This is a genomic window from Vibrio sp. 2132-1 (genome assembly GCF_033344315.1).
This window is the reverse complement of sequence record NZ_JAWPON010000002.1, coordinates 140,411-198,081: the sequence shown is the minus strand read 5'-3', so window position 1 is coordinate 198,081 and position 57,671 is coordinate 140,411. Positions and strand designations below refer to the sequence as shown.

Sequence of the window (57,671 nt, the reverse complement as noted above, 5' to 3'; positions counted from 1 at the left end):
AAAATGACTTATTACTCAATGCTTTATTCAATAAAGCTTGTAACTGTTCAGCTTCTTGCTGATTTAATTGTTGCATCATTTGGTCAGAGATATCTTTGTACACTACCTGCTCCAAAGACATTTTTTCTGCGACTTCTTCCGTAAGCAACACACGCTTAGCACGAGCATCCTCATTACATGCGATGCGTTTCACCAAACCCTTTTTTTCCAAACGCACAACCATTGTCGATGCGGAAGGCTTAGTCACTTGCAGCTCTTCTGCAAGATCGGTTATTCGCACACCCTCAGGGTAAACCTGAATCACACGTAAATAATCGAACTCATTAAAGCTTAGATGTGATAATGGATCTTCTTTGGCATAGACACGCCAAGCTTTGGCGCAAAAACGCTCTAAATCAATCAAGCTTTCTTCTAATGCCATAAAAGCCACCACCACTTAGTTAGCAAGACTAACTATTTTAAATGAGTCACTCATCAAGTTCAATCATAAAAAAAGCCGCTCTCATCGAGCGGCTCTAAATCATTCAATTTCCAGCTTCTTGGCAGCCTTTAACTTGGCCAATCTATCTTGCTGTAATTGATCGTAAATTTGCGCCAACTCCAAGAAAGAATAGCGATGCTCAACATAATCGTAAACGTTGAACGAAATCGCGAGCTTATAAAGTGAGATGGCACTTGCGATATCACCTTCAAGCTGATTACGCTTTCCAAGGTAGAAATACGTTTCCGTCAATCGTTCAGCTAGGCGATAGTTCTCTCTCGTTCCATCCATAATTGCTTTAAGCGCGTCTTCGTCCGAGACGTCTCGCAGGATGATAGCAACAAGAACCCACCCCCACTCTTCACTACGATCTCGTAAATAACGCTGTTGAAGATTGGCTTTTGCTTGCTCTGGATTTTGCTCAGCTTCGATGATGTACAGCCATAATGAACGAAAAGGATCCGTTGGCATTTCTTGATAATGCTTGGTCATATCTTCTAAAGCGAGATCGATTCGGCCACCATAATACAGTGCAATCGCACGGTTGCGCTCAGCATAGGTATTATCAGGAGCCAACTCTATGGTCGAGTCAAACGCTTCATATGCCGCATCAAACTCTCCTACTTGGGTAAAGTATACTCCCAAAAGATTGAAGATGTCCGGCTGAGCAGGATTCAACTGCAAAGACTGGTTAAAGTCCAAACGGGCAAGATCACGTAAACCAACGCTGTCGTAGTAGCTACCGCGCTCATAATGCATTTTAGCGCGCACTTCATCACTAAGGTCGGGACGTTGTAGCAACTGCGAGAGACGCGCGATTTGTACTTCTTGTTGAACACTAGGCTGAAGTGGCACCGCCATCGGTGGATATAACCACTTTTGTGCTGATTGTTGAGAAGTATTTGCACAACCGGTCAGCGCGATAGCAACACATAAAATTGCGGTTTGAAACCATTTCACTAATTGATACTCCTGTTTGGACCGCTCAAGATTTATTTCTCTTAATGCAATATAGGCGATAACCTCGTTTGAGGTTAATACATCGAAACAAACCAAAAAAGGGGAGCGAAAATGCTCCCCTTTTATAACATGCTTTCAGGCCCTTAATCTAATAAAAGGCTGAAAGTCTCATTTTGTCTTACTCGTCTTTAGCAGCTGGTGCTTCAGCAGCAGCTTCTTCAGCTGGCTTTTCTACCGCTTCTTTCATGCTTAGACGTACACGGCCTTGGCGGTCGATTTCAAGAACTTTAACTTGAACTTCTTGACCTTCAGCTAGGTAGTCAGACACTTTCTCTACGCGTTTTTCTGCGATTTGAGAAATGTGTACAAGACCATCTTTGCCTGGAAGAACCGTTACGAATGCACCGAAGTCTGCTAGACGTGCAACTTTACCTGTGTAGATACGGCCCACTTCAACTTCAGCAGTGATCTCTTCGATACGGCGGATAGCTTCTTTCGCAGCAGTGCCTTCAGTTGCCGCAATCTTGATAGTACCGTCGTCTTCGATTTCGATAGTTGTACCAGTCTCTTCAGTTAGAGCACGGATAACTGCACCACCTTTACCGATAACGTCTTTGATCTTCTCAGCGCTGATCTTCATCGTGTGAATACGCGGAGCAAATTCAGAGATGTCTTCACGAGCACCAGAGATTGCTTCATCCATTACAGATAGGATGTGCTTACGTGCGCCTTGAGCTTGGTTAAGCGCAATTTGCATGATTTCTTTAGTGATGCCTTCGATCTTGATGTCCATTTGAAGTGCAGTGATACCAGTGTTAGTACCTGCTACTTTAAAGTCCATGTCACCTAGGTGGTCTTCATCGCCAAGGATGTCAGAAAGTACAACGAAATCGTCACCTTCTTTAACAAGACCCATTGCAATACCAGCAACAGATGCTTTGATTGGTACACCTGCGTCCATAAGCGCAAGAGAAGTACCACATACTGAAGCCATTGAAGATGAACCGTTAGATTCAGTGATTTCCGATACAACACGTACTGTGTATGGGAACTCATCAACAGAAGGCATTACTGCAGCAATACCACGCTTCGCCAGTTTACCGTGGCCGATTTCACGACGCTTAGGAGAACCTACAAAACCAGTTTCACCTACACAGTATGGAGGGAAGTTGTAGTGCAGTAGGAAGTGATCTTTACGCTCACCAGTTAGCTCATCGATGATTTGAGCATCACGCTGAGTACCTAGCGTTGCCGTAACGATCGCCTGAGTTTCACCACGAGTGAATAGCGCGCTACCGTGAGTACGAGGAAGAACACCAGTACGTACATCTAGTGCACGAACCATGTCTTTTTCACGGCCATCGATACGAGGGTTACCTGCAATAATACGGCTACGTACTACTGTCTTCTCTAGATCATGGAAGATAGTGTGGATTTCTTTTGTGTCTGCTTCAGGATCTTCAGCAAGAAGAACTTCATTTACTTCCGCAGCGATCTCATGGATGCGGTCGTAACGAGCCATTTTCTCAGTAATTTGGTAAGCTTCAACAAGTTTAGCTTCTGCTAGATCAGCAATCTTATTTTTAAGCGCTGTGTTCTCTTCAGGAGCAACCCAATCCCAAGCAGGAGTTGCAACTTCTGCTTTGAATTCGTTGATAGCTTGAATAGCAACTTGTTGTTGGTCATGACCATAAACAACCGCCGCTAGCATTTCTTCTTCAGTTAGGTTGTCCGCTTCTGACTCAACCATCAGTACTGCTGACTCTGTACCTGCAACAACAAGGTCAAGCTTAGAAGTTTCTAGTTCAGTTTGGCTAGGGTTAAGTACAAGCTGACCATCGATATGACCAACACGCGCCGCACCGATAGGGCCGTTGAATGGAATGCCAGAGATAGCAAGAGCAGCAGAAGTACCGATCATTGTAACGATATCTGGCTGAACATCTGGGTTTACAGACATTACTGTCGCGATAACCTGAACTTCGTTTTTAAACGCGTCTGGGAATAGCGGACGGATTGGACGGTCGATTAGACGAGCTGTTAGCGTTTCGCCTTCAGAAGGACGACCTTCACGTTTGAAGAAGCCGCCTGGAATTTTACCCGCAGCGTAAGTACGCTCTTGGTAGTTAACCGTTAGTGGGAAGAAGTCTTGACCTGCAACGGCTTCTTTTTTACCTACAACAGATACGAATACAGACGTATCATCCATTGTGACCATAACTGCTGCTGTAGCTTGACGTGCAATAACGCCAGTTTCTAAAGTAACTGTGTGGTTACCGTACTGGAACGTTTTAACAACTGGTTTTTCGAACATTGTTATTCCTTGTTTCTAATCTTCCTTTAGTGCTTAAAGAAATCTTAGATGTGTTAATTGACACTCAAGGCATTACGAATCGCGACTAGTAAAAAGAAACTCGGAAATTCCTTTTGAATAGTCGCGACCTTTTGGTCGACGTGGTTGACTGTAATGCTATGAGCTTTTGAGAAAACCTCTTACAAGGTTTAGCCGCCAGTATTATAACGGCATAAGTCTAATTTGGCTAAATTTAGGCAACAAAAAAGGGGCATAAAGCCCCTTTTTAGACAAACTGCTATGCAGTCGCTGATTAGCGACGTAGGCCTAGACGTTTGATTAGGTCTTGGTAGCGAGCTAGGTTTTTACCTTTTAGGTAATCTAGAAGCTTACGACGACGAGAAACCATGCGTAGAAGACCACGACGGCTGTGGTGATCGCCTTTGTGCGCTTTGAAGTGACCTTGTAGGTGGTTGATAGAAGCTGTAAGTAGAGCTACTTGAACTTCTGGTGAACCAGTGTCGCCTTCGCCTTGTGCGTATTCTGCAACGATTGCTGCTTTAGTTTCTGCATTCAGAGACATAATTCTCTCCTAATAAGAGTAGGTTTAAAGTTGTAGCAGCCAATCTCTGATTCAGCCGCTACGCGAAGCGCGGATTATAGGGAAATTTCCTATCTCGTGCAATATAAAAATACCGACACTCAGGTCGGTATTTTCAATCATTTACTTGGATGCAACGTCATCTCGGAACACGACCAATCGCTTAGGAGCGATTTTGCCATCTTCGTTCATTTCGCCAACGCCAATAAACAAGCGTTCTTCACCCATAGTAAGGCGAAGTGAGCCCTCAGTCGGAGCACCAAATACTTGAACGGGCTGCCCATGTTGGACCATATTCGCCAGTTCAGGCACCAAGTTGACTTCTGGTAAGTCTTCTACCGCTGTATCCATTGGCAAAAGCAGTGGGTCCAGTAGTTCTCGAGGCGCTCGTTCCTCGCGGTGAGCTTGCTCTAGCAACTCATTTAGTTGCTCAAGTGTTACCATATTCTCGTAAGGGTATTTAGCAACACCAGTACGACGAAGCATAGTTACGTGCGCACCACAACCTAACATTTCGCCCAGATCATCAACGATAGTACGAATATAGGTACCTTTAGAGCAGTGCACTTCCATCTCTACTTCATCGCCTTCAAAACGGTGAAGAACAATCTCATATACCGTGATCTTACGAGATTCGCGCGGAACTTCGATGCCTTTACGAGCGTATTCATACAAGGGTTTACCTTGATACTTCAACGCAGAGAACATGGAAGGCACTTGATCAGATTCACCACGGAACTGATCGATGCACGCTTCTAGCTTGTCTAACGTAACATCGACTGGACGTGTCTCTACAACTTCACCATCCGAGTCAGACGTATTGGTACGTTCACCCAGCTTTGCGATCACGCGGTAGCGTTTATCAGAATCAAGAAGAAACTGAGAAAATTTTGTCGCTTCACCCAAGCAAATTGGCAGCATGCCTGTCGCTAATGGGTCCAAGGCTCCAGTGTGGCCTGCTTTCTCAGCAAAGTAGACTCGCTTTACTTTTTGCAGTGCATCATTGGAAGAGATGCCTGTTGGTTTGTCCAACAGTATAACGCCATTAATTGGACGACCTTTACGACGACGAGCCATTATTCTTCGTCCTCACGACCAGAATCTTTTTGCTTTTGTTTGTCTGAACTAACGACTTCAGACACTAGGTTAGACATACGCATACCTTCAACAAGCGTATTGTCATAGTGGAAGCGGATTTCTGGCGTTAAACGTAGACGAATACGCTTACCTAACATCATGCGAATGTGCACTTCGTGCTCACGTAGCGCTGCTAGACATGATTCTGGTGTTTGCTCACCCACACACAGGAAGGTCACAAATACTTTTGCGTAAGCTAGGTCACGAGAGACTTCTACGTCTGAGATCGTCACCATGCCAAGGCGAGAGTCACGAACTTCACGTTGAAGGATCATCGCTAGTTCTTTTTGCAACTGCTGTGCAACGCGCTGCGTGCGGCTAAATTCTTTTGACATATCTTTACTCTTATATAGAAAGAATGGGGGGTTGGTCAAAGCCAGCCCCCCATGGTGTATTCAACAACCAATTACTACTTATCTTTCAAAGACAATATTAGTAATTTTAGTCAATTAGTCTAGAGTACGTTTAATTTCAACGATTTCGAAGACTTCGATTTGGTCACCAACGCGAACATCATTGTAGTTCTTAACGCCGATACCACATTCGTAGCCATTCTTAACTTCTTGAACGTCATCTTTGAAACGACGTAGTGACTCTAGTTCACCTTCGTAAATAACAACGTTATCACGTAGTACACGGATTGGGTTGTTACGCTTGATCACACCTTCTGTAACCATACAACCAGCGATAGCACCCAGTTTCGGTGACTTAAACACGTCACGAACTTCAGCAAGACCAATGATCTCTTGCTTGAATTCTGGAGCAAGCATACCGCCCATTGCTTGTTTCACTTCGTCAATCAATTGGTAAATGATTGAGTAGTAACGTAAGTCAACAGCTGCGGCTTCTACAGCACGGCGAGCAGAAGCATCTGCACGAACGTTAAAGCCAAGGATGATTGCGTTTGAAGCTTCCGCTAGTACTACGTCAGTTTCCGTAATACCACCAACACCAGAACCAACGATGTTCACTTTAACTTCGTCAGTAGATAGCTTAACTAGTGAGTCTGCGATTGCTTCTACAGAACCTTGAACGTCTGCTTTAAGTACAACGTTAAGTTCAGCAACTTCACCAGCAGTCATGTTAGAGAACATGTTCTCTAGTTTAGATTTCTGCTGACGAGCAAGTTTCACTTCACGGAACTTACCAGCACGGTAGTTAGCTACTTCACGCGCTTTACGCTCGTCACGAACTACTGTTGCTTCATCACCTGAAGATGGTACACCTGAAAGACCTAGGATCTCTACAGGGATAGATGGGCCAGCCGAAGTAATTTCTTTACCTAGCTCATCACGCATTGCACGAACACGGCCGTATTCTTGACCACAAAGAACGATGTCGCCTTTGTTTAGTGTACCTGATTGAACAAGTACTGTTGCAACTGGACCACGACCTTTATCTAGGCGAGATTCAACAACAACACCAGATGCCATGCCTTCAGCTACAGCTGTAAGTTCAAGAACTTCAGACTGAAGAAGGATTGCTTCTAGAAGACCATCGATGTTTGTACCCTGTTTAGCAGAGATGTGAACGAACATGTTCTCACCGCCCCACTCTTCAGGAATAACGTCGTATTGAGCAAGCTCGTTCTTAACGTTATCTGGGTTCGCGTCTTCTTTATCGATCTTGTTCACAGCAACAATTAGAGGAACGCCTGCCGCTTTCGCGTGCTGAATCGCTTCTACTGTTTGTGGCATTACGCCATCGTCTGCTGCAACTACAAGAACAACGATATCTGTTGCTTGAGCACCACGAGCACGCATTGCAGTAAACGCTGCGTGTCCAGGAGTATCAAGGAACGTGATCATGCCGTTGTCTGTTTCAACGTGGTACGCACCAATGTGCTGAGTAATACCACCCGCTTCGCCAGAAGCAACGTGTGTGCGACGGATGTAGTCAAGTGTTGACGTTTTACCGTGGTCAACGTGACCCATGATAGTAACAACTGGAGCACGTGGAACTGCTTCCGCGTTAGTGTCACGGTCAGATAGTACCGCTTCTTCCAGTTCGTTCTCTTTACGAAGAACTACTTTATGGCCCATTTCTTCAGCAACAAGTTGTGCTGTTTCTTGGTCGATCACTTGGTTGATAGTCGCCATAGCGCCCATCTTCATCATTACTTTGATAACTTCTGTCGCTTTAACCGACATCTTGTTAGCAAGTTCTGATAGAACGATCGTTTCGCCAATTACAACGTCTTGCTTAGCAACCGTTGCTGACTTATCAAACCCGTGCTGCATTGAAGTCGGCTTAGCAAGTTTGCCCTTACGACCTCTACCGCCACGTTGGTTGTTACGGCCACCGCGAGCTTGGTCGTCTTTACCCGAAGCTGCTTTTTTCTTCTTACGACGACCGCCTTCTACTTTGCGATCTGCTTCATCTTCGGCTTCACGTGCGTATTGTGAAGTCGTTACATGGTAATCTGTATCTTCCATATCACCCTTTTTCTCTTCTGCAGCAGACCAACGCTCTTTATTCTTTTCAGCCAATTCGCGAGCTTCTTCAAGCTTGCGCTGACTTTCCTCTTCAGCCTTACGCTTAGCTTCTTCTTCCTGACGACGTTTAAGCTCGTCGGCCTCTTTTCGCGCTGCTTCTTGCTTAATTTTCTCTTCAGCATCACGCTTTGCTTTTTCTTCAGCATTACGTTGTGCATTCGTATCTACGTCTCGCTTCGCTTTTTCTTCAGCTTCACGTTTCGCTTTTTCTTCCGCTTCACGTTTTGCAGCTTCTTCAGCTTCACGTTTCGCAGCTTCTTCAGCTTCACGTTTTGCAGCTTCTTCTGCTGCACGTTTTGCTGCTTCTTCTGCTTCACGTTGTGCTGCTTCTTCAGCTTCACGTTTCGCTTCATCTTCAATTGTGCTGCGCTTCACGTATGTACGTTTTTTGCGCACCTCAACCTGAACATTCTTACTCTTACCACCACCCGCGTTCACACTAAGTGTACTACGAGTTTTACGCTGAAGCGTAAGGCGAGTCGGCTCTGAATCACCTGATTTATCACCGTGTTCTTTCTTTAAATGAGAGAGAAGCTTCTGCTTCTCTTCATCAGTAACATTGTCAGAGCTCGCCTTTTTAATGCCAGCGTCAGCAAGTTGTTCAATCAAGCGGTCGACTGGCGTACCAATCTCATCACTCAGTGCTTTAACTGTTAATTGTGTCATGCCGCTTCCTCCTTGCCGAAAATTATGCTTCTTCGCCGAACCAACAGATGTTACGTGCGGCCATAATTAGCTCACCTGCACGTTCTTCGGTCAGGCCTTCGATACCTTCTAAATCGTCAATACCTTGGTCAGCAAGATCTTCCAGTGTCGCTACACCTTTCGCTGCCAATTTAAATGCCATCTCACGCTCAAGACCTTCAAGTGCAAGTAGGTCCTCAGCTGGTTCTAGACCTTCAAAAGACTCTTCTTGTGCTAGTGCGATCGTCGTTAGTGCATCTTTTGCACGTCCACGAAGCTCTTCGATTAGTTCTTCATTCAAACCATCGATTTCTAGTAGCTCGTTAACTGGCACGTATGCGATTTCTTCTAGCGTTGAGAAACCTTCTTCAACAAGAAGTTGAGCGAAGTCTTCTTCAATATCTAGGTACTTCATGAAGTTTTCAATAGATGCTTGTGATTCTTCAGCGTGTTTCTTCTGAAGATCAGCAACTGTCATAACATTCAGTTCCCAACCTGTTAGTTGAGATGCTAGACGCACGTTTTGACCGTTACGACCGATAGCTTGCGCTAGGTTGTCAGCTTCAACTGCGATGTCCATTGAGTGTGCATCCTCATCAACGATGATAGAAGCAACATCAGCTGGCGCCATTGCGTTGATAACGAATTGAGCTGGGTTATCATCCCAAAGCACAATATCGATACGCTCCCCACCAAGTTCGCCAGAAACAGCTTGTACACGTGCACCACGCATACCAACACACGCACCTACAGGGTCGATACGTTTGTCATTTGTTTTGACAGCGATCTTAGCGCGAGAACCAGGATCACGTGCCGCGCCTTTCAACTCGATAATATCTTCTGCGATTTCAGGCACTTCAACACGGAACAGTTCTGCCAACATTTCTGGCTTAGAACGAGTGATGAACAATTGGAAACCACGTGCTTCAGGCGCGACTTTGTAAAGAAGGCCACGTACACGGTCGCCTGGACGGAAGTTTTCACGAGGAAGTTGGTCATCACGCAGGATTACCGCTTCAGCGTTATTACCAAGATCAAGCACGATTGTGTCACGGTTTACTTTTTTCACGACACCAGTGATTAGATCACCTTCATTGTCGATGAACTGTTCAACGATTTGTGCGCGCTCAGCTTCACGAACTTTTTGTACGATAACTTGCTTAGCAGTTTGAGTCGTAATACGGTCAAACGTTACTGATTCGATTTCGTCTTCTACGTAGTCGCCAAGCTCGATTGAGTCATCTTCGTATTGCGCTGCTTCTAGTGAGATCTCTTTTGTAGGGTTCTCAACGTCATCAACAACTAACCAACGGCGGTAAGTTACAAACTCACCGGTTTTACGGTCAATGGCAACACGTACGTCGATTTCGATTTCGTATTTTTTCTTTGTAGAAGTTGCTAGAGCAATCTCAAGAGCCTCAAAGATACGCTCACGAGGTACCGCTTTTTCGTTCGATACCGCTTCTGCTACCGCTAAAATTTCTTTACTCATTGTATTTAGCCTCTAAGCTTAAACTTTTTTAGGGAACTAAAATTTAGGGATCAGGTTAGCTTTGGAAATGTTACTTAGAGCAAACTCTTCTTGCTGACCGTCTACAGTAATTGTCACTGTTTCGCCATCAACACCGTGGATAATACCTTTCCACTTACGACGGTTTGCTACAGCCATTTTCAATACGATGCTGACCTCGTGACCAATAAATTGCTCGTAATGTGCTGCTTTAAAAAGTGGTCTTTCTAAACCTGGAGAAGACACTTCTAGGCTGTAAGCAACAGAAATTGGATCTTCAACGTCTAAAACTGCACTAACTTGGTGGCTAACTTCTGCACAGTCGTCTACGTTAATACCATTTTCATGGTCAATGTAGATACGTAACGTTGAGTGCGCGCCTGCACGAATGAATTCTAATCCAACTAACTCATAACCTGATGCCGCTACTGGCGCGTCAAGCATTTCAGTAAGTTGTCTTTCTAAACCAGTCATTTAACCACTCCAGAAACAAAAAAAGGGCTCAGAGCCCAATCAAAAAACCAAGCAGTATCTGAGCTATTTCAAAAAGCTCAGATAACAAAAAACCCCGATAGTCGGGGTTTTATGCTGCTGGACCCTGATACGTTAAGAATAGCCAACAATTGCTTTTCTTAACTCGTAGTGTGGTTAGCACTACGCAAACTTGCCAATCTACGATTTCCTTTTAAAGAAAGAGATTGGTTGCGGGGGCCGGATTTGAACCGACGACCTTCGGGTTATGAGCCCGACGAGCTACCAAGCTGCTCCACCCCGCGTCCGACTTGCTGAGCATTATACTCGCAAACAAGTGATTTACAAGTTTGTAAATACATGGTGCCGAGAGAGGGACTCGAACCCTCACACCTAAGGCACTAGCACCTCATGCTAGCGTGTCTACCAATTTCACCATCTCGGCATCAAAACCTTACAGCTTATTGAGGAATTTCATCACCCGCTGGGGCAGGAACTTCACTCGCTGCATCCTTAACTTGTTCAACAACTGGTTGACCTAACGTTGGGTCTACCCATTGTGATTCAGTCTGGTGCGTAGACATACGACCAAGTAACAAGCTAACGATAAAGAATACGGTTGCTAAAATAGCAGTTGTTCGGGTTAAGAAATTACCTGAGCCGCCAGCACCAAACACTGTGTTTGAAGCACCAGCACCGAACGAGGCTCCCATATCTGCGCCTTTACCTTGTTGAATCAACACAAGGCCAATCACACCAAGCGCTGCCAACAGGTAAATCACAAGTAGAACTGAAAACATTTTTTCCACCTATGTTCCAAATTGTTGAGCCAGCGCCGTTCAAAAGAATAAATCATTATGAACAAGGCTAGCGACCTCCTAACGGGAGGCGGAGCAATACTAGCGAAAGCCAGTAACGCTGACAAGGGAAAATTAGTAAAAAATCAATGCCAATGCGTTAAGCGCTCAAAAAAAGGGCAAAAGATGCCCTTTTCATTCAAGACATGCTTTAACGCAATGATTAACAACTTGCTTTAACAGCCTCAGCGATTTTCAATGCTGAGTGTTGAACTAGTTCACCATCTTCGCCTTCCACCATAACGCGGATCAAAGGCTCAGTGCCAGACTTACGCAGCAGTACACGCCCTTTATCACCAAGTGTCGCCTCTACTTCAGCGACAGCGTTTAATACAGCTGTAGCTTCAAGAGGGTTACTTTCTCCTGAGAAACGGACATTTTCTAAAACCTGAGGATATAGTGTCATTCCTTGCGATAGTTCATATAAAGACATATCGCTGCCAATTACAGAAGCAAGTACTTGAAGTGCAGCAACAATCGCATCGCCGGTTGTGACTTTATCTAATAAGATCACATGGCCTGAGTTTTCAGCACCAATTTTCCAACCTTTTTCTAGCAGTTGCTCCATGACATAACGGTCACCAACAGCAGCACGTACAAACGGAATGCCTAGCTGCTTTAAACCATTTTCCATACCCAAGTTAGTCATTAGTGTACCAACAACACCACCCTTTAGCTCACCACGACGAAGTGCATCACGAGCGATGATATAAGCAATTTGGTCACCATCAACTTTGTTACCTAGGTGGTCGACCATAATGATGCGGTCACCATCACCATCAAATGCGAGACCAAGATGCGCTTGCTCTTCAACAACACGCTGTTGAAGAGCTCGTACGTCTGTTGCGCCCACTTTTTCATTAATGTTGATGCCGTTAGGCTCTACGCCCATAGCGATAACTTCTGCCCCAAGTTCTTTGAAAACATTTGGAGCGATGTGGTACGTTGCACCGTGCGCACAGTCTACTACGATCTTAAAGTTCGCAAGGCTCAACTCAGATGGGAAAGTACTCTTACAGAATTCGATGTAACGACCAGCTGCATCATTTAGGCGGGTTGCTTTACCAAGCTCAGCAGACTCCACACATTCAATTTCTTTATCTAACTCTGCTTCAATCGCCAATTCAATATCGTCAGGTAGCTTAGTACCCTCAGAAGAAAAGAATTTAATGCCGTTGTCGTAATATGGGTTATGTGATGCAGAAATCACAATACCAGCCTCGGCACGGAAAGTCTGAGTTAAATATGCCACAGCTGGAGTTGGCATGGGACCAGTAAATGTTGCTTTAAGTCCCGCAGCTGCAAGGCCAGCCTCTAGTGCAGATTCAAGCATATAACCTGAAATACGTGTATCTTTACCTATGATAACTTTCTTTGTGCCTTGTTTCGCTAGTACACGACCAGCAGCCCAGCCAAGCTTAAGTACGAAGTCTGGAGTGATTGGGTATTGTCCTACTTTACCGCGCACACCGTCAGTACCAAAGTAACGTCTTTCATTCGACATAAACTTTCCTTTATTATTTTTAAATATTGTTTTTCGTCATCTCAACAACTTTCATCGCTTCGAATGTCTCTTCAAAGTCATGCACGCGAATGATCTGCGCGCCTTTCATCGCGGCAATCGTAGCACAAACGACACTTGCGTTCGTACACTCTGCCGCTGGCTTGTCTAACAGTTTGAAGATCATGGATTTACGAGACATGCCAGCCAAAATAGGCAGGCCGAATTCATGAAACTTTTCAAGATGAGCAAGCATATGATAATTGTGTTCGATTGTTTTGCCAAAGCCAAACCCAGGATCGAGAATCAGTTGAGATTTATCAATCCCTGCTGCTTCACACGCCGCGATACGTTCTTCTAGAAAAGCCGACACGTCCCCCATTAAATCATCATAATGAGGGTCAACTTGCATGGTCCTAGGCTGACCTTTCATATGCATCAGACAAATTGGAAGGTTTGCTTCTGCTGCGACTTCCAGAGCACCTGGCTCTTGCAGCGAGCGGATGTCATTGATCAAATCAGCCCCAGCATCAATTGCTTGACGCATCACTTCTGCTTTACTGGTGTCAACGGAAATCCACACATCATACTTTTCACGAATGGCTTTGATTACTGGGACAACACGCCTAAGCTCTTCTTCCAAAGACACATCCGGTGCACCAGGTCTTGTCGATTCACCACCAACATCAACAATACTTACACCAGCCTTTATCATTTTATCAACTTGAGCAAGAGCAAGTTCAATTGAGTTGTATTTACCGCCATCCGAAAAGGAATCCGGTGTCACATTTAGAATGGCCATGACATGTGGACGCGAAAGGTCCAAAGATTTGTTATTTGCTGTAATCATCATCATAAACACAAAAACCCCGAGATAACTCGGGGTTTAATATTATCGATACTCTTTATTCAGAGTCTTTCTTTTCAGGCGCTTCGTTAGAAGTTGTTTCAGAAGAGCTAGGCTGTTCTGCATCTTTCGCAGTCTCCGTTGCTTCTTCTTTAACTTCTTGCTTTGCTTGAGGCTTGTCGCTGTCTTCTGGTTTGCTTGCTGAGTTATCACTCCAGCCCGCAGGCTCACGAATTTCAGCTTTGCGCTCCATTAAGTCATCAATCTGGCGAGCATCAATGGTTTCATACTTCATCAGCGCATCTTTCATCGCATGCATGATATCCATGTTCTCTTGAAGAATCTTCTTCGCACGATCGTAGTTGCGGTCAATGATCTGACGAACTTCGTCATCAATCAACTTCGCTGTATCGTCAGACACATGTTTAGTCTGAGTTACACTACGTCCTAAGAACACTTCGCCTTCATCTTCTGCATACAGCAGAGGGCCAAGCTTTTCAGAGAAACCCCATTGAGTAACCATCTTACGAGCAATATCTGTTGCGCGCTCGATATCATTAGAAGCACCGGTTGATACTTTGTCAGCACCGTAGATAAGTTCTTCTGCTAAACGACCACCGTACAAGCTAGAAATCATTGATTCTAGGTGTTGGCGAGACATACTCACGCGGTCCTGCTCTGGAAGGTACATTGTTACACCCAACGCACGACCACGTGGAATGATAGACACTTTGTACACTGGATCGTGTTCAGGAACCAAGCGACCAACAATCGCGTGACCCGCTTCGTGGTATGCGGTTGACTCTTTAACTTCCTCAGACATCACCATTGAACGGCGCTCAGCACCCATCATGATTTTGTCTTTCGCCAGTTCAAACTCAACCATAGAAACGTTGCGCTTGTTACCGCGCGCAGCAAACAGGGCTGCTTCGTTAACTAAGTTTGCTAGGTCAGCACCAGAGAAGCCTGGAGTACCACGCGCGATGAGAGAAGGCTCTACATCACCCGCTAGAGGGACCTTACGCATGTGAACTTTTAGGATCTGTTCACGGCCACGTACATCTGGAAGACCAACTACCACTTGGCGGTCAAAACGACCAGGACGCAGTAACGCAGGGTCCAACACATCAGGACGGTTAGTCGCAGCGATAACGATAATACCTTCGTTACCTTCGAAACCATCCATCTCAACGAGCATTTGGTTTAGTGTTTGTTCACGTTCATCATGACCACCACCAACACCTGCGCCACGTTGACGACCTACCGCATCGATCTCATCGATAAAGATGATACAAGGTGCGGCTTTCTTTGCTTGTTCAAACATGTCACGCACACGAGATGCACCAACACCAACGAACATCTCTACGAAATCAGAACCAGAGATAGTAAAGAATGGTACTTTCGCCTCACCGGCAATGGCTTTCGCTAGAAGCGTTTTACCCGTACCAGGAGGACCAACCATTAGAACACCCGTTGGAATCTTACCGCCCAGTTTTTGGAAGCGGCTTGGATCGCGTAGGTAGTCCACCAGTTCTTTCACGTCTTCTTTTGCTTCGTCACAACCAGCAACGTCAGCAAAAGTTGTCTTGATTTGTTCTTCGCTCATCATTCGAGCTTTGCTCTTACCAAAAGACATGGCGCCTTTACCACCGCCGCCTTGCATTTGACGCATGAAGAAAATCCATACACCAATCAGTAAGATCATTGGGAACCAAGAGATGAAGATAGTACCAAGCAAGCTTTGCTCTTCTGGAGGCGTGCCTTGTACTTTCACGTTTTGGTTAATTAGGTCATCTAGAAGCTTTTGGTCATACACTGGCATGTAAGTGACCATTTTGGCACCGCCGCCACGACGAACAAAGCTAATTTCACCGTCTTTAAAAGTTGCTTCTTGAATCTGGCCTTGGCCAACTTCCTGTACAAACGTGGTGTAATCCACGGTTCTGCCATTGCTTTCTCCAGGGCCAAAGCTCTGGAATACCGACATCAATACGACGGCGATAACAAGCCACAGAATTAAATTTTTTGCCATGTCACTCAAGGTGTAAGCCTCTCGATAACTAATTGTAATTAAAGGTAGGGTACTACAGTTCATTAACTGTAGCTATAGTGTTAACACGCTCTCAAGAGAGCAAAATGGTTAACCTTTGTAACCAGTGGCTACGACGAAGACCTCTCGAGAGCGAGCTCGCGATGAGTCTGGTTTTCTAATTTTTACGGCTTTAAACATGTCTCGGACTTCTTTCACATACTGATCGAAGCCTTCCCCTTGGAAAACCTTTACGACAAAGCTACCATTAGGCGCTAGAACTTGTCGACACATATCTAAAGCTAATTCAACTAAATACATAGCGCGAGGTTGATCAACAGAATTGTTTCCCGCGATGTTAGGCGCCATATCAGACATTACTACGTCTACCATGGAAGGTTGGATCCTTTCTAGCAAAGCTTCCAATACTGCATCATCACGAAAGTCGCCTTGTAAAAAGCTAACGCCAGCAATCGGGTCCATAGGAAGCAAGTCACACGCGATGATCTGACCACTGTCCCCTACTATCTTAGCAGCATATTGAGACCATCCGCCCGGCGCAGCCCCCAAGTCGACGACTGTCATTCCAGGCTTTAACAATTTATCTTTCGTTTGAATCTCATCGATCTTGAAATAAGCACGTGAGCGGTAGCCTTTTTTTCGGGCTTCATTCGCGTATTTATCATCAAAGTGTTCTTTCAACCAACGACCAGAACTAGCCGAATGTTTTTGTTTACTCATTTTAATCCCAACAAGGCACAAATTGGAGCTATTGTTTTAATAGGCGCTACCTATTACTCAATAAATTATAGTCTTCAGCAATAGATGGCGTTAAAATAGCTTTTTTCAACCCTTATTTTAAAGAAAATTGGCCGCGTAATGAACCTAAGCACCAAACAAAAGCAGCACCTTAAAGGCCTAGCTCACAGTTTAAAACCTGTTGTGCTAATGGGCGCAAATGGACTTACAGAAGCCGTGCTAGCAGAAATTGAAATCGCTCTTAACCATCACGAACTTATCAAAGTAAAAGTTGCTTCGGAAGATCGTGAAACAAAACAGCTAATCATCGACGCTATCGTACGTGAGACGGGCGCTGAAAAAGTTCAGACTATTGGTAAAGTGCTTGTGCTATACCGCCAGTCTGAAGAGCGTAAAATCGAAATCCCTCGTAAGTAACTCTACTTACGTTGCTGAAGAAAAAAGGTCGCCTGAGGCGACCTTTTTGCGTTTTATCAGAGTAGTAATGCTACTCCAAACGACTTAGATATATTCTACTCGGTCAATTTCGAAGTCTTTCGCGCCACCCGGAGTTTGAATAGCAACTTCATCGCCTTCCATCTTACCAATCAGGCCACGAGCAATAGGTGAGCTCACTGAAATGCGACCTGCTTTGATATCGGCTTCGTCATCACCAACGATTTGGTACGTTTTTTCTTCTTCGGTGTCGATATCAATCAAGGTTACGGTTGAACCAAAAATAACTTTACCCGTGTTATCCATCTTCGTTACATCAATAACTTGAGCAACTGACAGTTTGTATTCAATGTCACGGATTTGTGCTTCACAAATGCCCTGCTCTTCACGAGCGGCGTGATATTCAGCATTCTCTTTTAAATCACCTAGCTCACGAGCTTCAGCAATTGCCTCTGAGATCTGAGGACGTAGTTTAAGTAGACGATCGAGTTCTGCACGTAGCTTTTGCTCGCCACGTAGTGTCATTGGAACTTTTTCCATTTTATAACCTCAAGCCCAAATGGGTCTTTGGACAAAAAAAGCCCACCCTGTCATAGGACTGGGTAGTGCGCTTAAAGATGTATTTCGTTTAGTGTAAACAAACTCCCGGACGAAATCATCTTAATTCGAAAGACAGCAAGACTATGCCTTTTCGGCATAATGATATAACTCACTTTTAGAGCGGTTCTAGGGCGAATCACCTTCTCAATTTATTGAAAAACAACACTGTTCATTACACCAAAAACCTCAAAAAAGATAAAAACTAATCAATGTCAGGCCAATGTCATTGCCAATAATTTCAATCAAAAACAGTAATTTAAATAAAAACAACGCACAATTGAACAGTGTTCATCAGTGGGATTTATATCATTTTACTAACTCATACGGAAACTTTAGCAGTAAAACATGTCCAGCGAGTTGTTAGATCAATGGCTTACAAGTGCGAACTATATCGCTCAATTAGCCAATTTTGGACCAACAACTTGTGAGAGATCACCTCTCCCCCATACAACAATGATTATGGACAGCTAACTAGGACAAATAAGATGAAAAAGACTCTAATTGCTCTTTCTGTATCTGCAGCAGCTATGGCAACTGGCGTAAACGCAGCTGAACTTTACAACCAAGACGGTACTTCTCTAGAAATGGGCGGCCGTGCTGAAGCACGTCTATCTATGAAAGATGGCGACGCTCAAGACAAATCTCGCATCCGTCTAAACTTCCTTGGTAAACAAGAAATCAATGACAACCTATACGGTGTTGGTTTCTGGGAAGGTGAATTTGAGACTGCTCAAAACGGTACTGTAGACGGCGACGACAAGAGCGATCTAGAAACTCGTCTTGCTTACGCTGGTCTTGGCGGTGCTTACGGTGAGTTCGCATACGGTAAAACTGAAGGTGCACTAGGCGTTATCACTGACTTCACAGATATCATGGCTTACCACGGTAACTCTGCAGCAGACAAACTAGCTGTATCAGACCGTACAGACAACATGATGGCTTACAAAGGCCAGTTTGAAAACCTAAGCGTAAAAGCAAGCTACCGCTTCGCTGATCGTATGGAAAACAAAAACACTGGTGAGTACTACGACAACAAACAAGACGGTTACTCTCTATCTGCAATCTACGCTCTAGCTGACACTGGTCTTGAGCTAGGTGCTGGTTACGCAGATCAAGACAAAGCTAACGAGTACATGCTAGCTGCATCTTACACAATGTCTGATCTTTACTTCGCTGGTGTATTCACTGACGGCGAGAAAATGGAAGATTCAAACAACAGTAACACAGTTGATTACACTGGTTACGAGCTAGCGGGTGCTTACACTCTAGGCCAAACAGTATTTACAACATCATACAACAATGCAGAAACTAACAACGAAACTTCTGCAAACAACTTCGCTGTTGATGCTTCTTACTACTTCAAGCCTAACTTCCGTGGTTACATTTCTTACAACTTCAACCTGATTGATGCAGGTGACAAGTTTGGTTCAACTGACACGAGCAAAACAGTTGCAACTAAGATCGATGCTGAAGACGAGCTAGCTCTAGGTCTACGTTACGACTTCTAATTCCGGTCTTTGACTAGAATATCGAATGCCCGCTTTAAGCGGGCATTTTTTATACTTCATTTTAAGCAGCGCGCCTTTCTCTCGTGTCTCATTCATGAAGACATTTGAAGCATTTCTTTAGTTACCTAGCATATTGAAAGGACTTGCGTATACTCAATCACATAACTCACCTTAGAAAGTATCATTATGCGTTTACGTTGGCCCTTGCTCATATTCTCTTCATTACTTTCTGCTTTTTCACAAGCGTACCCTCATCAAGAGGTGTTGCCTGAAGGCGCCCGCATCAGTTTAGTTGCGGAAAAACTCAGTGAAAATGCTGAGCTTGACGGTGTTCATCCTACCGAACAACTGTTCCCACCAGCGAGTACATTAAAAATCGTCACCGCATTAGCCGCAAAGCTAGAACTGGGTGATAACTTCCGGTTTCGAACCAAGCTGGAAACGTCGAACTCAGATACAGTGATTTACTTTGTCGGCGACCCAACACTCCAAACCAACGACTTAAAATCACTTCTCACTCTAGCTAAGAAAAATGGCTTAAAACGGATTAACGGTGACCTATGGCTCGATAACAGCGCATTCACTGGTTATAACCGTGCGGTGGGCTGGCCGTGGGATATCTTGGGAGTTTGCTACAGCGCTCCGGCATCGACCATCACACTCAATAACAACTGTGTACAAGCCTCTATCTATACACAAAAAGATGGTGGAACGCGGGTCTACGTACCAGAGCATCAACCTATTCGTGTCACAAGTACCGTAGAAACAGTTTCTAAAACCATTAAGAAAAGTCGTCATTGTGACTTAGGTTTAGTTGCAAATCCCGATAACAACTACAAGCTAACAGGGTGCTTGGTTGAAAGAGACAAACCATTGCCACTGAAATTTGCGGTTCAAGACCCTGAGCGTTACACCAGTCAAAGGTTGGCGGCTTTGCTCAAGGAGCTCAACATTGGGGTATCGGGAAAGATTAGGGTCGGTACGGCGCCAGAAAAGCAGCGAAAGCTCATCGCAATGCATCAATCAAAAGCCTTACCAGACATTCTCGAAGATATGCTCAAAAACTCTGACAACTTAATTGCCGACACATTAACCAAAACACTTGGCGCTAAATTTTTCGTTCAGCCAGGCAGTTTTACTAACGGGACAGAAGCGATCAAGCAGATCATTTTCGCCAACACTGGTATTGATATTCGTAATGCGCGCCTAGAAGACGGCTCAGGACTTTCGCGAAATAACCGGATCTCCGCGACCAAGATGGCTGAAATGCTGCGCTATATTTGGAAGCATGAAAACGAACTCAAATTGATTGCCATCATGCCGAAATCAGGTGAATCCGGCACATTAAAGTACCGACAAAGTATGCGAAAACTTCCAATTAAAGGACAGCTGATCGCGAAAAGTGGCTCTATCTACGGGACTTACAATATGGCTGGATATGGCTTGGATAAAAATGGTCAACCTAACACCATTTTTGTTCAGTTTGTTTCAGACTACTTCCCAGAAAAACGGGACGACAACACACCTGTCATCGCCCCGATTACACATTTTGAGCAGCTTTTTTACAATGACATTGTGAACTTTAGTCAGGCAATACCTAAGAAATAGTTCACCACGTTAAAGTAAATCCACATTCCTGAAATATCGACGATAGACGCAAGAACTGGACTCACCAATACGGCTGGGTCCAACTTGCAAGCTCGTGCAATAATTGGCAACAGCCCGCCCAATGTTGTAGAAATGGTGACTTGAATGAACAGCGCAACTGCTATTGCCAGTGCGATATCGGTCAGTTCAAAGCCTCCTGTTGATTGTCCTGCACTAAATAACATAATGCGTCCAATCATCACGATAGCAATCGCTAGCGCAATAAATAGAGCGACTCGGCTCTCTTTCCACAAAACTTCTAACCATTGGCGTTTTTTTAACTCTCCAGTAGCAAGAGCACGAATCACCAAAGTTGCTGCTTGTGTTCCTGTGTTACCACCAGCAGCTGCAATCACTGGCATGTACACTGCAAGTAAAACAAGCTGACTAAGGGTGTCCTCATACTGAGCGATGATCAAGCCTGACACTATCCCTAAAAGAGCCAGCGCAATGATCCATCCAATACGCTGTTTTACATGCCCTAAAACACTAGTTGATAAATAACCATCGGGTGTATCAACTTCAGACATATGCAGACCCAGTTGGTGAGCATAATGACGTGCGCGTTTGTCATGACCTGCTTGCTCAAGTTGAGCAATAAGACTATTCACATAGCCGACAGAGCAATGCTGTAAAATACCTACAGCCTCATCAATCGGCATAACCGTAAGCAAATGGACTTGTTGCTCTTGCTCGTACTGCAAGAATGCATTGCGAGCAGCACCAATTTCTACTTCAGAAAAGTTTGGTGTTGTTTCAATAAAAGTGTTGTTCATTACCGTCATGGCGAATCTCCCGATTGGCATTGGTAACGACCATCGACAAAGCATGAAAAGCCACTCTTGCACGCTAAAAGTCAGACAACAAATAAGATGCACAGAGAAAACCAATGCGAATGCACTGTCTATTCAGAATGTATGAAGGAAATAACGAGAAGAAAATTAGAAAAGATGCCTCACCACTTAGGTAAGGCGGAGATCGCCAATACCGAAGCGGGCTATTTCGCTCCCTTAATCTTACTCACCCAACGACTGGGAGGATGGTCGGTATTGTTCATGTAAATCTCCAATAGCGCTGCCATTATTGGCAGCGCTAGTATAGTAGCAAAGTTCATCAGGTATGGAAGTTTTACTTTGCCGTTTTTGCTAAATTTTCATACAAAAAAAGCGCCCTTCGGACGCTTTCATTTGCAGTCATTATGAATTACTGAATAGTAATACGAGCAAATTTACGTTTGCCTACTTGGAACACGTAAGTACCCGCTTCTGGAGCAAATTTGCTGTCCGCAATTTTTTCACCATCAATCTTCACAGCGCCCTGCTTAACCATGCGCATCGCATCTGACGATGATGGACATAAGCCTGCTTCTTTCAACAGATTACTCACTGGGCGACCTGCGTCAAAGTCAAACTCTGGCATTTCATCAGGAATTTGGTTCTTCGCAAAACGGTTTACGAATTCTTGCTCTGCTGCATCGGCATCGGCTTCACTGTGGAAACGAGCAATAATTTCTTTTGCTAGCAATACTTTGATGTCACGAGGGTTTTTGCCCGCTTCTACATCAGCTTTGAATTGAGCAATCTCTTCCAGAGGACGGAAAGAGAGCAGCTCGTAGTAGCTCCACATTAGGTCATCAGAAATAGACATGATTTTACCAAACATTTCGCTTGGCGCTTCGCTGATACCGATGTAGTTGTTTGCTGACTTAGACATCTTCTTCTCGCCATCAAGGCCCACTAGAAGCGGCATCATCAGTACAACCTGAGGTTTTTGACCGTGAGACTTTTGCAGTTCACGACCCATTAGAAGGTTGAACTTCTGGTCTGTACCACCTAATTCAACATCCGTTTCCATTGCTACTGAGTCCCAGCCTTGTAGAAGTGGGTACATGAACTCATGAATAGCAATTGGCTGACCACCCGCGTAACGCTTTTTAAAGTCGTCACGCTCTAGCATACGAGCAACGGTTTGGTTTGCCGCAAGGCGAATCATACCTTCTGCGCCCAGTTCAGACAGCCACTCAGAGTTAAACTGAATTTTAGTCTTTGCAGGATCGAGAATTTTGAACACTTGCTCTTTGTACGTTTCAGCGTTACGCAATACGTCTTCGCGACTTAGCGGTGGACGAGTTGTGTTTTTACCTGTTGGGTCACCAACCATTGCAGTGAAGTCACCGATTAGGAACGTCACTTCATGACCTAGTTCTTGGAACAAGCGAAGCTTATTGAAAATAACCGTATGGCCTAGGTGAATGTCAGGTGCTGTTGGATCAGCGCCCAATTTAATACGTAGAGGACGGTCTTCTTTTAGTTTTGCGATTAGCTCTTCTTCTGGAATCAGCTCTTCAACACCGCGCTTAATCTCGGCTAGTGCAGCTTCAATGCTCGCCATTCTTGTTCACTCCCACAGATTTGGCAAAAATATAATAGCTGAACATATTACTTGAATAGCGATGCATTTTGAAACACGTTAGACTAGGTAGTTGTCACTTTTTCCGTTTAATTTAGCAATCAAGTACCTCATGCATTCGATTTTTGTCCGACTTCCACTCTTGCACAAAGTATTGATCGGTTTTTTTAGTGCGCTGATTATCTTCGCGCTCTTCTTTTTACCTGATCCGCAAGACCTAGACCCGCAGCAGAGCCGATTAAAAGTTGGTCAACATTATCCTGTGCCAGTTTCCCTCGAACTCAGTGCACTAAATAGTTCATCGCCTGCGGTTCCCGCCGTGCTGCGCTGGGAGACATACAAGGTAAAAAATGGCGAGAGTGCTGCCATCTTATTTAGTCGCGTAGGGCTTTCTGCTCGTCTATTACATGAACTGGTGTCATCAGACAAAGAAGTGGAAAAACAGTTAACTCGGCTTCGACCTGGTGACCGATTGCAATTTGGTTTTGACGAAAATAACAACTTGGTGCAGCTAAGAAGAACACTAAGCGCGTTCGAGACTTTTCGTATCACATTAAAAGACGGCAAGTACGTTTCTGAAGTTGATAAAAAAGAAGTCGACTTCCAGTACAACTACGCTGAAGCCACCATCAAATCAAACTTTTGGAATGCAGGAATATCTTCTGGATTAAATGGTAACCAAATCATGGAACTGGCTGGCATATTTGGTTGGGACATCGACTTTGCTTTAGATATTCGTAAAAACGACAGCTTCCGAGTACTTTACCAAGAGGAAGTGGTAGAAGGTGAAGTAATCGGCCGTGGAAAAATCATTGCTGCGATCTTTAAAAACCAAGGCGATACCTTTACCGCAATATTGGATCAGAAAAGTGGCAAGTATTACGACGAAAATGGGCGTGCAATGAAAAAAGCATTCTTACGCGCGCCGTTGGACTTCCGTCGAGTTTCGTCTAATTTCAACCCACGCCGCTTACATCCAGTGACGGGACGCGTTCGTCCTCATAGAGGCACGGACTATGCGGCACCAGTGGGCACCCCGATTTGGGCGGCTGGTGATGGCGTTGTTCAAAAATCGTCTTACAACAAATTTAATGGTAACTACGTTTTCATTAAACATAGCAATACTTACATTACCAAGTACCTGCACTTAACCAAACGTACTGTACGAGCTGGTCAACGCGTTAAGCAAGGCCAAACCATTGGTACGCTTGGCGGAACTGGCCGTGTAACTGGCCCTCACCTGCACTATGAGTTCCTTGTGAATGGTGTCCATAAAAACCCGCGCACGGTGAATTTGCCACAATCTAAATCCCTGACAGGCAAAGCGAGACAAACTTTCATGGCAAACGCGAAAATTAGCATGGACAAGCTTGAACGCTACAGCAAACTGCTAGCAATGAAGTAAGCCAAGTATTGAAAAGGGCAGCGAAGCTGCCTTTTTGTTTTGTCGATATCATCACGATAAAGCTTACTGTTCGGAGTGATGCTCTCTCCCGAGCATAAGCAAACACGGTGTCAGAACTAACGTTAGCAAAGTCGCAAACGCCAAACCACCCGCGACAGCGGTCGCAAGCTGAGACCACCATTGAGTGCTTGGTGCGCCAAACTCCACTTTCTGATTAACTAAGTCGATGTTCATTTCTAACACCATTGGCAATAAGCCTAATATGGTGGTCACCGTAGTAAGTAAAACGGGTCTTAAACGCTGCACACCCGTACGCAAAATAGCCTCAGATTTTTCTAAACCACGTTTACGCATCTGATTATAAGTATCGATTAAAACAATATTATTGTTTACCACGATACCAGCCAACGCAATCACTCCAATTCCCGACATAATGATGCCAAATGGCTTTTGGAAAATAAGTAACCCAGCGAAGACACCAACGGTAGAAAACAGCACTGCACTAAGGATTAAGAAAGCTTGATAAAAGCTATTAAACTGCGTAATTAAAATCAAAGCCATGACACCAAGCGCGACAATAAAAGCATTTTGCAAGAATGCTGATGAGTTTTCCTGCTCTTCATTTTGACCCCGAATCTTATATTCAATACCTTCCGGTAAGTCGAGCTGTTCCATTCCAGCGGCAATCTTAGGTAACTCAAGCGCCAAATTGTAACCTTCCACCATATCCGCTTTAATATTGATAACTCGATGACCGTCGACCCGACGAATAGTGTCTTGCTTATGATCTGGTTTGATTTGAGCAAAATTCGTAATCGGTACCAGACCAGCTGCCGTTTTCACTCTCAGTTGATCAAATCGACCTATGTCGCGCTTATCTTGCGGATAGCGCACCAAAATATCGACTTCTTCATCCGCATCATCGGGCAAATAATCGCCTATTTTCAAGCCGTTCGTAACAAACTGGACGGTATTCCCGACTAAAGTAGCATCCGCTGCAAAGCGAGAGGCGTCATCTCGCTGGATATCAATTTGCCAATCAATCCCTTCCTTATTAGTGGTATCACTCAAGTTGGTCAGTGCAGGATTACCATCAGCCCAATGTCGTACTTTTTTGGCTGCTTCATCTAACGCACTAACACTCAAATTTCGTGATGACACTTCAATCACGAGATCATGCTCGACAGGCGGTCCTGCGTCCGGGAATTTATACTCAAGTTCAACACCATAAAAGCGGTCTGTCGTCTCTTTTAGTTCCTCAATAATGGTTTTCACTTTGCGTCGATACTGCCAATCCACAGGCGTTATTTGAATCTGGCCAATCTCGTCCCCATTATCGCTCGATCCTGTGCGCGTGTAGACACTTTCAAACTCGTCATGACCGAGCATCACCTTCTCGATTTCGCGCATAACAACATCTTTTTCGTGAATAGACAGGTCACCATAAGAACGAACTTTAACGGTAAAAAAGGCAGGGTCCACCTCAGGGAAAAACTCTGCACCCAAGCCAGCTTTGTTGTAAGTGAAGCCGACACCTGCCGCTAGCAGTATCGCGCTGAGTAAGACTTTCCATGGATGACGAATCGCTACCGACAGAGTCTGGTAATAAAGCTTGGTAATGCCTGTCGCTTTTTCAAAGTTGCCGTTATGCAGCTCTACCATTTCTCGCTGAGCTTTCTGATTGACTACTTGAGGCTTGCCAATGATCCCACCGATGACAGGAACGAACAATAAAGCCATCATCAGCGAAGCGGCCAAAGTAGCAATTAAAGTAAGTGGTAAGTACTTCATGAACTCACCAGTAATGTCTGGCCAGAAAAGTAACGGAGCAAACGCAGCCAATGTGGTTGCTGTGGATGCGGTAATAGGCCAGGCCATTCGCTTTGCTGCATCTCGATAGGCTTCTTTACGTGGCGTTCCTTCTTGCATGCGCCGATCTGCAAACTCTGTCACCACAATGGCACCATCCACCAACATGCCTACTGCCATAATTAAAGCAAACAGTACGACGATATTGACCGTCAGCCCAAATACCGATAACACCAACAACCCAGTCAAGAACGATCCTGGAATAGAAATCCCCACGAGAAGCGCGGTCCTAACCCCCAATATGGCAATAATGACGATAACTACGAGGATAATTGCGGATAAGATATTGTTTTGTAGATCACTGAGCATCAATTTGACATCGTCGGATTGATCCCAAGTGTATTTAACTTGCAAATTGTCGGGCCACTCGGCGCGCTTCTGTCCCTGAGCCAGTACTTCTTTTACCAGCTCAACCGTTTCAATGATGTTTTCCCCTGCCCGTTTTTTTACGTCCAAAACGATGGCAGATTCGCCATCTAAACGAGCAAAACTTTCAGGATCGCGAAATGCACGTCGTACTGTCGCCACATCGCCAAAAGTGATCACCTCTTTGCCATTCACCTTGATCGGTAGTTCAAGCACATCTTTCAGTGAATCAAAAACCGATGGGACTTTTACCGAAAAGCGTCCATACCCAGTATCGACAAACCCCGCTGCCACAACTCGGTTATTCAAGGCAATTAAATTATAGATATCCGCTTGATCGAGACCGTAGCTTTCCATCAATAGCGGATCGACAACTATCTCCACGATGTCTTCGCGATCTCCTGCGATTTCAACCTCAAGAATCTGACGGAAACTTTCCAAACGATCACGTAACGTTCTGGCAATCTGAACAATGGTTCGCTCTGGTACGGTGCCATAGAGCACAACGGTCAACACAGGCTCTTCAGATGCAAACGTGACTTCGTTTACCGTTGGCTCATCACTGTCCTCTGGTAACTTTGGCTTCGCAAGATCAACCGCATCACGCACATCTGCCATCGCTTTATCAAGATCCACTCCGACACTAAATTCCAGCGTCACCGAAGCATGACCTTCTGATGCCACAGAGGTCATCTCTTTTACGCCTTCAATAGAGCGCAACTCTTGCTCTATTGGCCGAACTAATAAACGTTCGGCATCGACGGGAGAAATGCCTTGATGCCCAACAGAAACGTAGATAATAGGAATGGTAATATCTGGGCTCGATTCCTTGGGGATAGTGACGTAAGTAATGACACCGGCAATTAAGATCATCACCAGTAATGTCAGCATGGTGCGAGCGCGGGATAACGCAGCATCAATCAGAGTGTACATAAGTGCTCCTTACTGCTCACTAGCCGCTTCAACAACTACGTCATCAACTTTATTGGCCAGTACTTGATCACCATCTCGCACAAAACCTTGTCCCAGCACGATAATGTCTGCACGCTCTCCTAACCCAGAGAGCCACACACCATCATCCTCGGCCTTAACGAGTTGAATTGGAACAAACTCAACATGCTCATTACGCAGTGTCTTGACACCTAAGTTACCTTCTTCATCTAGTGCTAACATGGCAGCCGTAATCTTTACTGCCAACACTTCACTCAAAGGCAGCTGTACTTCTGCGCTCATACCGGCAGGAATTCTTGCGTCTTGATTATCAATTTCGATTTCAATTGGAAATGTATTAGTAGAAGCAGAAGAAACACGTCCAATGTAGCGTACACGACCTTGATGATGCTGTTGGTTAATGGTTCTTACGTCGGCTTCTAGGCCTTCCTTAAGGTATTGTATATGCCGTTCACTGACATCGGCTTCAATCACTAAAGTATCCAAATCAATGACCGTCGCAATAGGATCGCCAATCCCGACAAAATCACCTAACTCAACAAAGTGGTGATCTACGATGCCATCAAATGGCGCTTTAACCTCAGTATTTCTTAAAGCCGTTTGCACGTTACTCAAATTCGCACGTGCATCTACCAACGCTGCTTGCGCTGTCGCAAATGCAACCTCACCTTGCAGTCCTCGACTTTTTAGTGATTTAGCTGCATTAAACTCTTTTTCTTTAACCAACAGCATCGCCTGGGCTCGTTTAAGTTGAATGCCAAGGTCGCGCTTATCGATGTTTGCGATCACTTGTCCCTGTTTGACCGCTTGGCCTTTCTTTATGTTAAGACTGACTATTTTACCGGCAACTTCGGCGCCAAGACGCGCTTGACGATTGGGCGCTGTTCGTCCATACAATTCAATGGTTTTACTGGTAGGTTCGGCAAGAAAAGTATCAAACATCACCTTTGCAAGTGGTGTCGTGTTCGTGGATGTTGAAGAGTTAGGATGATCATCTTGTGCTTTGAGTTGGCCGATGGTTAGCCATGCAACAAGAAGTAAGACGAGGATAAGAGATACTAGCCAAGGGCGCTCGACAACTCGGCGTCCAAAAGAAAGTCCAGACATATAAAGTCCTTTTTATTATTTCTCTGCATATCTGCGAGCGTGTGCTTTACGTGACATCCTTCTACATAAAGCACAGGCAGCCATTAGCTGCCTGTTAGGTGTTAACTACACACTGAACGATGCACCACAACCACATGTTGTCGTTGCATTGGGGTTATTTACGAAGAAGCGCGCTCCTTCCAACCCTTCAGTGTAGTCAACAATACCGCCAACGAGATATTGCAGACTCATAGGGTCTACAACCAGTGTTACACCACTGTTTACGATTGTCGTATCGCCTTCGTTTACATTTTCATCAAAAGTAAAGCCGTATTGGAAGCCGCTGCAGCCGCCGCCAGTAATGTATACGCGCAGTTTCAATGCTGGGTTTTCTTCTTCAGCAATCAATGCTTTAACGCGAGATGCTGCTGCGTCAGAAAAAGATAATGGTACGTTTACTTCGCTCACGAAGACCTCTCTCACTCGTGTAATGCGTCAAGCCTGAAGCAAGACGTCAAATTTGTGCTAATTGAGACGATTATCCAATACCTGACAAACTCGTTCAAGTATTCGCCGCCGATTCTTTATAACAGATGCGGATATATAAGATTACACTGCGAAACAACACATAAATTAAGCAAAACGTTTCTAACTTGATTATAGCTAGGTACAATGCGCTCCACTTGGTCCGAGCAATCAAAAGAGGATAACCCCATGACCAAATCATCAGAGCTGTATCAAAAAGCTCAGCAAACCATCCCTGGCGGTGTCAATTCACCAGTTCGTGCATTCAACGGCGTTGGCGGTTCTCCGCTATTTATCGAACGAGCAGACGGTCCACTGATTTTTGATGCCGATGGTAAAGCGTATATTGATTACGTTGGCTCTTGGGGTCCAATGATTCTTGGCCACAACCACGCGGTTATCCGCGAAGCAGTAATTGATGCAGCGCAACGCGGTCTTAGCTTCGGTGCGCCAACAGAGCTTGAAATCGCGATGGCAGAATTAGTTTCTGAGCTTGTTCCATCAATGGAGCAAATCCGCATGGTAAGTTCTGGTACTGAAGCTACTATGAGCGCGATTCGCCTTGCACGTGGCTTCACCGGTCGCGACAAGATCATGAAATTTGAAGGTTGTTACCACGGCCACGCTGACAGCTTGCTAGTAAAAGCAGGTTCTGGAGCACTAACTCTAGGCCAACCAAGCTCTCCTGGCGTTCCTGCAGATTTTGCTAAGCACACGCTAACAGCAACATTCAACGACCTAGATTCTGTACGCGAGCTATTTGCTGCTAACAAAGGCGAAATTGCTTGTATCATCGTTGAGCCAGTAGCAGGCAACATGAACTGTATTCCACCAGTGGAAGGCTTCCACGAAGGGCTACGTGAAATCTGTGATCAAGAAGGCGCGCTACTAATTTTTGATGAAGTAATGACAGGCTTCCGTGTTGCTCTAGGCGGCGCGCAAGCACACTACAACATCAAACCCGACCTAACGACACTGGGTAAAGTGATTGGTGGCGGTATGCCAGTAGGTGCTTTCGGTGGCCGTAAAGAAGTGATGCAATACGTTGCACCTACAGGCCCAGTTTACCAAGCTGGTACCCTTTCCGGTAACCCTGTCGCAATGGCAGCAGGCTACGCATGTTTGAACCTTCTAAAAGAAGAAGGCAACGAAAAGCGCCTAGCTTCTAAAACGAAACAACTTGCTGAAGGCTTTAAGTCTCTAGCAGAAAAACACGGTATTCCGCTAGTTGTTAACCAAGTGGGCGGTATGTTCGGCTTCTTCTTCACTGACCAAGAAAAAGTAACTTGCTACGAAGACGTAACGAAGTGCGATGTAGAACGCTTCAAGCGTTTCTTCCACTTAATGCTAAAACACGGTGTCTACCTTGCGCCATCTGCGTTTGAAGCGAGCTTTACTTCACTCGCTCATGGTTCAAAAGAGATTGATGCCACACTAGAAGCTGCTGACCGCTGTTTTGCTGTTCTTGCAGAAGAAGCGAAATAATCGCTAAAAACGGCGATAACGCATTTAGAAAAGGACCGTTACGGTCCTTTTTTATTGCCAATTCAAAATAACCAATATCGCTAATACCCCAACGACAATGCCAAACCACGGTATTCGCTTAGCTTTTTTCTCGGTTTGACACTTTTTATCACCGTTGCAACAACCCATAGCTCATCTCTTGATTGATAACCGACTGATTTGTAGTCATTATAGCAAGGTACATCGCCCTGCTCTAATTCGGCATTGTCATAAGCTTGAAAGAGTTAAGAGTGCAAAGTAATAAAGGTTACACGCCATCATTGAAGGCATAAACCGTAAACGTCACCTGTAAGTTGGACTAATACCATGCCAAATAATGTAAAAATAACGTCGAGTCACCGAGTACTAATGGTTGCTTTACTCGCCGCTGCTTTTGCTTGCTACTTATTGGTTGAGCCATATATCAATTCCATTGTGATGGCTTTTATCATTTCTTTGCTCATGTTTCCGATACACGAATGGTTTGAGCAGAAAATTCCCAAGCACCCCAATATGGCGGCACTGCTGTCATGTGTCGTCTTGACGTTTATTATTGTTATCCCGCTTTTATTTGTGTTTGCCGCCATTGTTCAGCAAGGCTCTGTTTTCTCACAAAATACATATAATTGGGTTACCAATGGTGGTATCCAAGATATATTCCAACATCCTTTCGTTATCAAAGGCTTAGCGATTGTTAATGAGTACTTACCTTTTGATAAAATCGAGCCCAAAGCCATCGCTGAGAAAATTGGGCAATTTGCCACATCGTTTGGCTCTAACTTAGTTGCTATTAGCGCAAAGATTTTAGGAGACGCAACCAACTTCCTAATGAACTTCTTCCTAATGCTGTTTGTGTTGTTTTTTCTGCTTCGTGACCACGACAAAATTATCTCTGCGATTCGTCATATTCTGCCACTTTCACGTAGCCAAGAAGACCGAATATTGACAGAGATAGAGCAAGTTTCTAAATCAGCCGTAATGGGCTCATTCATGACGGCGATTGCTCAAGGTTTGGCTGGCGGCATCGGTATGTGGCTCGCCGGCTTCCCTGGGCTATTTTGGGGAACGATGATGGGCTTTGCATCATTCATTCCAGTGGTAGGAACCGCGCTAATCTGGATTCCTGCAGCAGCGTACTTGTTCTTAACAGGCGATATGACTTGGGCTATCTTTTTGACGGTGTGGAGTGTAGTTGTCGTTGGCTCTATAGATAACCTATTGCGCCCGTTGCTAATGCAAGGCAGCGCCGGCATGAATACCCTTATGATTTTCTTCTCATTACTGGGTGGTCTGCATCTGTTTGGTTTGATTGGTCTTATCTACGGCCCACTTATTTTTGCCGTGACCATGGTACTGTTTAATATCTACGAGGAAGAATTCAAAGACTTCCTTAACCAACAAGACAACAGCTAGTCACCGCTTAATCACTTCAAGCTTGGGGCAGATTGTGCGAAAATCTGCCCCAAATTATTTCTGATGAACCAAATTTATGTCTGCTTATATCGCTCCTAGCCAAATAGCTCAGCGCCAACTTGAATACTTCAACGGAAAACACGTTTTAGTCGCTGGTGAAGTTGAAGACCTATTTCCTCTTGAGTTAGTAGCTCATTGTGAGTCTGTTGAAGTGTTTACTTCCAACTATAGCTACTACCGCCAAATTCAAACCTCTGACAAAGTGAAAAGTCATTTTGGCTCTGTGTTTGATGTTGAAACAAAAGCAGACATGGTCCTTTTATACTGGCCAAAAGCAAAAGCCGAAGCAGAATACTTGCTGGCGATGTTGATGGCGAAACTGGGCATTAACACCGAAATCGTCATCGTTGGTGAAAACCGCTCCGGCATCAAGAGCATCGAGAAGATGTTCCAAGAATACGGCCCTGTGAACAAGTACGACTCTGCTCGTCGCTGCTCATTTTACTGGGGTAATTGCCTCAATGAACCAAAACCTTTCAACCAAGCAGATTGGTTTAAGTCTTACACTGTTACACTCGGTGAGCAGTCGCTAGCGGTTAAGAGCCTACCTGGCGTATTCAGCCATGGCGAGTTCGACTTAGGTAGCCGATTGCTGCTTGAAACCTTACCTAAGCTGTCGGGCAAAGTGCTCGACTTTGGTTGTGGTGCAGGTGTGCTCGGTGCGTTTATGGCGAAAGCGAATCCAGAGATCGCGATTGAGATGTGTGACATTAATGCTTATGCGATCACTTCTAGCCAAGCCACATTAGAAGCGAATGGTTTATCCGGACGCGTATTTGCATCAGATATATACTCGGATACCGCAAAAGACTACCGCTTTATCGTCAGCAACCCGCCATTCCACAGTGGTTTAGACACAAATTACAACGCAGCGGAAACCTTGTTGGGCCAGGCACCACAATATCTAACCAAAGACGGTGAAATGGTGATTGTCGCGAATAGCTTCTTAAAATACCCACCAATTATCGAGCGGGCGTTTAATAATTGCGAGACGCTAAATAAGACCAATAAATTTTCTATCTACTACGCGAAAAAATCATAACTTCCCCCGCGCAGGCACAAACCTGCGCGATTTTTTCTCATAAATTCAACACTCATAAGAAAAACTGCGTCACCCTGCACGCTTTACAACTAACTTTCTTGTCAAAGAAAAAAAACTCGTTAATTTTGTTAATTCTATCTAGTTGAACATCTTATCCGTTTTTAACGAGAACCTCGGCAGCGAAGTATGTTTTAGAACTGCCCATTATGAGTTGTAATCTTATCCATGTTTAAATTCTACAAAAAACAGAAATTTAAGCGCCTTCAGAGTACACTGATGACCGCATTTCTGGTGCTCAGTATCACACCTCTTACCATTACTGCGATCTTTTTCTTGCAGTCCCACAGTAAAGATCTGCAAGAACAAAGCACCTCGCACTTACTGTCTGTTCGAGATACAAAACAGCAGCAAATCATCGACTACTTTGAGGCACGAGAAACCGAAGTCATGGGCTTTGTGCGCTCAGAGTTGGCTTACGCCAGTGGTGGCCGATTCTACGGTCTCGTCAATGCTTTTAGTCGTTTAGGCAATGATATTGAAGAGTCTCGTAAAAACGCCCAACAGCGCTACATCGAGGGCAGCGGAGACCAAATCAAAACCTCAACGTTACCCGAGTCATCCAACTATGTAGGAAGTGAACGTTACCGGCTTTTGCATAAACGCTATCATTGGGCCTACTTGGAGCTCCTCAAGCGCTCTGATTTTAATGACATTTTGCTGGTCGACATCAATGGTAACGTCACCTACTCGATCAACAAAGACGATAACTACGGAACGAACTTGTTATCAGGCCCCTACAAAGACTCGGCACTTGGCAAAACTTTCAAGCGTCTCGCCGATGATGTGACTGAACGTCGAAAAGTAAACGAAGACTACACTCCTGTGATTGTGTCTGACTTCGAGCTGGAAGGGGGTAAATCAGTCGCTTGGCTAGGTGCACCAATTGTTCAGCAAGGTTATCTACACAGCTATGCCATGTTCCGCTTGCCAAATAATGGCATCACTAAGTTAGCCGCAGACGCTAATCGAGAGTCATCCATTAACACCCTGCTGGTTGGAAATGATCACCAACCTCGCACAATTAACACGAAACAAGACGACATTAAGAACAGTTTAGAAGTGATCGATAAAGCACTCTCTGGTGCGTTTGGTGTCGGCACTTACACGAACGGCTTAGGTGAAGAAATCATCGCGGCTTATGCACCGATTGAAACTCGTGGTGTGATTTGGGCGCTCGTCGTACAGTTACCAGAAAACGAAGCTTTCGCTCGTATCCATCAACTCGAAAAACTATTCGTTATCGCTATGTTGATCGCCATTATCCTTGTGGTGATAGCTTCTCACTATTTATCAAACTTTATCACTTCTCCGTTGCTGAAATTGACTTGGGTTGCCGAAAAGGTCTCTGCAGGGGATCTTGATGACACGTCTTTTAATACGGTTCGTAAAGATGAAATTGGTCGGCTTGCGTTAAGCTTTGAACGAATGCAACGCTCTATTCGAGAGAAGATTCAAACCATTAAGAAGCAAAATGAAGAACTAGAAAGCAGCATACAGATCATTCAAAAACAGAATGAAGAACTGCAATTGGCCGATAAATTAAAAGATGAATTCTTAGCCACGACTTCTCATGAACTTCGTACACCGTTACACGGCATGGTCGGGATTGCTGAAACCTTAGCGTCCGGCGCCAATGGTGCGATCCCCGCTAGCCAGAAATATCAGCTTGATATCATCATTAAAAGTGGTCAGCGTCTCGCTAATCTAGTCGATGACTTGTTGGATTATCATAAAATGCGTTATGGAAGCATGGATATCCAGAAATCAGCAGTGAGTTTGGGCAGTGCAACACGATTGGTTTTAGAGCTTTCTAGCCATTTACTCGGAAGTAAAACCATCCGCATCATCAACCAAGTCCCAGCGGATTTAAAAGCAGTGTCAGCTGACCCGCAACGCCTTGAACAAGTGCTATATAACCTGATTGGCAATGCGATTAAATACACCTCAGAAGGTAAAATTGTTATCTCCGCTAATGTGGTAGATGATCATGTACGCGTACAAGTCGTGGATACTGGACAAGGAATTCCCGCAGAACAACTTGAACATATTTTTGAACCACTTATCCAAGCAGGGCAAGACGCGAGCCGTTATCGTCAAGGTGCAGGACTTGGGCTCTCCATTAGCCGTCAATTGATCGAATTAATGGGAGGCTCGTTATACGTCAGTAGCCAACCAATGGTCGGAACTACCTTCAGTTTCACTTTACCGCTCGCCAGTGAAGAAGAAATCCAAGCAACCCAGACTCTAGCTGCGCACGGGCACTTCCAAATTCCTGAAGTTAATGTAGAGAACAGTGAAGACTTATCACTTCCAGAGAACCCAGACGGCCCGTTACTGTATGTTGCTGACGATGAACCAGTAAACTTACGCGTGCTTGAAAGCTTTTTACGTTTAGAGGGCTATCGTGTGCGTACCGTCTCCGATGGGCCAGAAACGTTAGCGCTCGTCGAGCAAGAGAAGCCGGAACTTCTGTTATTGGATATCATGATGCCAGGCATGAGCGGCTACCAAGTTTGTAGTGAACTACGTGAAGCCTATGATCATGCCGAATTGCCAATCATTATGCTCACCGCACTCAGTCAAACAGAAGATCGTGTAAGAGGTTTTGAAGCAGGAGCCAACGACTATTTATCGAAACCATTTAATAAACAAGAGTTGGCGGCACGTATCCAAGCGCATTTAACGGCAAGCAAAGCAGAAATGCGCCATATGGAAAACAAAGTGCTAGAGTCTGAACTTAGACAGCGAGCAGTCGTTGAAGCAAGCTTACTTGAGACTCAAGGTCGTTTGTTGGAACAGCTAGAATCGGCTCCTGAAGCAATCATCTGTCTACGTGAAGACAAGCGTATTCGCTTTGCTAACGAAGCTGCTTGTAAGCTATTCAAGCGTAGCTTAGAACAGCTAAAGCGCTCATCTGCTGATGAGCTGATTGCCCCTAAATATCTAACCGTCAAACAACCTCATTACTGTGGCAAGATTGATATCTATATTGAAGATATTCGTCAGAACATCGAAGCAGACATTCTTAAGCTCCCTGAAGGTTCAGGGTTAGATATCATGTACATCTTTAATGTCGGCGGTGGAGCCAGTGCCGCTCGCATACATAATCTAGAAACCGCCGTAGAAGTGCTTTCAAGTTATGCATTTGATGGTGACAAAGACCAATTACAAAAGCTAAAAGAGCTTGGCGGAGAATTTACGCGCCTTGCAGACAAAGCGCTCGGTAATAAAAAAGACAAGCAAGAACTTATGCGAGAAGTTCTAGTAGACGCAATGACACATGCTTTAGAGTATTGGGAATCTGTAACGGGTGAAAGTAAGTTCGCATTTGCAGAGCAAAGTGGCTTGTGGCGCGTTTATCTAGACCGTAGTACTTTGCAAACACGCACTTTAGATAAATACATGCGTATAGAAACATTACCCAAAACACCACGTTGGAGAACGGTGCTAAGCTCGATAGAGTTCATTCTCGAACACTGCAAAGAACAGAGCCCCGAGAGAGCATACATAGAAGCACAACGAGATAAACTACAGCGACTATTGACCAGCTAATATTTATCAAAAAACTAGCCCAGCGTGCATGCTGGGCTTTTTTGTTATTCGAGTATTCCCTTCCTAGAGATAAAAGAGACCGCCTCTTCCTACCCCGTTAACATATTTCCAATAACGAACATTTGGTTAGACAACGCTATCTATTGTTGGTCTTCAAAACGTACGACTTTATCCATTTAACTTGTCTTAACTAGGTAAGTTCGAGCAACCGAAAAACTTCATTCATACAATAAAAAAAGGACAACAAACGGAAGAAAACTGTCGATAAAAAAGGCCATTTTTCAGATAACAAGCGGATTTTGACGAACTATTGATAGAGATTGCGAACTTAATCACAACAGAACGGCAGATTAATTTTTAGCTGATTAATTAACACCATTTCTGCATGTGAGCGAGATCTCCAAACCTAGAAACCAAGCAAGAAACGTATATTTAAAAAGGACCAACAGGTTAGTAATCACCAACATTCATTATTAACAAGGATATAAACTGCGACGCATATCAACGTTTATTTTTTGGCCCAATGCTGGTTAAAATTAGCCAAAATAACGTTTATAACGGAGAGCTCAGAGATTTTAACGTTTTTAACGGGAATCAAGTTTGATTATTTTATGGATAAGGTGTTTTCTTACTCCTGCCTAAGGCCTACAGGCCACTCTTGGCGAAACTCAATGTTGTAATGAGTAAGGCATGTACAAGAGGTAGGTCTTAGAGAGTGTTTATCAATTGATGACATTCAATTCCATTTAGTGAAATGAAAGCAAATAGTAAGGAACAGCTATGCTTGCCAATATAAAAAAAACAGCACTAGCAACAGCAATTATTGCAACGGCTACTACAGGTTTTGCATCGGTAGCTACTGCGGCTGAACGCAGTGAACTGACTATCCACCCTAAAGAGTTTACAACTTTCGTTCGTAACTTTAACCCTTTCTTGGGTGCAACTAACCTGCACACAACAACCGACTTTATTTACGAGCCGCTCGTTGTTTTTAACGAAATGCACGGTAATACGCCTGTATTTCGTCTAGCAGAAAACTTTACCATGGCTGATGACCTGATGAGCGTAACCTTCGATATCCGTAAGGGCGTAAAATGGTCTGATGGCAAAGCGTTTACCGCTGATGATGTTGTTTACTCTTTCAACCTAGTTAAAGAGAAGCCAGAGCTAGACCAATCTGGTATCAACTCTTGGGTGACTGGCGTAGAAAAAGTTAACGACTACCAAGTTAAATTCCGTCTAAGCGAAGCAAACTCAAACGTTCCTTACGAAATTGCGAAAGTACCCGTCGTACCTAAGCACGTATGGAGCAAAGTAAAAGATCCAGCAACATTCACAAACGAAAATCCAGTAGGCAGTGGTCCATTTACCGAAATCGACACTTTCACACCGCAGCTATATATCCAGTGTGAGAACCCGAATTATTGGGATGCAGACAACCTAGATGTAGACTGTCTGCGTGTGCCGCAAATCGCGAACAACGACCAATTCTTGGGCAAAATCGTTAACGGCGAAATGGACTGGACGTCTTCATTCGTACCAGACATCGACCGTACGTACGCTGCAGCAAGTCCGAATCACCACTACTGGTACCCACCAGCGGGTACTCAAGCATTTGTAGTGAACTTCAAAAACCCAGACGCTGCGAAAAACGAAGCGCTAACTAACGTTGACTTCCGTCGTGCGTTCTCTATGGCGCTAGACCGTCAAACTATTATTGATATCGCTTTCTACGGCGGCGGTACAGTGAACGACTTCGCATCTGGCCTTGGCTACGCATTCGAAGCTTGGTCTGATGAAGAGACGCACAACAAGTACAAAGGCTACAACACATACAACGCGGAAGGTGCGAAAAAGCTTCTAGCTAAAGCTGGCTTCAAAGATGTAAACAAAGATGGCTTTGTGGATACACCATCTGGCAAGTCTTTCGAGCTTCTAATTCAATCACCAAACGGTTGGACTGACTTCAACAACACGGTACAACTAGCCGTTGAGCAACTAGCAGAAGTGGGCATTAAAGCTCGTGCTCGTACACCGGACTTCTCGGTATACAACCAAGCTATGCTAGAAGGTACTTACGACGTTGCTTACACCAACTACTTCCACGGTGCAGATCCACACTTGTACTGGGATAGTGGCTACAACTCGAAGCTACAAGCTGGTGACGGCATGCCTCGCTTTGCAATGCACTTCTACAAGAACGATAAGCTAGACGGTCTTCTTAACAGCTTCTACAAGACAGCAGATAAGCAAGAACAACTAGAGATCGCTCATGGCATTCAGAAGATCATTGCTCAGGACCAAGTAACTATTCCTGTGCTATCTGGCGCGTACATGTACCAATACAACACAACTCGCTTCACTGGTTGGTGGAACGAAGAAAACCCTAAGGGCCGTCCAAACATTTGGGCAGGTATCCCAGAGCGTCTACTTCACGTACTGGACCTAAAACCAGTTAAATAAGTAGAAGTTCATTTCAAGCGGCATACATCCCGTGTGCCGCCTATAAAAATCCCTTGTTAACGAAACCAATATGTGGCGCTCGTCGTCAGGGGATTTTTCGCTCTAAATTTCGCTAGGAGCGACCTGAAACCAGAAACAGGGAAAAAATCTGGGTGAGTAAGGTGTGAGTTATGGGTTATTTTTTAAGACGTTTGTCGTTCTATCTTGTCGCGCTCTTAGTTGCAGCGACGTTAAACTTTATTATTCCGCGAGCAATGCCTGGTGACCCAGTTACCATGATGTTTGCTAATGCTTCAGTACAGGTGACTCCAGAACGAATCGCAGCAATGAAAGAACTGCTCGGTTTCGTTGATGGGCCAATTTACATTCAGTACTTCTCGTACATTAAAAACATTCTAAGTTGGGAATTGGGCACCTCAATCCAGTTCTACCCACTTTCAGTTAATTCTTTACTAGGTAGTGCATTTGGCTGGTCACTATTTCTAGCTGGTACTGCGGTTGTTCTTTCTTTCTCCATCGCTTCTGTCCTTGGTATTTTTGCCGCCTGGAAGCGCGGTAGTAAGTACGATGCATTCGTAACGCCTGGCACATTGATCATTCAAGCTATTCCACAAATGGTTATCGCAATGTTAGCGCTGTTTACCTTTGCGATTGGCCTGAAATGGTTCCCATCTGGCTATGCTTACACGCCAGGTACTATTCCTGATTGGACAAGCTGGGAGTTCATCAAGAACGTGGGTTACCACGCTGTACTACCTCTATTCTGTGCAACCATCGTTCAAATTGGTGGCTTCTTAGTTAACATGCGTAACAACATGATCAACCTTCTCGCCGAAGACTATATCACGATGGCTAAAGGTAAAGGGCTGAGTGAAAACCGCGTCGTCTTTAATTACGCCGCACGTAACGCACTACTTCCAAGTGTTACCGCACTGTCTATGTCTTTAGGTATGGCCATTGGAGGTCAATTAATCATCGAGATGATTTTCAACTACCCAGGCCTAGGTACTGTTCTATTGAACGCAATTCACGCTCGTGACTACCAAGTACTTCAAGGTCAGTTAATTATCATGACGATGTTCATGCTGTGCTTCAACTTAATGGCTGACATGCTGTACATGATTCTAGACCCTCGCCTACGTTCGGGAGGCAAATAATCATGAAAGAACTATTCAAACTTATTTTAGGTAACGCATTTGCTCGCATTGGTCTTGGCATTGTTACGCTGTTCGTGTTCGTTGCGATTGCCGCTCCTTTACTTACAAAGCATGCGCCAGACAAGCGAACCGGTAACCCACACGAATACCCAAGCTTTGTTGTAAAACAGGCACAAAACAATCCTGATGGTTGGGTCGCTAAAAACCTGGCAGACGATCGTCGTACGCTGATTATGTCTAAAAAGGCCGACCACGTATTAGGTACTAGCCGAATGGGTCGCGATATCTGGTCGCAAGTGGCTTACGGTGCACGAGTATCACTGGGTGTAGGCTTTGGCGCTGGCATCATCGTGTGCTTCTTAGCAACAGTCATTGGTATATCGGCAGGTTACTTCGGCGGCAAAGTGGATGACGTATTGAGTGCCGCGATGAACATCATGTTAGTAATTCCGCAGTATCCATTGCTATTCGTGTTGGCGGCCTTTATCGGTGAAGCAGGTCCACTCACCATTGCCTTGATTATCGCTGGTACCTCTTGGGCGTGGGGCGCACGTGTTGTCCGTTCTCAAACCATGGCTCTACGCGAGAAAGAGTTTGTGAAAGCCGCTGAAGTATTGGGCGAATCTTCATTCCGCATCATCTTCGTTGAGATTTTACCAAACCTTATCCCGATTGTCGGTGCGAGCTTCATTGGCTCAGTGATGCTGGCGATCAACACTGAAGCGGTCATTTCGTTCCTAGGTTTGGGTGATGCCAACACTATCAGTTGGGGCATCATGCTTTACAACGTGCAAACCTCATCAGCCATGCTGATTGGCGCATGGTGGGAAGTACTAGCACCTTGTATTGCCCTAACACTACTGGTTACTGGTCTTGCTCTGTTGAACTTTGCCGTTGACGAAATTGCGAACCCTCAACTTCGTTCTCACAAAGGCATGAAACGCTGGAAAAAACTAGCAGCAAAAGACAAGAAAGAGCGTGAGCCTGAACTGGCACCACAAAATGCACTATGGAGCGGAGATAAATAATCATGACTGCACCACTAATTTCCATCCGTAACCTATGCGTAGACTACATCACAGACGCGGGCGATGTCCGCGCCTGTAACAACGTGAGCTTCGACATTGCACCAGGTGAAGTATTCGGTCTGGCTGGTGAATCTGGCTGTGGCAAATCCACTGTTGCCTTCTCACTAATGCGCCTTCATAAGCCACCAGCGTTTATCACAGGTGGTGAGGTTATCTTCAACGGTGAAGATATCCTTCAGTACAGCGATGATCGCATGCAAGCGTTCCGCTGGAGTGAAATGTCGATGGTATTCCAGAGTGCGATGAACGCTTTGAACCCTGTTCTAACCATGGAAGAGCAGTTCTGTGACGTCATCATGCGTCATACCAATATGACTCGCGCTCAAGCAAAAACACGCGCTGAAGGTCTGCTGGAAATCGTTGATATCCACCCTAGCCGATTGAGTGATTACCCGCACCAGTTCTCTGGTGGTATGCGTCAACGTCTAGTAATCGCAATCGCTTTGGCTCTGAACCCAAAAATGATCATCATGGACGAACCGACTACCGCATTGGATGTAGTGGTTCAACGTGAAATTCTACAAAAAATTTACGCGCTTAAAGAAGAGTTTGGTTTCTCAATTCTGTTCATCACACATGACTTGTCATTGATGGTCGAGTTCTCGGATCGTATCGGCATCATGTACTCAGGTGAGTTGATTGAAGTCGCGCCTTCTAAGCAAATTCTGGAAAGTCCTTACCACCCTTACACCAAAGGTTTGGGTAGCTCTTTCCCTCCACTAACTGGACCAAAGACCAAATTGACTGGCATTCCAGGTAACCCGTTGAACTTGCTAGAAGTTCCACAGGGCTGCCGCTTCCAAGCTCGTTGCGACCGCGTACATGAAGCATGTACACGTGTACCAACCCAATTACGTCAAATTGAACCAGGTCGCCTCTCAAATTGCCATTTGTACGGCGACACCATTGCTCAAGCTAAGGTTTAACAACAAAAAAACGCTAGCTAAGAACAAAAATTACACTGGAGAGAATTATGAGCAAACAATTCGGCGAACTGCTGATTGAGGGTAAAAATGTCGTTAAGGACTTCCCTTTAAACAGTAACTCAATCAAACAATCTAAGATGCGCGCAATCAACGACGTCTCTTTCAAAATGTACAAGAGCCGCGGCTTGTCAGTGGTAGGTGAATCTGGTTCAGGTAAGTCTACTACTGCAAAAATGATTGCAAAAATGTACGCACCAACCGATGGCATCATTGAATACAAAGGTCGTGATATCCAAGACATCACCTCTCGTCACGATTTAATGACCTACCGTGAAGGTGTACAAATGGTGTGGCAAGACCCGTTTGGCTCGCTAAACCCAACGCACAATATCTTCCACCATATTGCGCGCCCGCTGCTGATTCATAAGAAAGTAGCACCGGGCAACAAGAAAGAACTGGAAGAGCGTGTGTACGACCTACTTGAACAAGTTGGTCTTATTCCACCAAAAGAAACGGCGCAAAAGTTCCCGCACCAGCTATCTGGCGGTCAGCGTCAACGTGTAAACCTAGCTCGTAACATCGCAGTTGGTGCAGAAGTGGTATTGGCGGATGAGCCAACATCGATGCTCGATGTATCAATCCGTGCCGGTGTTCTGAACTTGATGGAAGAGATGAAATTCGAGAAACAAATGTCTCTGCTTTACATCACTCACGACATCGCAACAGCGCGTTACATTGCTGAAGATCTCGCGGTCATGTACGTAGGTCACATGGTTGAATGGGGCGATACTGAAGAAATCATTCACGATCCTCAACACCCATATACGCAACTGTTGGTATCTGCGGTTCCAGATCCATCGAAGTCTATTCACGAGAAACTGAAAGGCAACAAAGGGGAAATCCCACTTTGGACACCCGAATCTGTCGGCTGTCCATTTGCTGGACGTTGTGTACACGCTACCGACAAATGTCGCGAACGACTACCGGGCGTCACTCAACTGTCCGACAACCACTTTGTCCGCTGTTACTTATTTGAAGATTAATCATAACGAGGGTCAGGTTCAGCCTGGCCCCTTCCTGTTTTTATCGTTTCCCGGAGACATTGAATGCTGCTACTGACTAACCACATTGGTTATGAACGTCTGGGCCCAAAGAAAGCCATTATCCAGACCGAACAACCACACTTGTCTTCTTACACTGCTCAATTGATTTGTGCCACTAGCGAGAAAACCGTGGCAACTTTTGCGGTTGAAGAACAAGGTAAAGTGGCGAACTGGCATCAGGGCTATTTCTACCTCATCGACTTTTCCTCTTTCACAACGTCAGGTGACTATTTCTTGCAAGTAGAAGATACGCGCTCTTCCTCTTTCATCGTTGGCGAACACATTCTGTTGGCTCAAACTTTGTCAGATGTGATCCACTACTTCAAATCGCAACGTTGCGGCGGGATCTTCGATCAACAAGATCGACAACTTCCAGTACTAAACTCCAATAAAAAGGTTGATGTACACGGCGGCTGGTACGACGCATCAGGAGACGTTAGCAAGTATTTAAGTCACCTTTCATACGCGAATTATTTGAATCCTCAACAAACCCCAATGGTGGTTTGGAACATCCTAAAAGGGGTTTCGTTGCTTGAAGGAAGCGAAGACATTGCAGCTTTCACACGTACACGTCTGATTGAAGAAGCCCTGTTCGGTGCAGACTTTCTTGTGCGTATGCAAAACGAAAAAGGCTTTTTCTACATGACGGTCTTTGACAAGTGGAGCAAAGATACTGCGCAACGCGAGATTTGCGCGTACGAAACTCAACTTGGTCACAAATTTGACGACTATCAAGCAGGCTTTCGACAAGGTGGCGGTGTCGCCATTGCAGCGCTAGCGGCAGCATCGCGTTTAAGTGTTCACGGTGAATACGATCAACAAAAATACCGCAACGCTGCCGAAAATGGTTACTGGCACTTAAAAGAGCACAATACGCAGTACCTCAATGATGGGGAAGAAAACATTATCGACGAATACTGTGCGCTACTGGCTTGTGTAGAACTGTTTAAAGCAACCAAAGAAACTCGCTACTTGGAAGAGAGCCGTTTGTGGGCGCAACGTTTAGTTGCACGCCAAATGAGCGACGAACAGATTCAACACTTTTGGTCAGCAAACCAAGACGGCAGCCGTCCATATTTTCACGCAGCCGAAGCTGGTCTACCAGTTATTGCCCTATGCGAATATCTATCAATTGAAGACGACTCAGCACGAGCGGAATCGGTAAAACGTATCGTCAACCTAGCGTGTGAGTTTGAGGTCACAATATCGAATAGAGTGATCAACCCATTCGGTTACCCTCGCCAATATGTTAAAGGCGTAAATGAGTCAAAACGCGAGGCATTTTTTGTCGCACACAACAATGAATCCGGCTATTGGTGGCAAGGCGAGAATGCTCGACTGGGCTCACTCGCGACGATGGCGTACCTTGCTCAACCGCATATAGCGTCGCAAGAAGTACAGCAGCAACTTTCTGTGTTTGCTCAAGATGCATTGAACTGGGTTGTAGGCTTAAACCCATACGACATGTGCATGCTAGATGGCCATGGTCGTAACAACCCTGATTACCTCCCTCAATATGGTTTCTTCAACGCAAAAGGTGGCGTGTGTAACGGAATCACTGGCGGCTTTGAAGACGAGGAAGACATTGCATTTAATCCACCAGCACAAAAAGAAGACGTGTTACAAAACTGGCGCTGGGGCGAACAATGGATCCCGCATGGCGCTTGGTACTTACTCGCGATAATCAGTCAAGCTCAGCATGTTTCTCAGTTGGCGACCTCTAAAAATATGAAGGAAGAATAATCATGGGAATGTATTTTGTCGGTATCGATGGTGGCGGCACGTCATGTCGAGCCAGGATTAAAGATTCACAAGGTAATTTTCTTGGCGAGGCCAAAAGCGGCAGTGCCAACATCATGCTAGGTGCTGAAATAGCAATGGCTTCGATTCTTGAATCCATCACTTCGGCTACCGAGCAAGGCGGTCTGACACAACAAGATTTCGCGTCGATGCACGTCGGCTTAGCCCTTGCTGGCGCAGAGCACAAAGCATCTTGGCAAGCCTTCATGTCTCTTCCTCATCCATTTGCCAGTATAACTCTGAATACCGATGCTTACGGTGCGTGCGTTGGTGCGCACAATGGCGAAGATGGCGCAATCATGATTGCGGGAACCGGTTCTTGTGGCATCTACCTTAAAGGATTGGAGCAACACGTTGTCGGTGGTCGTGAATTCCCTATTTCGGATCAAGGTGGCGGCGCAGTGATGGGGCTACGCCTAGTTCAGCAAGTTTTGTTAGCTGAAGATGGCATCAGAGAAAAAACGCCCCTAGCACAACACGTTATGACGCATTTCGAAAATGAGGTCGACAACGTGGTGGCGTGGTCAAAACAGGCGCTTCCTCGTGATTATGGGCAGTTTTCTCCGGCTATTTTCCAACATGCGGAACAAGGCGATGCACTGGCCATTGAAATGCTGAAGCAAACCGCAGCGGATATAGAAATGTTTCTCGTGGCATTAAACAAGCGCGGCGCAACACGTATTTGTTTAATGGGCAGCATAGCTGAACGCATTGTACGTTGGCTTTCACCACCAGTTCAGCAATGGATTGTTGAGCCACAGTTTGACGCGATTGAAGGCGCAATTATGTTTGCTGGCAAACCAGAACATAACCTTTACTCGCTCAGTGCGGCGTAGGAGTAGATATGGAATATCGTGTTGATCTCGTAGTCCTTTCTGAGCAGAAACAAAACTGCCGCTTTGGCCTCACCTTTCATAACTTGAGCGACCAAGACCTAAACAGCTGGAGCTTAACTTTCGCTTTCGATCGTTACATTCTTCCAGACAGCGTTTCAAATGGTCAACTGACTCAAATTGGTAGTTTTTGCACACTTAAGCCAGAAGGGCTGGTACTGGCTGCCAACCATCACTATTACTGTGAATTCAGTATTGGTTCGAACCCATTCCGTTATTACTCGGATGGCTTTAACGAAGCGATGATCAACTTTGTCGTTGATGGAAACCCACAGCGCGCACAAGTGGATGTCACGCCTATCGTATTAGCTTCACCATACCGTGAACGCAGTGAGATTCCTGCAAGTTTAACCCATGCACAACCCTTGCTGCCAAAACCCAACCATATTGAGGTCAGCGATCACTATTTTAGCTTTGACCATCATGCTGGCGTCGCGGTTTATTCAAGCCTGGCCAATTCAGCTAAAGAATGGCTACTTGAAGAGCTTAAGCGCATTCACCAATTTGAGTTCGCATCAGACAATGGCAGTCAGATCATCTTCAAAGGCAACCCAACCTTGGATGAAGGCGCTTACAAACTGAAAGTAGCCGAAGAGTCAATCAAAATTGAAGCAGGATCTTCGTCTGGTTTTACCCATGCTTGTGCAACGTTATTACAACTAATCAAAGTTGGCGATCAACCTAACTCAATGGAAGTAGTTTGCTGTTCAATCAAGGACAGGCCACGCTTTCGTTACCGCGGTATGATGCTGGATTGTGCTCGTCATTTTCACTCCGTTAAGCAAGTCAAACGCTTGATCAACCAACTGGCTCATTACAAGTTCAATACGTTCCATTGGCATCTTACCGACGATGAGGGTTGGCGAATTGAAATCAAATCACTGCCTCAACTGACCGATATTGGTGCTTGGCGCGGATTGGATGAGATCAATGAACCACAGTACACGCACTTTGATGAACGTTACGGCGGCTTCTACACACAAGAAGACATCAAAGACGTTATCGAATTTGCATCGCAACGCGGCATCACCATCATTCCTGAAATTGATGTACCTGGTCATTGCCGAGCCGCCATCAAGTCGTTACCACACCTATTGGTAGAAGCGGAAGATACCACCGAATACCGCAGTATTCAGCATTACAACGACAACGTCATTAACCCTGCTCTGCCGGGGAGTTATGAATTTATCGACAAAGTGCTAGAAGAAGTCTCTGCGCTTTTTCCTGCGCCTTACGTTCATATTGGTGCCGACGAAGTACCTAACGGCGTATGGTCAAAAAGCCCAGCATGCCAAGCACTAATGGAACAACTGGGTTACAGCGACTACAAAGATTTGCAAGGACACTTCTTGCGTTATGCCGAAGACAAACTTCGTAAATTGGGCAAACGCATGCTGGGCTGGGAAGAAGCTCAACACGGCGACAAAGTCAGTAAAGATACGGTGATCTACTCATGGCTAAGCGAAGAAGCGGCATTGAACTGTGCTCGCCAAGGCTTTGATGTGGTGCTGCAACCAGCACAAACCACTTACCTAGATATGACCCAAGACTACGCACCTGAAGAACCGGGCGTGGACTGGGCAAACCCACTGCCACTAGAAAAAGCTTACAACTACGAGCCGCTCGCTGAAGTGCCTGCTGACGACCCAATACGTAAGCGCATTTGGGGCATTCAAACAGCATTATGGTGCGAAATTATCAATAACCAACCTCGCATGGACTACATGATCTTCCCTCGTTTAACTGCAATGGCAGAAGCATGTTGGACAGACAAACAACACCGAGATTGGACCGACTATTTATCACGCTTGAAAGGCCATCTACCTCTGCTTGATTTGCAGGGAGTGAATTACCGTAAACCGTGGAAGTAATACAAAACTGATGTCGAAACATCACGCTTGAAGAGTTTTTAAATTTTGGCTGCTGATGCAGCTTCGTAAAAAGGAAAGACACAAATGAAATACGGCTATTTCGATAACGAGAATCGCGAATACGTCATCACTCGCCCTGACGTACCAGCACCATGGACCAACTACCTAGGTACTGAGAAGTTCTGTACGGTTATCTCGCACAACGCGGGTGGCTACTCGTTCTACAACTCTCCAGAATACAACCGTGTTACTAAATTTCGTCCAAATGCGACATTCGATCGCCCAGGACACTACGTTTACTTGCGTGATGATGAGACAGGTGATTACTGGTCAATCTCTTGGCAACCAGTTGCGAAGAGCCTAGACGAAGCAAACTACGAAGTTCGTCACGGCTTGTCTTACTCTAAGTTCAAATGTGAATACAGCGGTATTACCGCAACAAAAACTCTGTTCGTGCCAAAAGGCGAAGACGCTGAAATCTGGGATGTAGTGATTAAAAACACCTCTGACAAACCACGTACGATCAGTGCATTCTCATTTGTTGAGTTCTCATTCAGCCACATTCAATCTGATAACCAAAACCATCAGATGTCTCTGTACTCAGCAGGTACGGCTTACAATGAAGGCGTGATTGAGTACGACCTGTACTACAACACCAACGATTTCGAAGGTTTCTACTACCTAGCTTCAACATTTGATCCAGATTCATACGACGGTCAACGTGACAGCTTCCTTGGCCTATACCATGACGAAGCAAACCCGCTAGCGGTAGAACAAGGTAAGTGTTTCAACACAGCACAAACGTGTTACAACCACTGTGGCTCTCTGCACAAGCAATTCACTATCCAGCCGGGTGAAGAAGTTCGCTTTGCTTACATTCTAGGTATCGGTAAAGGCAATGGTGACCGTCTACGTGCTAAGTACCAAGACCTTGCAGAAGTCGACAATGCATTTGCGGGTATCAAAGCACACTGGGATGAGCGTTGTGGCAAGTTCCAAGTGAAATCACCAAACGAAGGTCTAGATACCATGATCAACGCTTGGACGTTATACCAAGCGGAAACGTGTGTGGTGTGGTCTCGCTTTGCTTCATTCATCGAGGTGGGAGGCCGTACTGGTCTTGGTTACCGCGATACAGCGCAAGATGCAATCTCAGTTCCTCACGCTAACCCAGCAATGACGCGCAAACGTATCGTTGACCTACTGCGCGGCCAAGTAAAAGCGGGCTACGGTCTACACCTATTCGATCCAGATTGGTTTGATCCAGAAAAAGCTGATGTTAAACCATCGAAGTCTCCAACCGTAGTTCCAACACCTTCTGATGAAGACAAAATTCACGGCATCGAAGACACTTGTTCCGATGACCATCTATGGCTAGTTCCAACCATCTGTAAGTACGTGATGGAAACCGGTGAGCACAGCTTCTTCGACGAAGTGATCCCTTACGCCGACGGTGGCGATGCAACGGTTTATGACCACATGAAAGCCGCGCTAGACTTCTCGGCTGAATACGTAGGTCAAACCGGTATCTGTAAAGGTCTGCGTGCAGACTGGAACGACTGTCTGAACCTAGGTGGTGGCGAATCTTCAATGGTGTCGTTCCTACATTTCTGGGCACTGCAGGAGTTCATCGACCTAGCGAAATACCTAGGTAAACAAGCCGACGTTGAAAAATACACGGTGATGGCAGCAAACGTTCGTGAAGCGTGTGAAACCCACCTTTGGGATGACGAAGGCGGTTGGTACATCCGTGGTCTGACGAAGAATGGCGACAAGATCGGTACTGCGCAACAAGCGGAAGGCCGAGTGCACCTAGAGTCAAACACACTTGCGGTACTTTCTGGTGCGGTATCTCAAGAGCGCGGCGAAAAAGCGATGGACTCTGTCGATGAGAACCTGTTCTCTGAATACGGCCTTCACCTAAACTCACCATCATTCGCAACACCAAACGATGACATCGGCTTTGTGACTCGCGTTTATCAAGGCGTAAAAGAAAACGGGGCAATCTTCTCACATCCAAACCCATGGGCTTGGGTAGCTGAGGCTAAATTAGGTCGTGGTGACCGTGCAATGAAGTTCTACGATGCACTAAACCCATACAACCAGAACGACATCATCGAAAAACGTATTGCAGAACCTTACTCGTACGTACAGTTCATCATGGGTCGTGACCACCAAGACCACGGTCGTGCAAACCACCCATGGTTAACAGGTACATCTGGTTGGGCTTACTTCGCCGTAACCAACTTTATCCTCGGTGTGCGTACAGGCTTCGATGGCCTGACCATCGATCCTTGTATCCCAACGAGCTGGCCAGGTTTCGAAGTGACTCGTCAATGGTTAGGTGCAACGTACAACATCAAAGTAGTTAACCCAGACTCAGTGAGCAAAGGTGTTAAGTCGATTACTGTGAACGGTGAAGCAGTGAATGGTGCCTCTGTCCCAGTTCAAGCGGAAGGTTCAGTAAACGAAGTTATCGTTACTCTAGGTTAATCATCTTTTGGGGGAGTCCTTCTCCCCTTTTGATTTATCCGGTGCATTTATGTTTTACAAGTGCATCGGTTCGCTAGCAAAGATTTAAGAGGCGGTGGGATGCCGCTCTTATCGAGGATCGAATCATGATCAAATTTGGTACAGGCGGTTGGCGTGCATTTATTGGTGAGGAGTTCACCAAAGATAACGTACGCTTGGTTGCCCAAGCAGTTGCAAACATCACGAATAATGAATCGGTTGCTGATCGCGGTTTTGTAATTGGCTATGACCGTCGTTTTCTTTCCGATAAAGCAGGTCGTTGGTTCGCTGAAGTTTTAGCAGCAAACGGCATTGTTGTCAGCTTTATCGACAAATTTGTCCCAACACCTATCGTAATGTTTAAAGCGAAAGAAATGGGCTGCGCATACTCGGCATGTATTACCGCATCACACAACCCTGCCGATTACAACGGCATTAAAGTCTTCATTGAAGGCGGTCGTGACGCAGATGAAATCATCACCCAAAAAATCGAATCACAAATAGACGCGCTCACTGCGCAAGATGTAAAAAGCGTCGACTTTGAACAAGCGGTTGAAGATAAGCTGATTGAAATCATCAATCCGATGAACGAATTCGTTGACTCAATCATCGACTTTATCGACATCGAAGCGATCAAGAAGGCGAATTTACGTGTTTTGATCGACCCAATGTTTGGTGTCGCGAAAAACGCACTGCAAACCGTATTAATCAACGGCCGCTGTGACGTTGATGTGATTAACGATGGCAAAAACCCAGATTTCGGTGGGTTAATGCCTTCGCCAAGCGCTGCAACACTCTACCGTTTGATGCACCTAGTGAAAGAGCAAGGTTACGATATTGGCATCGGTACTGATGGCGATGCGGACCGTCTTGGTATTATCGACGAAAAAGGTAACTTCATTCATCCAAATGAAGTGCTACTGCTGCTTTACTACTACCTACTTGAATACAAAGGCTGGAAAGGCTCCGTGGTACGTAACATCGCAACCACCCACCTTCTCGATAAAGTCGCCGAAGATCATGGCGAGAAATGCTTTGAGGTTCCTGTAGGCTTTAAGCACATTAGTTCCCAAATGGAAGCGGATGACTCACTGATTGGCGGGGAAAGCTCTGGTGGCCTAACCATTCGCGGCCACATCAAAGGTAAAGACGGTGTATTCGCATCAAGCCTATTGGTAGAAATGATTTCAGTAACCGGCAAGAAGCTGTCTGAGTTGCTAGATGAAATCTACGGCAAGTACGGCTATGCCTACATGGCAGAAGGCGATTGCAAGTTCAAACCAGCGCAAAAAGACGTACTGTTCAACAAGATTTATGTTGAAAAGCAGTTGCCTGAGTTTGAGTTTGAAATCGAAAAAGTCAGCTATGAAGATGGCGCGAAAGTCTACTTCAAAAACGGCGGTTGGATCATCGCTCGCTTCTCTGGCACTGAGCCACTGCTACGAATTTTTGCAGAGATGCAAGATAAGGACACTGCGGAACGTGTTCTTCAACAGTTTAAAGACTTCTTGTCTTTATAACTGAACCTTGTGCCCGCTTCGCGCACTATGATGAGAGTCGACGCTGTCTGAAAAGGCGCTCATCAAAAAGGAGAAGAGCACTTGCCCGGCTCCACAGCCGGGCTTTTTTATTGTATGTTGGAAAGTCGTAAACGAGATAGAAAAGATACTCAGGAGCGTTAAGCAAATGCCAGGACGCCTTGCGTTTCAATTTTCACCGCGACGGACTCACCTATATTTAATGCTTGCGAAGCTGTAGCTAACAAACGGTCACCATTCGCGTTAATCACATAACGGCAGTGATCACCCATAAAATGCTGTTCCAATACGGTTACCGAACTATCTTCATCGGATTGAATTTGCACATGCTGCGGTCTTAGCAGTAAAGAGCACTCCGCCTGTACTGGAATATCTTGTTGAGCCGTGGCTTCAACCACGCCCAAGTGGGTTTCATATTCTGAATTCGAAACCCGTTTAGCAGCAAGGTAACTGCCACCCCCTAAGAAATCAGCGACAAATTTACTTGAAGGCTGGTAGTAAAGCTCAGATGCTGTGCCATATTGCTCGATGACTCCATTGTTCATCACTGCCATTTTATCGGCGAAAGCAAAAGCCTCTTCACGGCTATGCGTAACAAAAATGGCAGTCACGCCTTGCGCCTTAAAAATCTTACGGATCTCACTTATCAACTCATGGCGAACTTGCGTATCAATATTAGAAAACGGTTCATCAAGTAACAATAAGTCTGGGCTGTAAGCTAATGAGCGAGCAATCGCAACACGCTGCTGCTGTCCACCAGACAATTGATGAGGATAACGATCGCCATAACCTTGAAGATGCACGAGTTCTAACATTTCTTGAACTTTGGCATTTTTCTCTTTTGTCGAGTACTGCTTTAAGCCAAAGGCAATGTTTTGCTCCACCGTCAAGTGAGGAAAAAGTGCGTAATCTTGGAAAATCATCCCTATATTACGCTGTTCTGGCGGCAACCAGTTTTCCCCATCATCAATTGTGACGCAATTTAGACTCATTTCGCCTGACGTTAACGGCAATAATCCCGCAACGGCCTTTAATAGTGTTGTTTTCCCACAGCCACTAGCTCCTAGCAAACAGACAATCTGCCCTTGTTCTACCTCAAGAGACAATGATTCGAGTACGGTTTGATCGTCATATTGGCACGTTAGGTTTTTAATTGATAATGCACAGCTCATCAGTGATTTTGCTCCAGTGAACGGTTAACAACAACAAGCGGGATCAACCCAACAAGAACCAACAGAACCGCTGGCAAAGCGGCCAATTCTAAATGCTCATCCGAGGCGAAGTTATAAACGTATGTGGCTAGTGTTTCAAAGTTAAACGGACGAAGTAACAAAGCCGCATTGAGCTCTTTCATTGACTCGATAAACACTAATAAAGCCGCAATCAGTGCACCGCGCTTAACCAGCGGAAAGTGCACGCGCCACAGCATGGCATTGGGCTTACAACCCATAGTGCGCGATGCCATATCTAACGACGGAGAAATTTTATTTAAATTACTTTCGATACTACCAATCGCTACCGCGGAAAAGCGCACAACCATGGCAAATACTAGTGCGAACATGGAACCAGAAAAGATAAGTCCCGGCCTTCCCCACTCCATGGCTTTAGCAACGTCGTTGACACGATGATCCATAAACAGCACAGCGACCATCACACCGATGGCTAGTACCGTTCCTGGTACTGCATAGCCCATAGAAGAAAGACGCATAAATGCCAAGCTTTCTCGTTTACCATTGACTCGATGGGTAAAGTTAACGATCAGTGCGACAGCAACACCAATAATCGCAGCAATAACAGACACAACTAAGCTATTCCATGCGTATTCACGAAACTCTGAGGTCCAACTCTGTGCAAAATAAGTGATCGCATAATCAATCAGCTGTAGTAGCGGCAAAATAAACGCGACCGAAACCAAGCCCCAGCACCAAACTAGTGCGGTCCACTTTTTCCAGCCCGTCAACTCGTAACGAAAATCTTCGTGACTGTTAAATTGGCTTTGAAAAAGCTTTTGTTTACGGCGGCTGTATCGTTCTGCACTAAGAAGCAGTACTACAATGACGAGCATCATGGCAGAAATCTTGGCTGCCGCATTAAGATTAGAGTACCCCAACCAAGTATCGTAGACCGCTGTGGTTAACGTATTCACCGCGAAGTAACTTACCGTACCAAAGTCGCCAATGGTCTCCATTGCGACCAATGATAAACCCACTGCGATAGAGGGTCTTACTAACGGCATCGAGATGCGCCAAAAGCTTTCCCATGGAGAGCACTTGAGCAAACGCGCGCTTTGCAATAAAGAGACATTTTGCTCCATAAACGCAGCCCGGCACAATAAATACACGTAAGGATACAACACCAAAGCCAACACAAAGGTCGCACCAGGCAACGTACGAATGTCAGGGAACCAATACTCGCCAGGTCCCCATCCGGTTACATCACGCAAAAAGATCTGAATCGGGCCTGCAAAATCAAACCAATCAGTAAAAATATAACCAATGATATAACCTGGCATTGCAAGAGGTAGTACCAATGCCCACTGCAACCATTTTTCGGTCGGCAGTTTACACATGGCCATTATCCAAGCGCTTGGAATACCAAGAATTAAGGACAGCACCATTACGCCAACAGTTAGCGCAACCGTGTTAAAAATATAAGTCGGCATGACCGTTGCCATTAAATGAGCAAACAAATCATCCGTTTCACCAATCGCGGTGTAGAAGATCGCTAAGATCGGCAAAACCAGTAGCAGAGTTATTACCCCACTACTGGTTTTCCATAAAGAGTGTTTATCTTTCATCGCCTAATTACTGCAAGGCTGTATGAAATACAAATGCTGTTGCAAATACATCTCATATCCTTTAATCAAATGGGGGTACTGTTATACCCCCACAAGGAATTAAAGGTCAAATTTCACTTCGTCTAATAGCTTAATTGCCGCTTCGTGGTTGGCTGCAATATCGTCTAGAGAAAGCTTGTCTGCTTTAAAGTCACCCCAAGATTCCACAAGCTCAGAACGCTTCACGCCTTCTTTAACTGGGTACTCATAGTTAACTTCTGCGTACATTTGCTGCGCTTTGTCACCCGTTAGGAATTCCATTAGCTTCACAGCATTGTCTTTGTTTGGAGAGTACTTCGCCATCGCCATACCAGAGATATTCACGTGAGTGCCTGTAGTCTCTTGGTTAGGGAAGTTGATGTAAACTGCATCAGCCCAAGCCTTTTGCTCTTTGTCGTTAACCATTTTACCTAGGTAGTAGCTGTTACCCAGAGAAACATCACATAGGCCTTCTTTGATCGCTTTAACTTGTGCACGGTCGTTGCCTTGTGGTTTGCGAGCAAGGTTTGCTTTCACGCCTTCCAACCACTCTTTGGTTTCTGCTTCGCCATTGTGAGCAATCATTGCTGAAACTAGAGAAACGTTGTACGGGTGCTTACCGCTACGAGTACAAATTTTACCTTTGAACTCTGGCTTAGCTAAGTCTGCGTAGTTGAAATCTGCGCCTAGTTTACCTACGCGATCACGTGATGAATAAACGCTACGAGAACGTAGAGTTAGAGCAAACCACTCATTCTCTTTATCTTGGTATTGAGCAGGTACGTTTTCTTCAATGATTTTGCTATCGACTTTCTGAACTAAACCTTTGTTTGTCAGTTCAGCTAGACGGCTGATGTCTGTCGTAAGAATAACGTCAGCAGGGCTGTACTCACCTTCTTGAGCTAGCTTTTCTGCTAAGCCTTTTTTAGCAAATTTTACGTTTACTTTGATGCCAGTTTCTTTAGTGAACTCATTGAACATAGGTTCAACTAGGAAAGGTTGACGGTAAGAGTAGACGTTCACTTCTTCAGCAGCCATTGCTGTTGGAGCTAGAGTAGCGCAAGTTAGTGCTGAAAGAGTTAGCAGTTTTTTCATTGTTTAATCCTTTACCATGCTAATGATAACGTTTATCAGTTGCGTTATTATATGTATGTTCAATAAGAAGACAATGACGAATATTAAAAAACCTGCTCATCGGAGCAGGTTTTATTGTGTTAAGTGTGTAACCATTTATTACAAGCTAATGATTATTTCACCGTAACAAACTCTGGGTAAGCACCAACACCACAATCATGCATGTCCATACCTTCCATTTCTTCATCTTCTGTAACGCGAATCCCAACGGTTGCTTTCAAGATTGCCCACACAACTAGGCTGGCACCAAATACCCAAGCAAAGATAACTACGGCACCTAAAAGCTGTGCACCAAACGTTGCATCACCGTTGCTCAGTGGCACTACCATTAGGCCGAAGAAACCACACACACCGTGAACTGAGATAGCACCTACTGGATCGTCAATTTTAAGTTTATCTAGAGCAATGATACTGAATACTACTAGTGCACCCGACACCGCACCAATCGCAACCGCGTACAGTGGTGATGGCGATAGAGGGTCTGCAGTGATGGCAACCAAGCCAGCTAGCGCGCCATTGAGAATCATCGTTAAATCGGCTTTACCCCAAGTAGTTTTACAAACGAATAGCGCCGCAATTGCACCGGCAGCCGCTGCTGCGTTAGTGTTTAGAAAGATCTGACCTACCGCTGTAGCATTCTCAAAATCTGAAACCATCAACTGAGAGCCACCGTTAAATCCAAACCAGCCAAACCAAAGGATAAAAGTACCCAACGTTGCCAAAGGCATGTTAGAACCTGGAATCGGATAGATTTCACCATTTTTACCGTACTTACCCTTACGCGCGCCAAGCAGTAACACACCAGCAAGAGCAGCAGAAGCACCTGCCATATGTACGATACCAGAACCCGCAAAGTCACTAAATCCAGCTTCTGCTAGGAAGCCTCCACCCCATGTCCAGTAACCTTCCATTGGATAGATAAACGCAGTTAAAATCGCAGAGAAAATCAAGAAAGACCAAAGCTTCATGCGCTCAGCTACCGCACCAGAAACGACGGACATGGCAGTTGCAACGAAGACAACTTGGAAGAAGAAGTCAGACTCTAAAGAGTGGTCGGCCCCTTCACCTTGAGTACCAATTAGCGTACCAAATGAAGGTAACCAGCCTCCTTCTCCATTATCGACATACATGATGTTATAACCGACAATCAGAAACATCGTACATGCGATGGCGTACAAACAGATGTTCTTCGTAAGAATTTCTGTTGTGTTTTTAGAGCGCACAAGGCCAGCCTCTAGCATCGCAAAACCTGCTGCCATCCACATTACCAACGCACCGGAAATGAGGAAGAAAAAGGTGTCAAGTGCGTAACGTAA

42 protein-coding genes and 2 tRNA genes (2 of these 44 running past the window's edge) are annotated in these 57,671 nt (G+C 45.2%); 18 read left to right on the top strand and 26 right to left on the bottom strand.

Annotated elements, in window-relative coordinates; translation table 11 throughout:
* From R8N47_RS02590 to rlmE, 16 genes are all read right to left on the bottom strand, one after another.
* Window positions 1-421, bottom strand: the 5' portion of a protein-coding gene (locus R8N47_RS02590) for a MarR family winged helix-turn-helix transcriptional regulator (RefSeq protein ID WP_005380103.1). The gene continues 2 nt to the left of window position 1, outside the view; only the first 421 of its 423 coding nucleotides appear in the window; the start codon lies at window positions 419-421; the stop codon is cut by the window's left edge — 1 of its three bases falls inside, at window position 1.
* 99 nt (window positions 422-520) lie between these two features.
* Entirely contained in the window at window positions 521-1,441 is a 921-nt protein-coding gene (gene nlpI, locus R8N47_RS02585) for a lipoprotein NlpI (protein ID WP_064354273.1), read from the bottom strand.
* A 178-nt stretch (window positions 1,442-1,619) separates the two neighbouring features.
* Window positions 1,620-3,755, bottom strand: coding sequence for a polyribonucleotide nucleotidyltransferase (gene pnp, locus R8N47_RS02580; protein ID WP_005380098.1), 2,136 nt, complete (start codon window positions 3,753-3,755; stop codon window positions 1,620-1,622).
* Window positions 3,756-4,047: 292 nt separating this feature from the next.
* Window positions 4,048-4,317 (bottom strand): 30S ribosomal protein S15, encoded by a 270-nt coding sequence (gene rpsO, locus R8N47_RS02575; protein WP_005380094.1) that lies wholly within the window; start codon window positions 4,315-4,317, stop codon window positions 4,048-4,050.
* Window positions 4,318-4,458: 141 nt separating this feature from the next.
* Window positions 4,459-5,412, bottom strand: a complete 954-nt coding sequence (truB, locus tag R8N47_RS02570) for a tRNA pseudouridine(55) synthase TruB (RefSeq protein WP_064354274.1) — start codon at window positions 5,410-5,412, stop codon at window positions 4,459-4,461.
* Window positions 5,412-5,807: a 30S ribosome-binding factor RbfA gene (gene rbfA / locus R8N47_RS02565; protein WP_005380087.1), complete on the bottom strand. Its 396-nt coding sequence runs from the start codon at window positions 5,805-5,807 to the stop codon at window positions 5,412-5,414. The genes truB and rbfA overlap by 1 nt, the downstream gene beginning before the upstream one ends.
* Window positions 5,808-5,921: 114 nt before the next feature.
* A complete protein-coding gene (infB, locus tag R8N47_RS02560; RefSeq protein WP_005380086.1) occupies window positions 5,922-8,633 on the bottom strand; it encodes a translation initiation factor IF-2 in 2,712 nt (903 codons plus the stop codon).
* 22 nt (window positions 8,634-8,655) lie between these two features.
* Complete coding sequence (nusA, locus tag R8N47_RS02555) at window positions 8,656-10,143, bottom strand: transcription termination factor NusA (protein ID WP_005380084.1); 1,488 nt, start codon at window positions 10,141-10,143, stop codon at window positions 8,656-8,658.
* A gap of 36 nt (window positions 10,144-10,179) precedes the next feature.
* Complete coding sequence (rimP, locus tag R8N47_RS02550) at window positions 10,180-10,635, bottom strand: ribosome maturation factor RimP (protein ID WP_005386424.1); 456 nt, start codon at window positions 10,633-10,635, stop codon at window positions 10,180-10,182.
* 225 nt (window positions 10,636-10,860) lie between these two features.
* Window positions 10,861-10,937 (bottom strand) — tRNA-Met (locus tag R8N47_RS02545).
* Between the two features lie 56 nt (window positions 10,938-10,993).
* Window positions 10,994-11,077 (bottom strand) — tRNA-Leu (locus tag R8N47_RS02540).
* 16 nt (window positions 11,078-11,093) lie between these two features.
* The gene (gene secG, locus R8N47_RS02535) at window positions 11,094-11,432 is read right to left on the bottom strand and encodes a preprotein translocase subunit SecG (RefSeq protein ID WP_005380080.1); all 339 of its coding nucleotides are present in this window, start codon (window positions 11,430-11,432) and stop codon (window positions 11,094-11,096) included.
* 220 nt (window positions 11,433-11,652) lie between these two features.
* Window positions 11,653-12,993 (bottom strand): phosphoglucosamine mutase, encoded by a 1,341-nt coding sequence (gene glmM, locus R8N47_RS02530; RefSeq protein WP_005388992.1) that lies wholly within the window; start codon window positions 12,991-12,993, stop codon window positions 11,653-11,655.
* 19 nt (window positions 12,994-13,012) lie between these two features.
* Window positions 13,013-13,843, bottom strand: coding sequence for a dihydropteroate synthase (folP, locus tag R8N47_RS02525; RefSeq protein WP_064354275.1), 831 nt, complete (start codon window positions 13,841-13,843; stop codon window positions 13,013-13,015).
* A 52-nt stretch (window positions 13,844-13,895) separates the two neighbouring features.
* Entirely contained in the window at window positions 13,896-15,869 is a 1,974-nt protein-coding gene (gene ftsH / locus R8N47_RS02520) for an ATP-dependent zinc metalloprotease FtsH (protein ID WP_017635895.1), read from the bottom strand.
* A gap of 108 nt (window positions 15,870-15,977) precedes the next feature.
* Complete coding sequence (gene rlmE, locus R8N47_RS02515; RefSeq protein WP_005388985.1) at window positions 15,978-16,607, bottom strand: 23S rRNA (uridine(2552)-2'-O)-methyltransferase RlmE; 630 nt, start codon at window positions 16,605-16,607, stop codon at window positions 15,978-15,980.
* Window positions 16,608-16,745: 138 nt separating this feature from the next.
* Here rlmE and yhbY point away from each other — a divergent pair, with 138 nt between their 5' ends.
* Window positions 16,746-17,042 (top strand): ribosome assembly RNA-binding protein YhbY, encoded by a 297-nt coding sequence (gene yhbY, locus R8N47_RS02510; protein WP_005380066.1) that lies wholly within the window; start codon window positions 16,746-16,748, stop codon window positions 17,040-17,042.
* Window positions 17,043-17,126: 84 nt separating this feature from the next.
* Here yhbY and greA read toward each other — a convergent pair whose 3' ends face one another.
* The gene (gene greA, locus R8N47_RS02505) at window positions 17,127-17,600 is read right to left on the bottom strand and encodes a transcription elongation factor GreA (RefSeq protein WP_054579094.1); all 474 of its coding nucleotides are present in this window, start codon (window positions 17,598-17,600) and stop codon (window positions 17,127-17,129) included.
* A 545-nt stretch (window positions 17,601-18,145) separates the two neighbouring features.
* On the opposite strand from greA, the gene R8N47_RS02500 reads away from it, so the two are divergent.
* Window positions 18,146-19,168 carry a porin gene (locus tag R8N47_RS02500; protein ID WP_005380064.1) on the top strand — a complete coding sequence of 341 codons (1,023 nt, stop codon included), beginning with the start codon at window positions 18,146-18,148 and terminating at the stop codon, window positions 19,166-19,168.
* 186 nt (window positions 19,169-19,354) lie between these two features.
* The gene (dacB, locus tag R8N47_RS02495; RefSeq protein ID WP_017635897.1) at window positions 19,355-20,776 is read left to right on the top strand and encodes a serine-type D-Ala-D-Ala carboxypeptidase; all 1,422 of its coding nucleotides are present in this window, start codon (window positions 19,355-19,357) and stop codon (window positions 20,774-20,776) included.
* On the opposite strand, the gene R8N47_RS02490 is transcribed toward dacB, so the two are convergent.
* Window positions 20,755-21,600: a magnesium transporter gene (locus tag R8N47_RS02490; protein WP_005380062.1), complete on the bottom strand. Its 846-nt coding sequence runs from the start codon at window positions 21,598-21,600 to the stop codon at window positions 20,755-20,757. The genes dacB and R8N47_RS02490 overlap by 22 nt on opposite strands.
* A gap of 418 nt (window positions 21,601-22,018) precedes the next feature.
* Complete coding sequence (tyrS, locus tag R8N47_RS02485) at window positions 22,019-23,206, bottom strand: tyrosine--tRNA ligase (RefSeq protein WP_017820416.1); 1,188 nt, start codon at window positions 23,204-23,206, stop codon at window positions 22,019-22,021.
* Between the two features lie 130 nt (window positions 23,207-23,336).
* Between tyrS and R8N47_RS02480 the strand changes: the two genes are divergently transcribed.
* A complete protein-coding gene (locus R8N47_RS02480; protein ID WP_054579093.1) occupies window positions 23,337-24,629 on the top strand; it encodes a peptidoglycan DD-metalloendopeptidase family protein in 1,293 nt (430 codons plus the stop codon).
* Between the two features lie 63 nt (window positions 24,630-24,692).
* Here R8N47_RS02480 and vmeK read toward each other — a convergent pair whose 3' ends face one another.
* From vmeK to erpA, 3 genes are all read right to left on the bottom strand, one after another.
* A complete protein-coding gene (gene vmeK, locus R8N47_RS02475; protein ID WP_042521357.1) occupies window positions 24,693-27,797 on the bottom strand; it encodes a multidrug efflux RND transporter permease subunit VmeK in 3,105 nt (1,034 codons plus the stop codon).
* Between the two features lie 9 nt (window positions 27,798-27,806).
* Window positions 27,807-28,922, bottom strand: a complete 1,116-nt coding sequence (locus tag R8N47_RS02470; protein WP_042521356.1) for an efflux RND transporter periplasmic adaptor subunit — start codon at window positions 28,920-28,922, stop codon at window positions 27,807-27,809.
* Between the two features lie 105 nt (window positions 28,923-29,027).
* Window positions 29,028-29,369 (bottom strand): iron-sulfur cluster insertion protein ErpA, encoded by a 342-nt coding sequence (gene erpA, locus R8N47_RS02465; RefSeq protein WP_005380031.1) that lies wholly within the window; start codon window positions 29,367-29,369, stop codon window positions 29,028-29,030.
* 246 nt (window positions 29,370-29,615) lie between these two features.
* On the opposite strand from erpA, the gene hemL reads away from it, so the two are divergent.
* The 14 genes from hemL (at window position 29,616) to R8N47_RS02395 (ending at window position 52,388) form a co-directional block, all read left to right on the top strand.
* On the top strand, window positions 29,616-30,911 hold the full coding sequence (hemL, locus tag R8N47_RS02460) for a glutamate-1-semialdehyde 2,1-aminomutase (RefSeq protein ID WP_005380032.1): 1,296 nt from the start codon (window positions 29,616-29,618) through the stop codon (window positions 30,909-30,911).
* 345 nt (window positions 30,912-31,256) lie between these two features.
* A complete protein-coding gene (locus tag R8N47_RS02455) occupies window positions 31,257-32,342 on the top strand; it encodes an AI-2E family transporter (RefSeq protein ID WP_005386541.1) in 1,086 nt (361 codons plus the stop codon).
* Window positions 32,343-32,418: 76 nt separating this feature from the next.
* Complete coding sequence (gene rsmC, locus R8N47_RS02450; RefSeq protein ID WP_017820412.1) at window positions 32,419-33,444, top strand: 16S rRNA (guanine(1207)-N(2))-methyltransferase RsmC; 1,026 nt, start codon at window positions 32,419-32,421, stop codon at window positions 33,442-33,444.
* A 225-nt stretch (window positions 33,445-33,669) separates the two neighbouring features.
* Window positions 33,670-37,056 carry a response regulator gene (locus tag R8N47_RS02445; protein WP_064354276.1) on the top strand — a complete coding sequence of 1,129 codons (3,387 nt, stop codon included), beginning with the start codon at window positions 33,670-33,672 and terminating at the stop codon, window positions 37,054-37,056.
* 780 nt (window positions 37,057-37,836) lie between these two features.
* Complete coding sequence (locus tag R8N47_RS02440) at window positions 37,837-39,519, top strand: ABC transporter substrate-binding protein (protein ID WP_005380037.1); 1,683 nt, start codon at window positions 37,837-37,839, stop codon at window positions 39,517-39,519.
* A gap of 170 nt (window positions 39,520-39,689) precedes the next feature.
* Window positions 39,690-40,676 carry an ABC transporter permease gene (locus R8N47_RS02435; RefSeq protein ID WP_053304108.1) on the top strand — a complete coding sequence of 329 codons (987 nt, stop codon included), beginning with the start codon at window positions 39,690-39,692 and terminating at the stop codon, window positions 40,674-40,676.
* Between the two features lie 2 nt (window positions 40,677-40,678).
* A complete protein-coding gene (locus tag R8N47_RS02430) occupies window positions 40,679-41,704 on the top strand; it encodes an ABC transporter permease (protein ID WP_025768199.1) in 1,026 nt (341 codons plus the stop codon).
* Between the two features lie 2 nt (window positions 41,705-41,706).
* Complete coding sequence (locus R8N47_RS02425; RefSeq protein WP_005386550.1) at window positions 41,707-42,690, top strand: ABC transporter ATP-binding protein; 984 nt, start codon at window positions 41,707-41,709, stop codon at window positions 42,688-42,690.
* A 47-nt stretch (window positions 42,691-42,737) separates the two neighbouring features.
* On the top strand, window positions 42,738-43,733 hold the full coding sequence (locus R8N47_RS02420) for an ABC transporter ATP-binding protein (RefSeq protein ID WP_005380041.1): 996 nt from the start codon (window positions 42,738-42,740) through the stop codon (window positions 43,731-43,733).
* A gap of 63 nt (window positions 43,734-43,796) precedes the next feature.
* Window positions 43,797-45,536 (top strand): glycoside hydrolase family 9 protein, encoded by a 1,740-nt coding sequence (locus tag R8N47_RS02415; RefSeq protein WP_064354277.1) that lies wholly within the window; start codon window positions 43,797-43,799, stop codon window positions 45,534-45,536.
* Between the two features lie 2 nt (window positions 45,537-45,538).
* Window positions 45,539-46,429 carry an N-acetylglucosamine kinase gene (locus R8N47_RS02410; protein ID WP_017820409.1) on the top strand — a complete coding sequence of 297 codons (891 nt, stop codon included), beginning with the start codon at window positions 45,539-45,541 and terminating at the stop codon, window positions 46,427-46,429.
* 8 nt (window positions 46,430-46,437) lie between these two features.
* Complete coding sequence (locus tag R8N47_RS02405) at window positions 46,438-48,357, top strand: beta-N-acetylhexosaminidase (RefSeq protein ID WP_064354278.1); 1,920 nt, start codon at window positions 46,438-46,440, stop codon at window positions 48,355-48,357.
* An 84-nt stretch (window positions 48,358-48,441) separates the two neighbouring features.
* Window positions 48,442-50,850, top strand: coding sequence for a GH36-type glycosyl hydrolase domain-containing protein (locus R8N47_RS02400; RefSeq protein ID WP_064354279.1), 2,409 nt, complete (start codon window positions 48,442-48,444; stop codon window positions 50,848-50,850).
* A 125-nt stretch (window positions 50,851-50,975) separates the two neighbouring features.
* Window positions 50,976-52,388: a phosphoglucomutase/phosphomannomutase family protein gene (locus R8N47_RS02395; protein ID WP_033905585.1), complete on the top strand. Its 1,413-nt coding sequence runs from the start codon at window positions 50,976-50,978 to the stop codon at window positions 52,386-52,388.
* Window positions 52,389-52,546: 158 nt separating this feature from the next.
* Here R8N47_RS02395 and R8N47_RS02390 read toward each other — a convergent pair whose 3' ends face one another.
* From R8N47_RS02390 to R8N47_RS02375, 4 genes are all read right to left on the bottom strand, one after another.
* Window positions 52,547-53,578 (bottom strand): ABC transporter ATP-binding protein, encoded by a 1,032-nt coding sequence (locus R8N47_RS02390; protein ID WP_064354280.1) that lies wholly within the window; start codon window positions 53,576-53,578, stop codon window positions 52,547-52,549.
* On the bottom strand, window positions 53,578-55,203 hold the full coding sequence (locus R8N47_RS02385; RefSeq protein WP_005386564.1) for an ABC transporter permease: 1,626 nt from the start codon (window positions 55,201-55,203) through the stop codon (window positions 53,578-53,580). The genes R8N47_RS02390 and R8N47_RS02385 overlap by 1 nt, the downstream gene beginning before the upstream one ends.
* Before the next feature lie 99 nt (window positions 55,204-55,302).
* Window positions 55,303-56,316: a Fe(3+) ABC transporter substrate-binding protein gene (locus R8N47_RS02380; RefSeq protein ID WP_005386566.1), complete on the bottom strand. Its 1,014-nt coding sequence runs from the start codon at window positions 56,314-56,316 to the stop codon at window positions 55,303-55,305.
* A 152-nt stretch (window positions 56,317-56,468) separates the two neighbouring features.
* Window positions 56,469-57,671, bottom strand: partial view of an ammonium transporter gene (locus R8N47_RS02375; protein ID WP_005386568.1) — the 3' portion only. Its footprint extends 27 nt past the window's final position; only the last 1,203 of its 1,230 coding nucleotides appear in the window; its start codon lies off the right edge, out of view; its stop codon occupies window positions 56,469-56,471.

Excerpts from the sequence above, each read along its gene's own strand:
- pnp (WP_005380098.1), bottom strand. The coding sequence starts at position 3,755 with ATGTTCGAAAAACCAGTTGTTAAAACGTTCCAGTACGGTAACCACACA.
- rpsO (WP_005380094.1), bottom strand. The coding sequence starts at position 4,317 with ATGTCTCTGAATGCAGAAACTAAAGCAGCAATCGTTGCAGAATACGCA.
- truB (WP_064354274.1), bottom strand. The coding sequence starts at position 5,412 with ATGGCTCGTCGTCGTAAAGGTCGTCCAATTAATGGCGTTATACTGTTG.
- rbfA (WP_005380087.1), bottom strand. The coding sequence starts at position 5,807 with ATGTCAAAAGAATTTAGCCGCACGCAGCGCGTTGCACAGCAGTTGCAA.
- infB (WP_005380086.1), bottom strand. The coding sequence starts at position 8,633 with ATGACACAATTAACAGTTAAAGCACTGAGTGATGAGATTGGTACGCCA.
- nusA (WP_005380084.1), bottom strand. The coding sequence starts at position 10,143 with ATGAGTAAAGAAATTTTAGCGGTAGCAGAAGCGGTATCGAACGAAAAA.
- rimP (WP_005386424.1), bottom strand. The coding sequence starts at position 10,635 with ATGACTGGTTTAGAAAGACAACTTACTGAAATGCTTGACGCGCCAGTA.
- secG (WP_005380080.1), bottom strand. The coding sequence starts at position 11,432 with ATGTTTTCAGTTCTACTTGTGATTTACCTGTTGGCAGCGCTTGGTGTG.
- glmM (WP_005388992.1), bottom strand. The coding sequence starts at position 12,993 with ATGTCGAATGAAAGACGTTACTTTGGTACTGACGGTGTGCGCGGTAAA.
- folP (WP_064354275.1), bottom strand. The coding sequence starts at position 13,843 with ATGATGATTACAGCAAATAACAAATCTTTGGACCTTTCGCGTCCACAT.
- ftsH (WP_017635895.1), bottom strand. The coding sequence starts at position 15,869 with ATGGCAAAAAATTTAATTCTGTGGCTTGTTATCGCCGTCGTATTGATG.
- rlmE (WP_005388985.1), bottom strand. The coding sequence starts at position 16,607 with ATGAGTAAACAAAAACATTCGGCTAGTTCTGGTCGTTGGTTGAAAGAA.
- yhbY (WP_005380066.1), top strand. The coding sequence starts at position 16,746 with ATGAACCTAAGCACCAAACAAAAGCAGCACCTTAAAGGCCTAGCTCAC.
- greA (WP_054579094.1), bottom strand. The coding sequence starts at position 17,600 with ATGGAAAAAGTTCCAATGACACTACGTGGCGAGCAAAAGCTACGTGCA.
- R8N47_RS02500 (WP_005380064.1), top strand. The coding sequence starts at position 18,146 with ATGAAAAAGACTCTAATTGCTCTTTCTGTATCTGCAGCAGCTATGGCA.
- dacB (WP_017635897.1), top strand. The coding sequence starts at position 19,355 with ATGCGTTTACGTTGGCCCTTGCTCATATTCTCTTCATTACTTTCTGCT.
- R8N47_RS02490 (WP_005380062.1), bottom strand. The coding sequence starts at position 21,600 with ATGACGGTAATGAACAACACTTTTATTGAAACAACACCAAACTTTTCT.
- tyrS (WP_017820416.1), bottom strand. The coding sequence starts at position 23,206 with ATGGCGAGCATTGAAGCTGCACTAGCCGAGATTAAGCGCGGTGTTGAA.
- R8N47_RS02480 (WP_054579093.1), top strand. The coding sequence starts at position 23,337 with ATGCATTCGATTTTTGTCCGACTTCCACTCTTGCACAAAGTATTGATC.
- vmeK (WP_042521357.1), bottom strand. The coding sequence starts at position 27,797 with ATGTACACTCTGATTGATGCTGCGTTATCCCGCGCTCGCACCATGCTG.
- R8N47_RS02470 (WP_042521356.1), bottom strand. The coding sequence starts at position 28,922 with ATGTCTGGACTTTCTTTTGGACGCCGAGTTGTCGAGCGCCCTTGGCTA.
- hemL (WP_005380032.1), top strand. The coding sequence starts at position 29,616 with ATGACCAAATCATCAGAGCTGTATCAAAAAGCTCAGCAAACCATCCCT.
- R8N47_RS02455 (WP_005386541.1), top strand. The coding sequence starts at position 31,257 with ATGCCAAATAATGTAAAAATAACGTCGAGTCACCGAGTACTAATGGTT.
- rsmC (WP_017820412.1), top strand. The coding sequence starts at position 32,419 with ATGTCTGCTTATATCGCTCCTAGCCAAATAGCTCAGCGCCAACTTGAA.
- R8N47_RS02445 (WP_064354276.1), top strand. The coding sequence starts at position 33,670 with ATGTTTAAATTCTACAAAAAACAGAAATTTAAGCGCCTTCAGAGTACA.
- R8N47_RS02440 (WP_005380037.1), top strand. The coding sequence starts at position 37,837 with ATGCTTGCCAATATAAAAAAAACAGCACTAGCAACAGCAATTATTGCA.
- R8N47_RS02435 (WP_053304108.1), top strand. The coding sequence starts at position 39,690 with ATGGGTTATTTTTTAAGACGTTTGTCGTTCTATCTTGTCGCGCTCTTA.
- R8N47_RS02430 (WP_025768199.1), top strand. The coding sequence starts at position 40,679 with ATGAAAGAACTATTCAAACTTATTTTAGGTAACGCATTTGCTCGCATT.
- R8N47_RS02425 (WP_005386550.1), top strand. The coding sequence starts at position 41,707 with ATGACTGCACCACTAATTTCCATCCGTAACCTATGCGTAGACTACATC.
- R8N47_RS02420 (WP_005380041.1), top strand. The coding sequence starts at position 42,738 with ATGAGCAAACAATTCGGCGAACTGCTGATTGAGGGTAAAAATGTCGTT.
- R8N47_RS02415 (WP_064354277.1), top strand. The coding sequence starts at position 43,797 with ATGCTGCTACTGACTAACCACATTGGTTATGAACGTCTGGGCCCAAAG.
- R8N47_RS02410 (WP_017820409.1), top strand. The coding sequence starts at position 45,539 with ATGGGAATGTATTTTGTCGGTATCGATGGTGGCGGCACGTCATGTCGA.
- R8N47_RS02405 (WP_064354278.1), top strand. The coding sequence starts at position 46,438 with ATGGAATATCGTGTTGATCTCGTAGTCCTTTCTGAGCAGAAACAAAAC.
- R8N47_RS02400 (WP_064354279.1), top strand. The coding sequence starts at position 48,442 with ATGAAATACGGCTATTTCGATAACGAGAATCGCGAATACGTCATCACT.
- R8N47_RS02395 (WP_033905585.1), top strand. The coding sequence starts at position 50,976 with ATGATCAAATTTGGTACAGGCGGTTGGCGTGCATTTATTGGTGAGGAG.
- R8N47_RS02390 (WP_064354280.1), bottom strand. The coding sequence starts at position 53,578 with ATGAGCTGTGCATTATCAATTAAAAACCTAACGTGCCAATATGACGAT.
- R8N47_RS02385 (WP_005386564.1), bottom strand. The coding sequence starts at position 55,203 with ATGAAAGATAAACACTCTTTATGGAAAACCAGTAGTGGGGTAATAACT.
- R8N47_RS02380 (WP_005386566.1), bottom strand. The coding sequence starts at position 56,316 with ATGAAAAAACTGCTAACTCTTTCAGCACTAACTTGCGCTACTCTAGCT.